This window comes from Rhizobium hidalgonense (genome assembly GCF_002914525.1).
Lineage (GTDB): Bacteria > Pseudomonadota > Alphaproteobacteria > Rhizobiales > Rhizobiaceae > Rhizobium > Rhizobium hidalgonense.
In genome coordinates this window covers 1-55,846 of the sequence record NZ_LODW01000061.1, presented here as the reverse complement: position 1 = coordinate 55,846, position 55,846 = coordinate 1, and the positions used below count along the sequence as shown (strand labels likewise).

Sequence of the window (55,846 nt, the reverse complement as noted above, 5' to 3'; positions counted from 1 at the left end):
TCTGAACTTTCTCGAGACGAAGAGCGCCACGATTTTTCAGGTGTCACCATTTCAAATGCATTTCTCGATACGCTCGATCTCGCTGGGAAGACCGTCGATGGTCTGATCTTAGTCGACAGTTTTATACGCGCTCTAGACTTGGAAGATTCAAATCTGCGAAACTGTAAATTCGCCGAGTGCGATTTCGATCAGGTTTCCGGTGTGGCGTCCAAAGAAGCTATGCCACCGAGTTTCGAAAAGACTTGCGTCTTCGGCCGATTTCTCGATTTAGAAAATTCCGCAAGGATAAGTAAATTACCGCTGTCCGATCAGCATAAAACGCTGCTAGTGATAATACAGAAGCTTTTTTTTCAGCGAGGAAGAGGTCGAAAGGAAGACGCGCTTCTGCGCGGCTCTTCAGGTTTTTGGGATAAAGCTGCTGCTGATAAAATATTACAATACATGAAAAAGTACGGCATCGTTATCGAGGCTCCCGGACGTAACGGCATTCTGTATATCCCTCAACTCTCGCATCGTGGCAGGATGAAGCGCATCAAGGAAGGCATGAGCACAAGCCATGACGATTTGTGGGACTTAGTTTCGTAAGGCGAAAGTTCTGAATTTTGCCGCCGCCTCAGTTGTCCAGTTCGGGCTCCTTTGGCGACAGATTTAGCGGCGAATGCCTTGGCAATCGGACTGGAGAGGCTCGCGCGCCGAAATCCTCCGACATACTCTTCAATTTTCAGTTTACGGCGTAACCGCATGCCAACCTTTAAGAATGATTAAACGGGGCAGCCCGCTGCCCCTTTGATCGCGTTTCTAGAGAGTAGGATGGAACTTTGTGTTCGAAACATTAGTGTGGCTGACAATCAAGCGTTATGCGGGTGCCTTTGGCTGCTGCTACACCTTTATCCTGGAGAGGCACTCCACACGAAAATATAACCTCGAGGTTGCGTGCAGATCCGGCGTCGGAACCAAGTGAGCAAAGGCTATCCTCAACGAGAAAACTGCACTTCGCCAAGCCATTGCAGATTGAGATATCGGGGGTACACGTGTGCCCCTGACCGTCACCATATGCCGTCGTGAGTACCTCGATTAAATACGGTTCGCATCGGGCCGGCATTACTCCGCCAACCAATACGACCCAAAGCAAAAGAAGCCTGCTCCACATCTGAACCTCCTCGACCCTGTCGCCGGAGCAAAGCCCTCAAACATTTGGTGGCAACGGAATTAGGAATTCAGCTCTCCCAAGAGCATCCATTTAAACCCCCTGCCAGAAGGAACTGCGGTGAGCTCCGAGGTTGCCTTCATCTCCACGGAAGTCACAGATCCTTCAAACGAAGGACAGGAAGTCGAGACAACCGAGATCGTGTCGCCAACCTTAACTTTCGCAGCATCTTGATTGTCTTCTTTGAAAGCAACTGTGAAATTGTTTTCACCTCGCTTTACTATACAATCGGCCGAGAGTTTATACGATACTTGAGTGGCCGGAGGATTCGGCTTGTAGGTGGGTACGGGAACTTCTTCCTTCTGATCCCCGGAGATGATCGAAATCACTAATCCCCCAGTTACCGGATCGGACGTGGCAACAGCAATGACCGCCCCTACCTTAGCGGCAGTGCGGATATTTTGCTTATCAGCCTCAGAAAGAAGCTGATACCCCGGCACACGCCCCAAGTTGTCGTCAAGCACTTCATCTACGCTCTTCGTGCGCGTTTCGCCCTTTGAATTGATACACTGGTTAACCGCGCACACCTCTCCGTTGTCGAGGTCTACTGCACCGCCTGTTGCTCCCTTGACAATATCGCCAATGAAGCCACCGGCGTGAACAGGGGAGGAAATGGCCAGTATTCCGGCCAAAGCAATCATAAAGTGTGGCTTTCTCATGGCTCACCTCCTTGCCGGTCGAGCAATTGGCAATGGCACTGTCAAATCGTCAGTCATGCAATACCCCTCGGAGTTCACGCATTCGTCGGCCCTCGCGCTGACCAGCTTTCTGAAATCATTTAGTGCCGCCAGTTCGGCGTTCAGTTCGAACAAGTCGGATGGTTGACCAAAAAATTGGTTTGGATGATCAAGGATGTATCGTGCGTCCGCGGATTGATCCCGAGCTTTTGCCGAGAGGGAGCCGAGCAGATTGATTTTCGCGGCGCGCTCGGTGAATGTCGCCATCGGAAGCATCGGGTCGTCGACAACTCCGATGTAATTGATAACGGCGATCTGAACTGGGGCAGGCGCGTCTTTGACAGACACCGGCAAATTGGCAGCGTTGCTGGCGATATCATCGGCTGTGATAGGAACGGGGCCCTCGCCCCCTCGGCGAAAACTCCAAATCCGCACCTCGTTCGTTTCAGATACCTTTTTCACTGCACTGGAAAAAGACGCCGCGCCAGAGAAAATAGAATAGGAGCCGCCCATTGATGCCGCAACTTGCTCTGACTCTTTTTGGGAGGAGGTCGTGATCTGGATCACAGCCTTGAAATCGCCCCCGACCGGCATCTCCGAAATGTATCCGTCGCCACAAATAGCCCGAAAGCGGCGATACGCATTGGGATTGCCCGAAAAGAGGAGTTTCTTGTAGCGTTCCTGGAGATCCTGAACCTGAACACTCTTTCCTTTACGCCTAACGGAAGCTTCGACCACGTAATTTAGGGTGTAGCTGCTCAACGATACTGAGGAGGAATAAGATGCTGACGCATTAGCGCTTCCGACCCCAAATTTGATCGACGCGGACGCCGAGATTCCGAGGACTTTATCCAGCTGTTGGGAGTTTTCGATTCTGTAGGATCGAAAATTCACACCGACTGGGCCAAACTCGACATGGTCCTCGATAGCGCCAACTACTACACATTGCCCTCTCGGTGAGGCAGTTAGAACATCAAATCCCCTACCGAGGTCGTATCCCGTGGTATCTTGCAAGTCATAGATTTGAAAGATGTCGTCTTGCCCGGAGGCTTCTGCGCCCCAAAATATGCCTATGGATAAACATAACACTGCAGCGGATTTTTGGATCATCTTCCCCACTCCTCAATTGGAATCGAACTAATGCCACAGCAACTTTTAGGGGTGCTATATTGCTTAAAACTGTCACTCAGCCCATTCTAGGTAGTGCAATCATGCAGCGCGCTGGAACGGGTAGAGCAACAAGCGTATATGAGCCGCCCGAGCCGCGGTCGTGAGCGGAGGCTGCGACGGCGGGTGGAATGGGACCGAGACAAGACAGCCGCTTCTTTGAACGGCATTAGGGGTTTGGAATATCGCGACGATTGCCATCGCACGGCTTGACCGGTGAGGTCCGGGTTGTGCACCACAACGTTGGGGAGGTTCAGGTATTCCTGGACGCGTTGGCGTATGATCTTGAGCACTCGTGTCATGTGCGATCAAGCTCCACATTAGGTATCTGTCAGGCGGTGTTCTGGTAGTCTTGATAGCGCGCGGAAGGAACTGGCTCCAACTAAGCGCTCGAACTCCTCTCGTACTCAATCGCTGAGCGAGGATTCAACTGCACATCCTTGGTTAAACGCTGCGCATGCGGCCACCTCGATGGCGATCGGCGCGCTACCAAGTATCTTCAGGCGAGATACGCGTTTCATTAAATATTCCCCTCGGAAGATAATTATAAACTGTGAAGATCGATAGCATATATACAATTAAAATACCCGCAAGAGTAGAAGCGGCAATTTCAGTACTCAATTGGTATTAATGCTTGGACTTTTGTATGCGGGTCGGAAGTAATAAATAGCTGCATTAGCAGTGAATGAGGCCGATTCATGATGGGGCGAATGCCGTCCTCAGTCGACAAAGGCCGAAGGATTAGGGCTGATTGAAGCATGCTTTGAATCTGGATATCGGGCCGGCGGCGCCTGCGAGGCTGACGGCCACGCGTTCACCCTTTGCGCCGGTGATGGCTAGCTCCTTGCCTTGCACTGTTTGCTCCAGCAATTCCATCGTTAGCTGACCGAACTAATGCCAGCTGAAATAATCGCTTTGGCTTCCATCGGGTGTGGAACTCCCGATCGGAAGCAGGTTGAAGCTAGTCAGCGCCTGATGACTGACCGGAAGAGTTGGCAGTCGAGGAAGCTCCTCCGAACGGCGAGGTGGTTGGCCTAGGTCTCCCGAGTTGTCGATGTTCGATCCCATCAGGGCCGCCGATCAAACCAGAATAATGTATTCTACCAGAGATTTCGACCGTGCGGACGTTATGTAAAGTACGAGATTGACGGCGGCGGCGACACGATGGACTGACAGGTAGTATTAGGACGTGCAGAGTGGGGATGACTTTGAGAAATTTCTTATCGTTATGCGCGGGCGTCGGGTTTCTCGCATCAGGAGCGGTTGCACAGGATGCGACGCCGGGGTCGTTCGAGGAGTTCATGAATGACGTTGCAAGCACCAACCCTTACGCCCACGCGATTTTCACAGATCACATAGATGAAGCGAAGGAAATTAACGCGAAGCTTCAGGCAGGAGACGAGGAGGCCGCTCTGAAAGCCGCGTACGACATGATACAAAAATACGGCCACGCCGCATTCTCGGGTGCGAGCGACGCTTTTGCAATTGAGGTTTTCAAGAAGGCAGGCGATGTCATTGATGCTCTGGGCGATCACTATCCGCGTGGTTGCATGGAGTTTGTTCGAAATGACATTTCTTCCGAAGCGCTGTCTATTGCCAGCGTGAATGAGGCCTATCGGAGGTATCAGGAGGCTCAGCGTCTCGCATATGAGGATGGAAAGCTCCACAAGCCAATTCCGAGGATGGAGATCGAAGATATGTATCAGATCGTTACCGAGGATCTGGGAGAAAGCAGCGCCGAGCGGCGTATGTTACTGAATCCCGGGAACACTCCCGCCATCGCACTATGCGCAATCATCAGAAAGAACTTCAACATATCAGCAGTGCGGGAGCCATTGCGTGGGTCATATGCGAGGGCCAACTTAACCTCCAAAAAGAAATAGGCGCCGTTATCGAAGCTACGGGTTATGTCGATGGTTTTCAGTTAGGCTGGGCTGGCGATGACGCCGCGGGAGAGTCTGCCTTTGGTTTGTCGAGACAGGCCTTGAAATTGGACACCGCTCTAATAGCCCCTGCGAGACCGACAACGACGCGCTCGCCTGTCATCCCCGTGATAGCCAGTTCGTTGCCATCGGAAATTTGCTCCAGCAAGTCCACCGGCAACTGGTCGAACTCGTGCCAGCCGAAATAGTCACTCTGACCTCCGTCGGACACATACGCTGGCTTGTCATCTACATGCCACGTCGCTCTGGTTTCGCCCTGAAAGACACCTTCGACATACCCAACGATATGTTCACCGGGAGAGGCCATGAAGCCAACTTTGATATTGCCGTTCTCGGTCTCGACGAAGCACGTCGCTCCCCAGTCTTCGTCCTGGGCAGCAAAACGCCATGTGCCGGACGGAGCGGCCGGTTCTGCTTGATCGGCCGGCAGGCTGTTGACGATCGGTGGGCGTGAGGAAGCGTTGGTGTCAAGCGGCGCTTGGGGCTTTAATGGCGATGTGCTGCTCATTGGCGCGCTGCCACCTTGCGCCGGCTCCGCTGCCATCTGGCTCAGATCGGAAAGGCACTGCTGGTACGCGTTGAAGGATATATTTTGCTCGAACCTTTCGAATGAGGCCGGATTCCATGCCGGTTCGTTGCCGTCAACAAACGCAAACGATAAGGCTGAACTGTACTTCGTTCGAACGAACACGCCGTTGATCAAGGCGTTACCCATTTCTGTCAACCAGTTGGGATCATAATCGGCGACAAGCGTAGCCATCGTGTCAACGCTTTCAACCGTGAACGTCATGGGCGGGCCTTCGATGATCTGGCCGGCACTGGTGAATTTGAAGAGGGTTCCCACCTTAACCTTGGCTGTGGCGCCGACCGGCAGCTGCCATCCCAGCTTACGAAGCTTGATTATCGTTCGATAAGTGCCCGCTTCTTTTGCCGGGGAAAACTGAATCGCGACGGATCGCGGTTCAAATGATGTAGTCTTCACTTCGCAGTAGGTATGACCACCGGACGTGCTGTCCGCGGCCCCTTGCACCATCTGAATCGTCCACGAGGCGCCTTGATAATAGGTTCTCTCTTCGCAGAAGGCCGGCCCGCTGATGAAGCACGCGCCCATCGTGAGCCAGGTCGTCAATCGGTTTCCTTTGTGCATGATCATGCAGCCTGCCCTTTCCTGCCAGACCGCCACGTGAAAAATGACATCACTGCCAGCACCAAGGCGATAAAGCCCCAGATAGAAATGTCGCTGAAGCTGCCGGATGTCGAGGCGATGAACGCGAAGGCGGCGGCCAGCGCGAACATGATTGCGCCAACCAGCGGCAGGGCAAACGAGAACGCCCCTGCGATGAAGAACAGCAAGCCTACTAACATCCCGATTGCCCCGGCTCCTCCGGTCGCCTTGTCCTGAAGTAAGCCGCTGCCGGCCGTGACCGCGCATGACTGCATCAGCACAAGCAGGCCCAAGAAGATTCCAATAATTCCGACTGCTATTTTCATTCTGTGTCCCCAGCGGCGCAAACCTCGCGCCGAAATTGAAATATGTTGGATATATCCGATGGATTACGAGCCTTCAAGGTGGTCGCCATGCGGCCATGGATACTCGCGATCGCCTTGCATGGAATCTTCGGAAAGTGCGTGCCGATAAGAAGGTGACGCAGGAGAACCTTGCCGTAGATGCTGGTGTCGATCGCACGACCATCAGCGGCATCGAGCGCGGCGATTTCAACGCGTCGATCGATCTCCTTGACCGGATAGCGGCTGCACTTGCGGTCGATATCGCTGAGCTTTTCGTGATGCCGGCCGCAGGTGAAGCGCCGCCGAGTTCGTTGCCCGCTGGACGCAAGCCGGGGCGGTGATGCCGGGTTTGAGTTGATCTCAAGCATCAGTATTCGTCCGCACGCATGATCGTCAGCACGCGGCGGGTGACGTGCGGATTCGCCGGGTCGGGTGATCCCATGTCATAGACTTGGTCGAAGTAGTCGATCTTCCAGAAGTAACTGACGCCATCCAGCTCGATGGCGCCGAAATCGTGCTCGTTGTGGGGATCGTTGCCTGCATCAAATGCGGTGAAGCCCACGACAGCCCGCAGCAGGGCCAAGCGCTGATCGTGAGGCAGAGCGCAAACGGCCGGGGTGATGAAAGCCCTGCCGACCGTCGGATTGCGCCTGACGGTGTCATTGAGGGCGCGGATGGTGGCCGTCCTTTCGACGGCCGCCTGTTGATCAGGAGATGAAGTCACAGCGAGGCTCCGCATCGGCCGACCTCACAGTTTCATCGACGGATGCAGCAGGGCCACGTCTTCAAGCCGGCGGTTGAACGGCGGCAGGTCGAGGTAGTGCCGCCACTGCAGCCGCAGAACATTGTCCGGTTTCAGTTCGACGACGGTCGCTTCAAACCAGCCTTCGAGCGGATCCTCGGTCGCGAGCACCAAGCTGCCGACGACGATCTTGCCCCAATCATCCGGTACATTGCTCGGTGCCGCGGAATGTCCCTGTTGCGAAACATCAGCAGGGGCAGCTCGCACTTCTTCCGCCTTGGCTCGATCGGCCTCGGGCAGGTGAGCGGCAATTTGCTTATAGAGGTCCTGCTTCACAAAGGGCACGAAGGCCTTCCCGCTGTCGAACAGCTTTCCCTTTGGCAGTTTCGGTAACAGCGAGCGCACCGCGTCGTTATCAGCAGGAAGAGCAAGCATGCCCATCAGGCTTGCTGCACGGGATGCGGGTTGGGCATCGGTCGCCGGGAAGAATGAGGCGTGGGCTTTGCCGTTGTCGTCACGGCCAAGAATGATGATTGGGTGTGGCAGGCTGATGCCGTTGGCGGCTGTGGCAGTGGCGGTCATTTGTATCTCCGAAATGAAGAGGGGCCGAAGCCCCTCGTTAGCTCGCCGAGCAAATCGACGCTCAATAGGTATATCAGAAGTTGCTCGAATTCGCAACTCCTGGTGGTAATATGCGACTGCCACCTCCTTGCGCTCCCGGCGGGAACGCTGTTTTGCTCGACGCTGCAGGTGGAGTCCTAAAAGGCAGAAGAGCGCCCGCTGGGGCGCTCGTCCGGTAACGCTAGTTGATCGACAGGCTAGCTATTTCTTCGGGGGTGCTAGCAAAGCGAGCTTATGGCTGTTTCAATTTACTGGATCCAGGATCACGAAAAAGCCTCGTCGGGGCAGGGATTTCAAGTACTTTGAACACGTAAAAAACGTCGGTTTTGTTTTTGTCATTGACGTGCCGCAATGCCAGTTTTGTCTGCAGGCTCTTGCCAGCTCGAAGCACGCCTTCCTTCTTGAGTTGTTTCAGCGCAGCCGCCGACATCTTCATGTTTGAGATCGCGGCGTTTGGTACTGCCAAGCGCAAGGACTTATCTTTCCCGAGATAGAAAATTCCGGCAACCTTCCTGAAATTTAAGTCGGATATCTGGGGCTTAGCGCCCTCTCGAGCGTCAACAAACCATTTAGATGTATCGTTCATATAGGCAATGATACGTGGATCGCCTGCGACACCGGAGTTAGCGGCACCGTACTCAGCCCACGCTTGCTTGATGCTGCGTTTAACCTTGCCCCAGTGCTTCTTCCTTAGCGTGCCAGTGTTAAAGGCGACAACCGAAGCAGCGTAGGCGAGCGCAAACGGCTGGACTCTCCGGTGTGAGACCTCATCCTCTAAGTTGATGCCCTGCAGAAATTTGGCAATCGACTTCTCGATGGTCCGAATGAGAGAGCCACTGTCTTGCTGTGCGCAAGTTAGGACGTTCAAAATGAACTTTCGGGCCAGAAGACCGTAATTCTCCTTTGTCGTCGCAAAGAGCTTATGCATCGCATCACGAACGGACGAATAGCCGGCCGGCGGGCCGTGAAAGAAGCTAGCCTCTTTGTTTGCAAGCTGAAACGAGATTAGACGAACCTCCAGCGCTCGCCGCACTTCCTCGGTTGTTGTTACTGACAGTATCGACCTCATCGGTTGATTGGAGTTTGACAACATTGTGACCGAATGGCCCTCGATAGCATCGCCGGGTCGAGCTCTCCCTTGGCCCGATGACAGTCGATGGACGGCGTTCAAGATTTTGTCAGCCCGCGATTTTTCGTTCGCATGGGCGAGTGTGGCTTCATCAAGAATAAGCAGATGATCATTGAAGGCGACGAAGAGGTCCTCAATCGCTTGATCGGACATGTTCCAGCTCCGCGCATAGCCTTCTGGAGAGTGGCCTTCGCCCCAAACAGTCCCTGCAAGGGTGCAGGTTAGTGCGGATTTGAAGGTGCTCGTGTCTCCGACAAGCTCAAGCACCATATTCTCTGCTTTGTACCGCGTAGCAGACACAAAGGGCTTCAAAACCTGTATAAGGGCGTAGAAGAACAGAGTGACTGGCACGGGCTGCTCGCGAATGACTTTTGCAATCCCCTCTTCGTAGTTTGATAGCTCGCCACTACTCCGGAACCGGCCCCGATCTTCGACCAATGAAATGACACGAAGCTCGGGATCTGGCGAAATTACAGTCCCGTCGCCGTAGACGAAGTACCGGGGGATGTCGGTTTTTTCGAAGCCGACACGTGTTGCCACAATGGTCTTCACGTCGTGTTCAGCCGACTCGATTCGCTGGCTGATCTCATTTTTAATCGCCGGTGAAACGGCTAAGATGCCGATACGACGGAGGGCGCCCATGATCTGCAGACGATTTTCAACAACCATCTTGCTTGAAATGACCACTGCTCGGCCCAGAGCTTCGAAGCGGTGGTAGACGTCTCCATCGTCGCCAGTGAGAATTGAAACGTTCAGGTCTGAGACAGCCGGCAATTTTGTCTGACCCGCATCACTCACTCCGGCAATTGCCGACGGCGCTGGGGATTTGCCGGGCCGATGAGGACCGGTGTTGGGCCCGACTCTCTCGATCCATTTCGCAGAATTTGGGTTTAGCCCCAACTTTCCTACACTGCCAGTGTTGGCAGCTGGATGAGTAGGTGCAGTTGGCGACCCTTTGCCGCTGACACCCTTCTTTCCGGCATCTTTATGGGTCGTAGAACGTTCTGCAGGGGATTTCGTGGGCTTCTTCATTGCATATCTCCGATGATGGTTGCCATTTCGGCGTGAACAAAGCGCGATGTGATAGGCTCGGCGAAGCCGCCGAACTGGATCGCTTGCGTAATGGGCATGGTAGTCATGCAGCGAAGCCATTCGGCGAACTGCGCCGCGGGCATCCGATTGGAAGTTCGGTTGGGCCGACCGTTTGAGCCCAAATATTGGACCCGATCCTGGGCCTTCATTTTCGTAAGATAACCAAGCAAATTTCCAAGCTCGGACTTTGGTGCTGGCAAAATCTTGAGCGGCTTATCTCGCCCCCGCATGGAAATGGGCAGCCGAACATGGAATGCGTGCTTCAGAGCTTCTTGAGCAACGCCGCCGATCAGTAGATGCACATGGGGTTCGAAGGCGTAGTTGCCTGTCAGACTTCTGTCGCCGGAGAGTTCATATGCCGCGACAAAGATGGGCTTCTCGCCTTGATCGCGAAGCCTTTGAACTGAGGAGCGTACCTTTCGACGAGGACGGTCAAAGCATTTCCGCGTAGCTAAGGATGAAGGAATTCGCCAACGCTTGTCCGCCAATATCACATGAAAGAATTGGGTGTCGCAGCGCTGGAGGAGCGGAAGTACCACGAATGCCATGAAGAGCTGAAGTCGAGCCCATTCGTAACGGCACGCCGCCGTACGGCGAGACCAACTAAGGCTCGGTAATGTGTGGTGGAACGCCGCTTTGCAGTCGGGCAGGAGAGTTATACGACGGGTTTGCTCCCGTCGTATGCGATTTGCGTCGAAATCTGACTTAGGCAGACGGTTGCGAACTGTCTGCGCTAGACGACGACGATTTTTGATGGCCCACCATCGGATAGTCAGTTGCTGCTTTAGAGCAGTCATTACGATCTCCATAGGATACCCTTGGTCGCGGGTCCGCAATCGGAGGCTGAAGGCTCTCCGGCGGTGTCAGCGGCAAAGGGTCGATTTTGAGGTTGTTGGGGAGGTGGTACGGGCGCCACAGTATCGCTGTGGACTAAACCTGCACCTTTAGTGTGCAGAGGCTAGGTATTACCCTGCTCGATCTTTTGCAGAAGCAATTGGATATCCTCGGCCCGCCATACGGTTACCCTTGCCGATATTTTACGGGGCTTAGGAAACTTCCCAGTTTTGACGCCTGCCCAGAACCCAGACTTACTGATCGGCAGCGGTCCGTCGGGTCCAAGGATTTGTTTCAGGCGTACGAAGCCGTCCGTGGGAAACGCACTCTTGCTGTCTTCATGCGCCGTACGCCGTACAACTTCCTTCAGTTCCTGTGTCATCAAGATCTCCGTGGTTTGTGTTGGACACAGATAGAAGATGATGGATACGGAGCCTGTTTAATAGCATCCGCATGTTTATGAATAAGGTAATAGTATTTGCATAAGCGATATAATTAAATATCAGATGGTTAAGCGGAATTAGCTCGGAATTTTTTCCGAAACTGTGCGTTCAGGATTTTATCCTCTTCCACTGTTAAACGCGGTGCAGCAAATCGTCGAGGCTCCACGTTGGCCAACAACTTCGATGTGATGTTTTGAAGGTCGGGCGGATCCATCTTGGCGAAAACGTGATCGCTGACGTACCGCGCTCGGCCGAGCCACTCGTCAAGGTACTCGACATGCGAAGAATAGTGGTATTCGCCTTGTAACATGACCTCCAGGAGGGGCTTCCTTCTCACCTTAATTGTAGAAGCGGAGTAAATGAGAGCCAGCGACGGCTTGGTTTGACTCCACCGTCGATGGAGCAGGGAGCGAGACACATAATCGGCGCCGTAGGCTTCTGCCCCTCTCGCACTCTTAAGCTCGTTGAAAATTGTGACCGCCCGATTTAGGCTCGGAGCGAAGTCATACTCAGGATCCCTGAAGCGATCGGCGCCATGATGGAGGTAGGCTAGAGCCCGATTAGTCGTTTTGATCGTTTTGGAATACGGCTCGAACAGGTCTGCCATGATGTCTAGGCTGGCAATCCTAGAGAAGGCTTCATAACCACCGAGCTGATCGTAAATCTCTGTCAGAAACTCGATGCCAGTTAACACGTATCGCGCAACGATGTCTCGCGCCACAGTGATAGGCTGATCGACGAGACCTACAGATCGCTCGGCGTCATCCATGTGCTGTAAGACCGCTTGCGTCATGAGAACCACACGCATTTCCCTGTCCTTGGGAAAAAGGGCCCAGCCAACTAATCCAGATGAAAGCACTGCCTTGAGGCCCGGATACGCGGGTTCGCTACTGGATATAATGGCTATGGCTTCGCGAGCATGAAATGTCTTCCCCAGAGTCAGCTCCCTGAAAGTCCTGTCACCGGGCATTCTTCGTGGAGGTTGTCGGCGGGCTAGCAGTGCCTCGACTGCCTTGACTGCCTCGTTTAGTTCCTCGGACTCAAAGATATCTGATAGATCGGCCATTCTTAACGTTTTCCGGTGCTTCTCAAATTGATCACCTGACGATAAGCTGCGAATGTCCGATTTTCGATGGTGCAGAAGGCTGTTCCTGAATAAAATTCGTCTTCCCCACCCGGCTGATCAAATTATCGGGGAAATGCGGTAGAAGATACGGTATCGCTACCGTGAATTTTTAAAAACATATGTAAATACAATGTCTTAATTTGCCATTTTGGTTCCCTTCACCCGCTCCAGCTGTCTCACTCACTTGCAGACTGAGATCTCATTCCGCTTCGGTGGAGTTCGCAATGCGCTTGACCGCATCGCGAGCGGTTTCGAGCACGCGCTCCGCCATGCCTTGGTCGGTCATGATGCGGGAGATGGTCACGGCGCCCACCATCAGCGACAGGATGAGCATGGCTTTGTCATCGGGTTTCGAGCCGTCCGGCGCAGGGATCAATTCGTCGAGAATCTGAAGATGAGCTTCGATGCCATTCTGGAATGGAGCGCGGACCTCTTCGCTCAGGCGCGCCGCGTCGGACCCGAGCGCTGCCAAAGGGCAACCATCGCCCTTCTCCTCCCGGTGCCCGGGCGAGAGATAGAGGTCGACAACCGCTTCTAGCGGATCGGGCCTTCCGGCGGCAACCCTTGACCATCTGCGGAGCGCACTCTCCATCGCTCGCCCGGATGCAAGCGCCACAAGATCATCCTTCGATTCGAACTGCTTGTAGAACCCGCCTTGGGTGAGGCCGGCGCCTTTCATCAAATCCTTCAGGCCTATGCCGTCGAAGCCATGCTCGCGGAAGAGCCGGCTTGCGACATCGATCACCGTTTCACGATTGGCCTCGGCCTGAGCGCGACTGACTCTCATATCGATCTCCAATTAGATTTCATTTGACATCTATACCAGAAATAGAGTTAGATCGCAATCTAAATTAATCGCTGCGCCGGTCAAGAAGGCTTAACTGACATGAACCGCAAAATCCTCCTCGCCTCGTTCGGCCTGCTGGCAGCTGCCGGCGCCACGGCATACTTCTTTGTCGGGGTGTCCTCGGAAAGAAGCGCGCAAGCCGCCGATCCCCGCACCGCACCGCCATTCGTCAAACTGGTTGAAGCAACGACGCCGGAGACAGCCGAGCGCAGCTTCACCGGCACCATCGCGGCGCGGGTGCAGAGCAATCTTGGTTTTCGGGTGCCTGGCAAGATCGTCCAGCGTTATGTGGATGTCGGCGTGCAGGTCAAGGCCGGCCAGCCGCTGATGCGCATCGACGAGACCGATCTTAGTCTCGCCTTGACGGCGAAACGAAACGCGGTCGCTGCAGCTGAGGCTGTGCTAACCCAGGCGCAAGCAGATGAAAGACGCTATGCCGCTTTGGTGAAAAACGGATTGGCCGCGACGCCGCAGCGCTACGAGCAGGCAAAGGCAGCGCTCGACACCGCCACCGCGCAGCTTGCCGCGGCGCAAGCAGACGCCAAGGTCGCGGAAAACGAGGCCGCCTATTCCGTCCTCGTTGCCGACACCGATGGAACGGTTGTCGAAACGCTGGGCGAGCCGGGACAGGTCGTGACGGCGGGACAAACCGTGGTCCGGCTCGCACAGGCCGGCCCGCGTGAAGCGCTGGTCTGGATGCCGGAGTTCCTCAGGCCTGAGATCGGCGAGATCGCCGATGCCAGCATCTACGGCAACGAAAGCCGGCAGGACAAGGCGCGGCTTCGCCAGATCTCCGACGCCGCCGATCCCCAAACCCGCACCTACGAGGCGCGCTGGGTTCTGGATGGCGCCGCAGCGTCGGCCCCGCTGGGGGCGACGGTGACGATCAGGATCGCCAACAGCAGCGGCCAATCGCATGCGGCGGTGCCTGTCGGCGCCGTTTTGGATGATGGCAGCCGAACCGGCGTCTGGGTCTTCGATCAGAAATCTTCGACCGTCCACTTCCGGCAGGTGAAAATAGAGCAGCTGGGTGAGGAGGTCGCGGTGGTTTCCAGCGTCAATGCAGGCGAGCCGGTCGTCGCTCTCGGCGCCCATCTGCTACAGGACGGCGCCAGCGTGCGCACCACGGTGGAACAGGCAGAGGCGGCAAACTGATGAACTTCAATCTATCCGCGCTCGCCGTTCGCGAGCGGGCCGTCACCCTGTTCTTCATCGTTCTGCTGGCCGCCGCCGGCGCCTATGCCTTCGTCAAGCTCGGGCGCGCCGAGGACCCCTCCTTCACCATCAAGACTCTGACCGTGACATCGGTGTGGCCGGGCGCGACAGCGCGCGAAATGCAGGATCTGGTCGCCGAGCCGCTCGAGAAGCGCCTCCAGGAACTCACCTGGTACGATCGTGTCGAGACGACAACGCGGCCAGGCTACGCCTTTTTGACCGTCACCTTGAAGGACAGCACGCCGGCCACGGCCGTCGAGGAGGAATTCTATCAGGCCCGGAAGAAGCTTGGAGACGAGGCCCGCAACCTGCCAAGGGGCGTGCTCGGTCCCTTTGTCAACGACGAGTATTCCGATGTCAGCTTCGGTCTTTATGCCCTCAAGGCCAAGGGCATGCCGATGCGCGAGCTTGTGCGTCAGGCCGAGGTGATCCGCCAGGATCTTCTGCATGTGCCGGGTGTCAAGAAGATCAACATCCTCGGAGAGCGGCCCGAACAGATCTTTGTCGAGTTCTCCTATGCCAAGCTGGCCACGCTCGACATTTCTGCACAGGACGTCGCGGCCGCCTTGCAGCGGCAAAACACCGTGACGCCGGCCGGATCGATCGATACGCGCGGGCCCCAGGTCTACATTCGCTTCGATGGCGCCTATGACAGCCTCCAGGCAATCGCCGATACGCCAATCGTCGCCGCCGGGCGCACCTTGAAGCTCTCGGATTTTGCCGAAGTGCGGCGCGGTTATCAAGATCCGGCCACCTACCTCATTCGCCACGACGGCGAACCCGCCATTATGCTTGCGGCTGTGATGCAACAGGGCTGGAACGGTCTGGACCTCGGCAAGGCGCTGGAAGAAAGATCCGCCGCCATCGCAAAGACCCTGCCGCTCGGCATGACGCTCGAAAAGGTCAGCGACCAGGCGGTCAACATCGACGAAGCCGTCGGCGAGTTCATGCTGAAATTTGCCATGGCGCTCGGCGTCGTGTTGTTCGTCAGTCTGATTGCGCTCGGCTGGCGTGTCGGCATCGTCGTGGCTCTGGCCGTTCCGCTGACCCTTGCCGTCGTCTTCCTCATCATGCTTGAGACCGGCCGGTTCTTCGATCGCATCACCCTTGGTGCGTTGATCCTGGCGCTCGGCCTCCTGGTCGACGACGCCATCATCGCCATCGAGGTGATGGTGGTGAAGATGGAAGAGGGGATGGATCGCATCAAGGCGGCCGCCTATGCCTGGAGCCATACTGCGGCCCCGATGCTGTCGGGCACGCTGGTGACGATCATCGGGCTGATGCCGGTCGGCTTTGCCCGGTCGACCGCCGGCGAATATGCCGGCAACATCTTCTGGGTCGTCGGCTTTGCCCTGATTGTCTCCTGGATTGTCGCGGTGACCTTCACGCCGTATCTCGGCGTCAAGATGCTGCCGGCGATAAAGCCGGTCGAGGGTGGCCATCACGCCATCTACAACACCCCGAATTACCGGCGCCTGCGGCGGCTGATCGAGTTCACCGTGCGCCACAAGTTCGTCACCTGTGCGGTGGTCGCCATCGCCATGGGGGCCTCCGTCGTTGGAATGGGATCGGTGAAAAAGCAGTTCTTCCCGACCTCGGACCGTCCCGAAGTCCTCGTCGAAGTCCGCATGCCCGAAGGCACCAGCATCGAGACGACGACGGCCACGGTTGAAAAGCTCGAAGGCTGGCTGCAGAAGCAGCCGGAGGCAAAGACCGTCACCAGCTATGTCGGCCAGGGCGCTCCCCGCTTCTTCTTTGCCATGGCGCCGGAATTGCCGGACCCGTCTTTCGCCAAGATCGTCGTGCTGACCCCTGACGCCCACACACGCGAGGTACTGAAGCTTCGGCTGCGCGCGGCCATTTCGGATGGGCTCGCCCCTGAAGCCTATGTCCGCGTCACGCAGCTGGTCTTCGGTCCTTACACGCCGTTTCCGGTCGAGTTCCGGATCAGCGGGCCGGATGCGCAGCAACTGTACCAGATTTCCGACAAGGCCCTCGAGATCATGAAGAGCGTGCCGGACGTGCGCCAGGCAAACCGCGATTGGGGCAATCGCACGCCGGTGCTGCGCTTCGTTCCCGACCAGGATCGGCTGAACCTGATCGGCCTGTCGCCGGCCGAGGCGGCCCAGCAGCTGCAATTGCTGCTGAGCGGAGTTCCGATCACCGAGGTTCGCGAGAATATCCGCAACGTGCCTGTTGTTGCCCGCAGCGCCGGCGGCAACCGGCTCGATCCGTCCAGATTGGCCGACTTCTCGCTGATGAGCCGGGATGGGCGACAGGTTCCGCTCGATCAGATCGGCCACTCGGAAATCCAGTTTGAAGAACCGATTCTGAAACGCCGCGACCGTACGCCTGTTATTACGATCCGGTCCGATATCAACGAAGCGACACAGCCGCCGGAGGTCTCAGAGCAGGTCATGAAGGCGCTTCAGCCGCTGATTGCCTCGCTTCCTGTCGGATATCGGATCGAGATGGGCGGCAACATCGAGGAATCAACCAAGGCCAACGATGCCCTGGTGAAAATCTTCCCGATGATGATTGCTGCCATGTTGATCGTTATCGTGCTGCAGGTCCGCAGCCTGGCGACGATGACCATGGTCATGCTGACGGGGCCGCTCGGTCTTGCCGGAGCGGTTCCAGTCCTGCTGCTCTTCGACAAGCCCTTCGGCTTCAATGCCATTCTCGGATTGATCGGGCTGGCGGGCATCCTGATGCGCAACACCCTGATCCTGACCGAACAGATCAAGGACAATAAGGCAGCCGGTCTCGACGATTATCACGCCGTCATCGAGGCGACGGTGCAGCGGACACGACCGGTCATTCTGACCGCCCTTGCCGCCGTGCTTGCCTTCATTCCTCTGACGCACTCGGTGTTCTGGGGGTCGATGGCCTACACGCTGATCGGCGGAACGGCGGTCGGCACGATGATGATCCTGCTCTTCCTTCCCGCTCTCTACGCCATCTGGTTCCGCATCAAGCCGACGAAAAACGAGAGCCATGAAAATACACCGAAGGCGGTGGAGTTACCGAAGGAGGTGGAGTTACCGACGGCGATGGCTGCCGAGTGAATTCTCCGGAGGCGGCGATGACTTTTGCGGATCCGATAGCAACTGACCTTGAGCAGTCGCGCACGCGGATACTCGAGGTGGCGGAAAGGCATTTTCGGCGGATCGGCTATCATAAGACGTCGGTCGCCGACATCGCCGCCGAACTCGGCATGAGCCGCGCCAATATCTATCGCTTTTTTCCCTCAAGGACGGCGATCAACAGTTCCGTCTGCGGACTGGTGGTCAAAGAGGTTGCTGAAATTGTTCTGGCGATCGCGCAAACGGATGCGCCGGCGAGCAAAAAGCTGGCCGATCTTTTGACCGCCATCCACCGGCAGAGCACGAGAAGGTTGGTCGAGGACAGACCGATGCACCAGCTGCTCGTCGCCGCCATGGATGGAAGTTGGGCAACGATCAACGCCCATAATGAGGACATCCTGGCAATCCTCAAAGCGCTGGTCCGCGAGGGGCTGCGGACAGGCGAGTTCAAAGTCCAAGACGCCGACGAAGCCGCGCGCGGGATCATCACCGCCTTCCTGCCGTTCTTCCATCCGGTTCTGGTTGAGCAGCGCGTTCAGGAGGGGGAGGCCATCGCGGCCTGCGTCCACGCCCAGATCCGCTTCATCATGACAGCGCTCGGCACATCAGACCGCGCCCTGCCCGAAGGTATAAGCGCATAATCTAGCGCTGCCGACCTTGTTCTCTCGGACAAAGCCATTATCTAGTGCACTAGATAAATGCACACTAGATGAAGCCATGTCGAACAACGAAATCGCATCCCGCCGCGCGGTGGGCACCCAACTTTCGTTTGCGCTCTATGGCGCGGCCAACCGGATGGCGCGCCTTCACAAGCCATTTTTGCAGCCGCTCGGTCTGACATTCCCGCAATACCTGGTGATGCTTGAACTTTACGGCGGTACGCCCCGCGCCGTTGGAGAGTTGGGTTTAAAGCTCGACATGGACACCGGCACGATCACGCCGCTGCTGAAGCGCTTGGAATCGGCCGGCATGGTGACCCGGACGCGCGATCGTACCGACGAGCGGCGGGTGCTCATCCATCTTACCGAAGCCGGTGAATCCCTGCGTGAGGCGCTTTGGGCCGTCACCGACAAGATCAAAACCGCCTGTCAGCTCACCGACGAGGGGCTGGCCGATCTGCGCGACACGCTGCACGCATTCGCTCGCCCCGCCGGCGATTGAGGCGGGCTTACTTCCACATCAGAGAGAGGTCATCCCATGAAGATCGGAATCATCGGCGCCGGAAATATCGGCGCGACGCTGGCGAGAAAACTTGCCGCCGGCGGCCATGAGGTCAAGCTTGCCAATTCGACGGGGCCGGACACCATCCGCGATCTTGCCGGCGATATCGGAGCGGCCGCCGTTTCGAAGGAAGAAGCCGTCCAGGGCGTCGAAGTGGTCGTTCTGTCGATCCCGTTCGCAAACTATCGCGATCTCGCTGGGCTCTTCAAGGACGTGCCTGAAGAGGTCGTGGTGATCGATACCTCAAACTATTATCCGTTTCGCGACGGTGTGATCGCCGAGGTCGATGGCGGCATGCCCGAAAGCGTTTGGGTGAGCCGGCAAATCGGCCGACCCGTCGTCAAGGCGTGGAATGCCGTGCTGGCGGCGACGCTGGCGGAGAAGGGGCGGCCTGACGGCACGGATGGACGCATTGCCATCCCGGTTGCAGGCGACGATCCTAAAGCAAAAGCGGTCGCTATAGAGCTGGTTGAGGCCACCGGTTTCGATGCGGTAGATGCGGGAGGGCTGGCGGCGTCCTGGCGTCAGCAGCCCGGCACCCCGGCCTATTGCACCGAGCTTGCAGCAGATGAGCTGGAAGAAGCGCTGCAATCGGGAGATCGATCCCGCGCAGCCGATAATCGCGACGCGCTGATCAAGGAATTCTTCGCGGCAGGCACGAGCCTGACCCACGACGAAATGGTCGCTCGAAACCGAGCGGGGACTGCCGCTCCGAAATCCTGAACTCGTTGAGGCTCAAGCCGCTCCCGGCCGACACTCCCCCGGCACGTTTGGAGGCGCGATTACCGAAAAAATCGGCGTAAAGCAAAAAGTGCTTGATTTTATATTTCGATTGACATCTAAAGCAAGAATAGATGTCGATCGAAATCTTACGCGCTTGGATACCAGGTTCTGAGACACTGTCCTTTGCCGACAGGGTGAAAAATCTGACCATTCTATTGAAGCACGTAGTCAACCACTCGCGCCCAGCCAGGAGCCTCCATGTCTCAAAATAAAGTCGTCGTCATTACCGGAGCATCCTCCGGAATAGGCGAAGCGTCGGCCCGCCTTCTTGCACAAAACGGCTTCCAAGTCTTTGGCGGCGTGCGTAACCCGCAGCGTGTCAATGCCATTCCCGGCGTGCGCTATGGGACTGCCGACGTGACCGATGACGCCTCGGTCTCCGATTTTGTTCAATGGGTTTTGTCCGAGGCAGGCAGGATCGACGTCCTGATCAACAATGCCGGCGTTTCGCTAGTCGGCCCGGTCGAGAACACGTCGCCTGCCGAAGCTCAGGCGGTCTTCGACACCAATGTTTTCGGCCCTCTGCGCATGATCCGCGCTGCCTTGCCCTCCATGCGCGCCGCTCGCAGCGGTCTGATCATCAATATCAGCTCGGTCCTCGGCTTCCTGCCGGCGCCGTTCATGGGAATATATGCCAGCAGCAAGCATGCACTCGAAGGACTGTCGGAGTCGCTGGACCATGAGATTCGTGAGTTCAACGTGCGCGTCGTACTGGTTCAGCCGACCTTCACCAACACCAAGCTCGATGTGAACGCGGCACAAACCGAGGCGCCCCTGGGCACTTACGCAACACAGGCCGATGCGACCATCAAGGCGGTACAGGCCCAGATCAAAACCGCGCCGTCGCCGCTGGCTGTCGCGGAGAAAATCCTGGCGGCAATCAACGGTCCATATAAAATGCGTCAACCGGCCGGTGGCCAGGCGACGCTGCTCAGCCGGCTGCGCCGGTTTATGCCGGCAAACGCGGTCGACAGCAGTCTGAGAAAGACATTCGGTTTCGGAAAACGGAACGCATCCTGAGCTTTGCGTAAACTCACAGACGTCGTCGGTCTCAACAATCGTCTCTGCGGATCTCGCTGTCGCCTCCTGCGGCACGCCGCACGATCATTGTGCCCGACGACGTCCTCCAACTTTTGTCGCGGAGCCTAATCCCCGAAAAACCGGATCGGCTTATATTGCCGATGCGCGATGATCAGGCTCCGATCCGGCTGGATGATGTAGGTTTCCTCCACCTGCCGGCCATACTGGTCGATGAAATCATGCGGAAAGGCGGAGCCGGCGGGCGACTTGGTGAGCTTTGTCCGCGGCTGGCCGCTATAGGTAATGCTGCCTGGGATCGGCTCAAGGCCAGGGCCGGAATAGGTAACGGTGTTGCACCCGGCAAGAATGAGGGTGCCGATAAGGCCGATGACTGCAGGTTTCATATCAATCCCCATCTGACGCGCCGAATGATGCGATCTTACTCTCGATCGGATCATGCTCACCAGATGAAACGGCATATCCGCCTTCAATCCTTCGGGAAGCGCCACTGGGAATGCCGTGATCAGCGCGGGCTATTCCATTGCCGAAACCGCTGCCTTCTGCTAGATCGGCAGTGTCGAAAAAGGCAGGATCGGTTGAGGTAAGCCCGGTCCCTTCCGCTGGAGCGTCGTGAGCGCTCTTACGAAGCTCTGCTCCGTGCCCTGGCACGAGAACCCGCGACGTGATCCGCATCAAGATGCGGGATCCCGGCGGCTTGCGGAGACGGCAAAAGGCAGTCCCGGGATTTTTTCGAACGGAGACTGACATGCGCCTGAACCATCTCGATTTTCATGTACCCGATATTGCTGCAACAGCGGATTTCTTCACTCGCCATTTCGGCCTGACGCTGAAGGATATGCGCGGCCAGAACGGCCTGGCGATCCTGAGCGATGATGCCGGCCTCGAAATCGTCCTCAGCCACGCGATTGCCAAGTTCGGCACTGCCGATCAGGTCGAACTGCAGCGTCAGACCTATCATATCGGCTTTATCCTGCCCGAGAGGGAGGATGTCGATCGGGTTTATGCCGGGCTTGCCGCTGCCGGCGCGGCGCTCTCCGGCCCGCCGGCCGCCATGCGCGGCGGCTGGTTGTTTTATTGCACGGCGCCCGGGAACATCCTCGTCGAGATCGGCTGGCGGACGGGTTAGGTCCCCAAATAGAAAGGGCGGCCCCTGGGCCGCCCTTGCCAATACCTGTCTTGACGGCTCAGAACTCCGTCCAGTCGCCATCCTGGCTTTTTGGCGCGCTGCTGCCGGCGCCGAAGGCGTTGGCGAGTGTTTGGCCGAGTGCGCGGGCCGGCGAGGCGGTCGGGCGGGCAGCCCCCTCCTTGGCGACGCGGATCGCGGCGGCCTTGGCGACCGGGCGCGCGGCGGCACGTGGCGCTGCGGCCGGCGGCCGGGCCGGGGCGAGCGGCGCGGCGGCGGCGAAGCCGCCGGTGCCCGTCAGCCGGAACTGGCCGAGCAGGTTGTTCAGGGCTGCCGCTTCCGTGGCGAGGCTGTGGCTGGCGGCGGTCGACTGCTCGACCATTGCCGCGTTCTGCTGCGTGCCCTGATCCATGGTGTTGACGGCGGTGTTGATCTCCTGCAGCCCGATCGACTGCTCGCGCGAGGCTTCGGCGATGGCGTGGACGTGCTGGTTGATTTCCTGCACCTCCTGGACGATCGAATCGAGCGCCTTGCCGGTCTCGCCGACCAGCGAGACGCCGGTCCGCACATGCGTGCCGGAATTGGTGATCAGATCCTTGATTTCCTTTGCCGCCTTGGCGGAACGCTGGGCAAGCTCGCGCACTTCCTGGGCGACGACGGCAAAGCCCTTGCCGGCTTCCCCGGCACGGGCCGCTTCGACGCCGGCATTCAGCGCCAGAAGGTTGGTCTGGAATGCGATGTCGTCGATGACGCCGATGATGTTGGAAATTTCGCCCGAGGACTTTTCGATCTGCTGCATGGCGGAGACGGCCTTGCGGACGATCTCGCCCGATTTCTCGGCGCCGAGGCGGGTGCGGGCGACGAGCTGGCTCGCCTCCTCGGCGCGCTTGGCGGCGTCGCGCACCGTCGTGGTGATTTCTTCGAGTGCGGCAGCCGTCTCTTCGACGGAGGCCGATTGCTGTTCGGTCCGCTGGGAAAGCTCGTCTGCGGACGAACGGATCTCGTTGGCGCCGGCACCGATTGCCCGGGCGTTGGCGCCGACCGTATGCAGGGTTTCGTTGAGCTTCTCGACCGAGTTGTTGAAATCCTTACGCAGGGCATCGAGATGGGCGACAAAAGGCTGGTCGATATGCGAGGCGAGATCGCCGGCGGCAAGGCGGCGCAGGCCGTCGCCCAGCGCCTGAACTGCGCCTTCGAGTTCGGATGCGTCGCGGGCCCTTTGCGCCTCGCGTTCGCGACGCTCACCGTCGTTGACATCGCGGTCGGCTTCGGCGCGTGCCTCGATCCGCGCACGCTCGATCGCATTGTCTCGGAAGATCGAAACGGCCTTTGCCATCTGGCCGACTTCGTCGCCGCGGTCGAGCCCGCTGACATCGCTCTCGGTATCGCCTTCGGCAAGCCGCGTCATGCGCAGGTTGAGCCTCGCCATCGGGCCGGCAATGCCCATCTGCGCCACGAGCACGCTGAAACCGACGGCGAGCAGAACGGCGATGCCGATCAGCACGAGACAGGAGACGATCCGGCCGTTGACCGAAGCAGACAGCGCGTCGCCGCCGTCGTTGAGCATCGCCATCATCGCATCGTTGTTGGCAATCATCTTCGGTGTCAGCGCATCGAGCTTGGCATTAATCAAGGCAACACTCGAAAGCGCGCCGGCGCTGTCGTTGGCCTTGCTCTGTTCGATGATCTTGTTCGCCAGCGCTTCGATCTCATCGATGCCGGCCTGGATTTCGTCGATCGCGGCCTTGCGGCTCGGCACCAGCGCCAGCGCCTGCTTCATCCGGTCGCGGGCCTGCGGCAGCTTGCTCGGGATGGCGAGCGTCGTTTGGAATGCCGGCGTATCGGCCTTCATTTCGGCCAGCAGGGTGACCTGCAGCACCGAGGCCACCACCGATGCGCTGGCGCGCGCGCTCAGCATCGAAGCCTGCGCTTCATGATCGATGAAGGCGCTGTAGGCGGCGTCGGCCCGGCGGAACTCGGAGATGACATAGACCAGCCCGGCCATGGTGATCAGACCTAGCAGCGCCACGACCGATATGATTTTCGTGCGGATTTTCAGATGTTTCAACATGGAAATGTCACCCGGTTCTGTGAAATCAATTGTTGCAAACAAGCGCTGCGTCGTGTCGCAGCTCAGCGAATATGGGGGAGTGACGCATGCATCATGCAATCGGCCGGCGGTGTCCGTGTCGTCGTCACAAATAGAGGCGATATTCTTTAATTCCGCGCTAACGGCGGGGCGCAGATACACCCATAATTTTGGGGAGGCAGGAGGTTCAAGAGGGCCTATCGTGAGATCCCCGCAGGGGCCTCGAAGGACGGAGCGGGCATTCCGGCGTCGGATGGATGAGAGCGCGTTGCGGATCCACGCGGTTACAAGGGCGCTGAGTTCGCAATCGCTCCCCGCCTCCCAAGCATATTCCCCGCCGGGCATGACTCTGTTACATCTCGCCGAGACGGCAACCCGAGACCGGATCACGATGATTGAATCCAAGCTGGCACCCCCGACTCTCAGGGCTCTTCTCGCATTTGGGCTGTTTCTGACAGCGCTGTTTTCCGCTTTTGCCGCATCTGCCCAGCAGGCAGCACCCTCGCTGCCGCTGCTTTTCGATGCCCGTGAACGTCTGGCGAGACCCGATCTCTCCTCGCTGGTTCGCCTGCGCTTCCTGACTTCGGTCGATTTCCCGCCGTTCAATTTCACCGATCAGAACGGCAAGCTTTCCGGTTTCAACGTCGATCTCGCCCGCGAAATCTGCAGCGAGCTGGAAATTTCCGACAAGTGCCAGATCCAGGCGATGCCCTTCGCCGATTTGAAGGATGCGCTCGCCGCCTCGCAGGGTGATGCCGTTATCGCCGGTCTTGCCGTGACGCCGGAGCTGCGCCGGTTATTCGTCTTCTCCCGGCCGTATCTGATGCTGCCCGCCCGCTTCGTGCGCAATCTCACTGTTTCGCTCGACGGCAAAACGGCGGCCGCCCTTTCCGGGCACCCGGTCGGCGTCGTCAAAGGCACGGTGCACGAGGCGATGCTGGCCGCCTTCTTCCCGGCGATCAAGGCCCAGGCCTTCGACACCAAGGATGCCCTGCTGGCGGCGCTCAAGGAGCGCAAGGTCGATGCCGCCTTTGCCGATGCGCTGCAGCTTTCCTTCTGGGTATCGTCGCCGGCGTCAGTCAAATGCTGCGCGCTGTTCGACGGCCCCTATCTCTCCGAGCAATTCCTCGGTGAGGGCATGACAATCATGCTGCGGCAAAAGGACAGCGTGCTGACGGCGGCCATCGACCACGCGCTCGCTACCCTGTCGCGCAACGGCCGTCTCCAGGAAATCTATCTGCGTTATTTTCCCTACGGGCTTTATTGACATGCATGTCGCCCAAAACTGTGTAGCGGTTTTGGGATAACGACATGGATAAAATAAAGAGTTTCAGGCTTATCCCTTGCGGAAGCGGGCAATGGCGCTGCGCTCGATCGCCGCGCAGGTGAGCTTGTCGAGACCGAGCCGATCGCGCAGCAGGCTGAGCAGCCTGAGTTCCTCGGCTTTGACCGAGAGATCGGCGGATGCGACTTCGACAGCCAGCGCATAGGCAGTGTCGTAGAGTTTGGCCGGCAGGGTGTCGCGCACCGTTTCGAGAACGACGTCGAGGCCTTCCGGGCCGGCCAGCAGCGAGGCGCAGTCGCGCGCCACCGAAATCAGTTTGTCGTCGTCGAAATCCCGGAAAACAGGCAGGAAGCCGATCAGTTGTCCGATCCTTTCCATCTCCCGGTCGTTCATCGTGCTGTCAACGGCGGAGGCCATCACCATCACGTAGATCAGCGCATCATGGGCGGAAAGCGGCTTGTTCATCTCTGTTTCCTTTTCGATCAGCCCAGAGTGGGAATTGGCAGCCGGCATTACAAGGGATCAGCTCCCTGTCAAGGCCGCCGGTTATCTCCGGCGCGGATCGTCGCCGTAAAGGCCTTTTCCGGCCTGCCTGGCTTTTTCGGCGGCCCACGCTAACGGCGAGCCCACCGCTGCCTCAGCCCAGCCGTTTTCGACAAGCCATGCGCCGAGATCCTGTGCGCCGAGCCGGCAGGTGGTCGTCACTGTTTCCTGCCATTCGGCCGTCTCAAGATCGCAGCTAACGCTGCGGTTGCGCAACAGCTGGCGCAACGCCGTCTTCGCCAGCATGCCGCAGGGCCATTGCCGGCCCGTCGCCCCGCATATCTTGTCGGCTGGCGTCGGCACGATGCCGGCAAGCTGAAGCCTGCGCTCGCCAAAGGAGAGAAGACCGGCATTTTCGACCGCCGGCCGCGCCAGCTCCATCGGCTTTTTCGCGGGTGGACTTGCCGTCTGCCCGACTGCCGTCTCGGCCCGCGGCTCGCCATCGGCGGGTTTGGGCGCCGTACCGTCGGCAGGCCCCGCGGAGGGTGGCGCCTGCGGTTGCGCCGCCGGTTCCGCCGAGCCGGCGATGATTTCGGCTTGTTCGTCCGATATCGCAGCCGGTTCGCTGGCCTTAGGCGCAGCATCCGCTGCCGCGGTCGCCGTCTCCTCCGCCGATACCGTCTCCTCGCCGGCCGCCCCGCCCCGCAGCCTTGTTTCGCCCGCCATCAGCAGGCCGGCCACCACCGCCATCCCTATGAGACCTGTGAAGACGGCGGCAGGGCGCATGGAATATCTTCCTATTGGCTGGCCCAGATGATGCGGGCGATCCAATCGACATCGGAAAGCTCGAGCGTGCGGTTTGGATGGTCGGGATTGAGCGACATTAGCTCGATCGAGCGCGGGCTTTGGCGCAGCAGCACCTTGGCCATCACCTCGCCCTCGTTTGTGCGCACGACGACGCGGTCGTTGCGGCGCACCTGCGCGCCGGGCTCGACGATCAGCACGTCGCCGTCGCGGTAGAGCGGCATCATGCTCTCGCCCTGCACCTCGAGTGCATAGACGCCTGACGTCTGCGCCGGGGCCGCCGGAAATTCCACTACATCCCAGCCTTGGCCGGCCGGAAAGCCGCCATCGTCGAAGAAGCCGCCGGCACCGGCCTGGGCGAAGCCGAGCAGCGGAATCGAACTGCCCTGCGGCGGAAAGGCGCCGTCAGGCTGTGCGGCCAGTGGCTTGGAAAAACCGGCATCCGGCTGCAGGAAGGCAAGAAACTGCTCCACGCTCGCCCCGGTCGCGTCGAGCACCTTGGCGATCGATTCCGTCGACGGCCAGCGCAGTCGCCCGTCGGCGGATAGCCGTTTCGATTTGTTGAAGGAGGTGGGATCGAGCCCGGCGCGCCGCGCAAGACCGGAGGGCGTCAGCGCATGCCGCTCGGCAAGCCTGTCGATCGCTCCCCAGATCTGGTCGTGTGACAGCATAGGCGCCCGATTCCGTGCGCGGCTCATCCGCGCGTCAGCCGGGCGGAATATTAACCGACCATGTCGCCTGAGTAAAGCTGAAGGAGGAATAAAATCCTGTTATCGCAAGCCTTTCAGGCGACCATCGCCATATTGATCTTGCCAAGCTGGATGACCGCCTGCGTCCGGCTGTCGACATCGAGTTTCAGCAGGATCGCCGAGACATGCGCCTTGATCGTCGCCTCGGAGACGCCGAGTTCATAGGCGATCTGCTTGTTCAGCAGCCCCTCGCCGAGCATGGTCAGCACCCGGCTCTGCTGCGGCGTCAGCGTATGCAGGCGGTGGATCAGGTCGGCGACATCGGGATCCTGCTCCTGGCCGTCGCGGTAGTTTTCCGGCGTGGCGATATCGCCGGCCAGCACCGTCTGGATGCCGCGGCGAATGTCGTCGATGCCGGCGGATTTGGAAATGAAGCCGGAGGCGCCGAGTTCCAACGCCCGGCGGATCGTCGTCGCGTCGTCGGTTGCCGAAACGATGATGATCGGCAGGCTGACGAATTCGGAGCGTAGCGCCATCAGGCCGGAAAAGCCGCTGACGCCGGGCATGGCGAGGTCGAGCAGCATCAGGTCGGCATCCGCATGGGCGCCTGCCGCCCGGCGCGCAGCGGCGAAATCGCCGGCCTCGACGATTGCCTGCCGGCCGTCCATGCCGATGACGGCCTGGCGCAGCGCATCCCTGAACAGCGGATGATCGTCCGCAATGATGATGGTCTGTTCCTGCATCGAAAACTCCCTCCCAAGAGCCCGATCGTGCGCGCATGCACCGCCGTCCCCTCGGCGTTCTCACGCATGTCTGCTGAAATGACTATATCAGATCAGGTTTTCTGCGGAAGGGGATTGGCGTTTTCCTCGGCCTGGAACTCCTTCACCATCCCCATGAAACTCTTCATCATCTTCTCCATGATGCTGATCGAGCGGTCGATTTCGGCATCGCTCGGCAATGCGCGCTGTACGAGCCCGCCCTGTTCCAGCTTCGTCACGCGCTGCGAAAGCCGGTCGAGTTCGTCCTCATAGGCCGCCCGCTCGTCGGCCGCCATCCGGCAGACGAGGGCGCCGTCCTTGTCCTGGCAGATCGACATCGCGCCGGTCTGCCGGTCGAGCCGGACGAAATGGTCGCCGCTCTTTTCCAGCTGGAACCGGCTCGCATCGGCCTCGGCGGCTGCGGCGCCAAGCGGCAGAAGAAGAACGCCCAGTGTCAGAACCAAAATCTTCATCGTCTCATCCTCCGGAATTTGTTTCCGCCGATCCCGTTTTTATCTGCCGGGGCGTGGACATCGCCGCCTCTTTCCGGCAAAGCCCTCGTGACCCGAGGACCAGCAATCGCGAGCCCATGATGAGCGTGACACCGACCCTTTACAAGATCGTGACGGAAACGCTCTGGCAGCAAGCCAGACAAAGCGGTGTTTTTCATGGCGCCGGCATCGATCTCAACGACGGCTTCATCCATTTCTCGACGGCAGACCAGGTGAAGCAGACCGCCGGCTTGCATTTTGCCGGCCAGTCCGGCCTGCTGCTGATTGCCGTTGACGGCAGCGGGTTCGGTGACAAGCTGGTGTTCGAGCCCTCGCGCGGCGGCGATCTGTTCCCGCATCTCTATGCCGACTTGCCGCTGGCCGCGGTGCTCTGGGAGGCGCCGCTGCCGCTCGACCAGGCCGGCGCTCATATCGTTCCGGAGCTGCAGCCATGATCGATTCTTTCAAGCGTATCGCCCGCAAGGGTCTCTTCCTGTTCGATCCGGAAACGGCGCACGGCATGTCGATCGCCGCGCTGAAATCCGGCCTCGTGCCCGCCTGCCAGATCACCCCGGATCCGCGCCTGCGCCAGACCGTCGCCGGCCTTACCTTCGAAAATCCGCTCGGCATGGCGGCCGGCTATGACAAGAACGCCGAGGTGCCCGAAGCCCTGCTGAAGCTCGGTTTCGGCTTTACCGAGATCGGCACGGTGACGCCGAAGCCGCAAGCCGGCAATCCGCGCCCGCGCATCTTCCGCCTGGTCGAGGATGAAGCCGTCATCAATCGCCTCGGCTTCAACAATGAAGGCCATGACGCCGCTTATGTCAGACTTGCCGCGCTGACCGGCGGTGGCATGATCGGCGTCAATATCGGCGCCAACAAGGACAGCGAGGATCGCATCGCCGACTATGTCGCCGGCATCCGCCGCTTCTATTCCGTCGCGCGCTATTTCACCGCCAATATCTCCTCGCCGAACACGCCAGGCCTGCGCGACCTGCAGGCGCGCGAAAGCCTTGCGGCGCTGCTGTCGGCTGTGCTTGCCGCGCGCGACGAGATGGCGGCGACATCCGGCCGCAGGATCCCGGTCTTCCTGAAGATCGCCCCTGACCTGACCGAGGAAGGCATGGACGATATCGCCGCCGAGGCGCTCTCGCATGCGCTGGACGGTCTGATCGTCTCCAACACGACGCTGTCGCGCGACGGGCTGAAGGATCAGCGCCAGGCGAAGGAGGCGGGCGGCCTTTCCGGCGTACCGCTGTTCGAAAAGTCGACGGCGGTGCTTGCCCGGATGCGCAAGCGCGTCGGTCCCGATCTGCCGATCATCGGCGTCGGCGGCGTCTCCTCGGCCGAAACCGCGCTGGAAAAGATCAGGGCGGGCGCCGATCTCGTCCAGCTCTATTCCTGCATGGTCTATGAAGGCCCTGGCCTGCCCGGTGATATCGTCCGCGGTCTCTCCAAGCTCATGGACCGCGAAAAGGTGAGTTCGATCCGCGAGCTCCGCGATAACAGGCTCGACTACTGGGCCGCGCGAAAAGTCTGATCGGCCCGCGGCTTGACCAGCATCGCCAGGAAGATGCCGCGGAACAGCAGGAAGGCGTTCATCGCGAGCCACAGGCCGTGATTGCCGAAGAGCGGCACGAAGACGGCAAGCATCAAGAGATATCCGGCAAAGGATATCAGCATCCGGTTGCGCATGTCGGCCGACCATGTCGCGCCGATGAAGACCCCGTCCATCAGGAAGGCAAGCGCCCCCGTCAGTCCGGTGATGGCAGCCCAGGGCAGATAGGTTTCGGCCGCCTGCCGCACCTCGGGCGAGGTCGTCAGCACCGAGATCAGCCAGGGGCCGGCAAGAAAGAAGAAGGCGGAAGCGACTGCGGCCAGTCCAAAGGACCAGAGGGTCACCAGCTTCAGCCCGCGGTCGAAGGCCGGCCGGTAACGCGCGCCGATCGCCCGGCCGGTAATCTGCTCGGCGGCATTGGCAAGTCCGTCGAGATAGTAGCCTGACAGCAGGAAGAAATTCATCAGCACGGCATTGGCGGCCAGCATCACCGCGCCGAAGCCGGTGCCGATCCGCGTCATGATGGTGAAGGCGCCGATCAGCACGAAGGTGCGGATCAGGATGTCGCGGTTAAGCGCGAAAAGCTCTGCCATCCGATGCCGGGAAAAGACCTCGGCCGATGCCGGCCGCTCGGCTTTGTGAAAGCCTGTGAGTATGATGATAAGTCCGGCGATCGCCCCGATCGCTTCACCGGCCATGGTTGCCCAGGCGACCCCGGCCACGCCCCAGCCGAGCGACAGGCCGAGATAGATGGAAAGCAGGATGTTGACGCCGTTGATCAGTGCCTGCAGCAGCAATCCGACCTTGCCCTGGCCGCGCCCGAGCACGAAACCGAGGATCGCGTAATTCGCCAACGCCGCAGGTGCCGCCAGCATGCGGATCGCGAAATAGGTGCCGGTCGCCTCGGCGATCGCCCCTTCCGCGCCCATCAGCTTCAATCCTGCCGTCATCAACAGCGGCGAAAGAAGGAGCAGCGCCAGCCCGCAGCCGAGCGCCGAAATCAAAGCCCGCCAGAAAACGGCCTGTTGCTCGTGCTGGTCCCGCCGGCCATAGGCCTGCGCCGTTAGTCCTGTCGTCGAGGCGCGCAGGAAGTTGAAACTGCCGAGGATGAGATCGAAGAGCATGGCGCCGATCGCCAGCCCCGCCAGCGCTTCCGCATCGCCCATCCGGCCGACGACGGCGGTGCTCGTCAGCCCGAGCAGCGGCGTCGTCATGAAGCCGAGCGTCATCGGAATGGCGATCGACAGCACCAGCCGATGCGTCACGTCGAAAGCGAGCGTGTTGGAATTGCTACGCGTATCCATCGGGGCCCCGTCGCTACAGCGCCACGCGTCTTTCGGACACAGGGAGGACGCTGTCACACTTCATGCAGCGGGCCGAATCGCCTCAGCTGGAGAGCACCATGGCCCAATAGGGCAGGTTCCTGGAAGATGTATTATGGGCGACGGCGACGCCGAGACCGTCATAGCGCCCGAGCATGTTTTCCAGATGATGCGGCGAGTTGATCCAAGCCGTCACCACGGCATCGACGCTCTGCTGGCCGGACGCGATATTCTCAGCCGCCGGCAGTTGCACGCCGCTTGCCTTGACGCGGGCGCCGAAACTGTCGGTCATGCCGATCAGATGCGCCATCTTGCCGACGCTCGCCATGCGTTTGGCCTGGAAGAGGGCGGCCGTCTGCGCTGCCGGATCGAGGCGAAGCGGCGGCAGGCCGTTCTTCGCCCTCAGCTGGTTGACGAGCGGCAGCACGCTCGCGGTCTCGTCCTCGCCGTTCGAAGGCGTGCCGGCGATCCGCGGCGTGGTCGTGCAGCCGGCAATGCCGGCGGCGAGCGCAAGTCCGGAAAGACGCAGCAGGCCGCGTCGGGAAAGATCGATGGAGGTCATGTTACCGGCGATAGCTGAAAAGACGAAGGATGACGAAGAGCGGGATGACGATCGTGGCGCCGAGCAGGAGATAGTCGCCGACGCGCCCAAGTGCCGAGAAGCCTCGGTACCAGATTTCCAGGACGAAATCGCGGAAACCATAGATGATGTTCCATGGCGTCAGACCGAACACGGTCATGACGAAACCGACGATCAGCGACACCACGATAAGTTTTATCAAAGTGCGGCCGATTGAATCGCCGAGGAACCTGTTCGCCTGATCGGACATACGCCATCTCCTGTTTGCCCCTGGAATAAGGTTGCGGCGTGCCGCTCGCAAGCCCTTTCCGGAATTGGCGGCTTCGCCTGTGAAATAGGACTTGAGTTTTTTTGTGGCCGCCGCCAAATGCGCCCAAAAGAACGGGTGCATGATGCAATCTCACCAGCTTTCCTCAGGCGATGTCATCGCCGACCGCCGCGCAGATTATGCCAGGATGCTTGAAGAAGGCGGCGAGCCGGAGGCCGCGGCCGAGCTGATGGAGCAGGCGCTGGAGCTGGTGCCCACCTGGGCGGCCGGCTGGTATCGCCTCGCCACCTATCTGGAGAAAGCGGGCAGGGGGGAAGGCGCGATCGAGGCCTATCGCCGGACGCTTGCCCTCGATCCCGATGACATTTTCGGCGCCGCCCTGAAGCTCGCCCTGCTCGGCGATGCAGCGACGCCCGACCGGCCGCCGAGCCGCTATGTCGAGCGCCTGTTCGACGATTACGCCGACCGTTTCGAAACGTCGCTCGTCGAAAAACTCGACTACAGCGTGCCGCAGAAGCTCGCCTCCCTTGTCGCCTCCACCAGCCGGCATTACGCATGCGCCGTCGATCTCGGTTGCGGCACCGGCCTGCTTGGCCCCGAAATCCGCGCTTGCGCCGACCGTCTCGAAGGCTTCGACCTCTCGCAGAACATGCTGGCCAAGGCGGCCGAGAAGCAGGTCTACGATCACCTCGCCCAGGCCGATCTCTCGCTCGCACCCGATCTTTCCGGCCTGTTTGCCGCTGCCGCGCGCCATCGCGCCGATCTGGTGACGGCAGCCGACGTGTTGATGTATCTCGGCAATCTCGAAAGCGTCTTTGCGATCATCGAAGAACTGGCCGCGTCGGGCGCCGATATCGCCTTTTCCGTCGAGGATGCGGGCGACAGCGGGGGCTTCCATCTCGCGCCGTCACTGCGTTATGCCCATTCGGAAGCCTATGTCAGACTGCTGCTTGCCCGTCACGGCCTCGAAATCCTCGAGATCGTCAAAACGGTCATTCGCAAAGATGGCGGCAAACCGGTCGCGGGCATTCTGTTCCTTACGTGCAAGCCGACATGAGCGAACATTTCTTGCGATTTTATAATAGGTCAGCATCGCTTACCTATTGCGCTTGATCGAAGCCAAAAAAGCCTGATATTGCAGCGGTATCGGCAGAAGGCGCAGCGAAAAACGGCGGGCGCTTCGGCTCACTCACATTGGAAATCTTTCGCGTCCGGCTCTTCCTCCGGCGTTCCCGAACTCGTCTGCGATTGGAGACCGGCAACATGACACAGCGCATCCATGCCCTTGGCGTCTGGAATACCAGCGCGACCCGTCACACCCCGATTGAAGATGTGCAGGGTATATTCTCCGGCAGCCTGGTTGCCGCGCTCGGCCTCTATGTGCTCGCCAGTGCCGGCCTTCTCACCGGCAGCACCGCCGGTGTGGCTTTCCTCCTGCATTACGCCTTCGGCGTCAATTTCGGCCTCGCCTTCTTCCTGCTCAACCTGCCGTTCTTCTATCTCTCGTGGAAGCGCCTCGGCATGGCCTTCACGATCAAGACCTTCATCGCCATCGGTCTGACCTCGGTGCTATCAGATGTGCAGTCGCGGTTCTTTTCGATTTCGAGCATCCATCCAGCCTGGGCCGCGCTTCTCGGCGGCCTGTTGCTCGGTTTCGGCCTGCTGGCGCTCTATCGCCACCGCGCCAGCCTCGGCGGCGTCGGCATTCTCGGCATTTACCTGCAGGAGCGTTTCGGCATCCGCGCCGGTCTCGTCCAGCTCGTCATCGACATGTGCGTGCTCGCCGCCGCCTTCTTCGTCACCACCCCGCCGGTCGTCTTCTATTCCGTCCTCGGCGCCGTCGTCCTCAACCTCTTCGTCGCCATCAACCACCGCGCCGATCGTTATATCGCGCTGTGACATTGCAAATCGGTAACCCATTCTAAACAGATCGTAACTTGCCTCTGATCGACCCTGGCGCGACACTCCCCTCGCGCCGGATTTGATGAGGTGAACTATGTCAGATTTGGAAAAGCTTGTGAGACGCCGCATGCAGGAAGAATACGCCAGGGGCGCTTCCGCAGAGGAAATTGCGAAGGTCGTCCGCGACATATTCAACGGCACCGACCTCTCTGAGGGCCTTGATGCCGTTGCCGTCCGCACAGCGGATCGTAGGTGACGCAATATTCAACCGACCCGAATGTTTCGGGTCGGTCGCCGGGATGAAATCCCAGTCACCAGATACCGATCAGGCTGCCTTCGTGACCTGGTCGATCGGATGCTGCGAGCGGAAGCCGACGGCAAGGCGGTTCCAGATATTGATCGCGCCGATCGCCACGGTGATCTCAGTCATCTCTTTCTCGGAGAAATGCGCCTTCAGCGCCTCGTAGTCGCCGTCCGGCGCGCCCGTCTTGGCGATATTGGTCACGGCGTCGACCCAGCCGAGCAAGGCGCGTTCGCGGGCGTCATAGACCGGCGATTCCCGCCAGACGCACATCAGGTTGATCCATTGTTCACTGAGCCCATCATGGCGGGCTTCCTTCACATGCATGTCGACGCAATAGGCGCAGCCGTTGATCTGCGAGGCGCGCAGCTTGATCAGGTGGATGAAGCGGCGTTCCAGTCCGGAAGACTGGACATATTGTTCGAGCGCAGCGACTGCCTTGTAGGCATCGGGAGCGGCTTTGGCGAAATTGAAACGCGGTTGCATGGTGATTCTCCTTGTTGGGGCTCAGCGAGCCGTCTTGCGTTCATGAATTTCGAGGAAGGCGCAGCCTCGGGCTGCGATCGATCCGTCGTCGAGGGCATTCAGTTCGATGCCGATATCGGCGATGCTGGTCTTGGCGAGTTCGGCCCGGTAGACCCTTTCGGCCCGAAGCATCGCCGCGCTGATGTTGCAGGGCTTGGCGAAGAAGCTGTCGGAGACCGGGTTCGGTCCGCGCTGGCGGATTTCGGCGCAGCGAAAGGCCGGTGTCGCTCCCTCGACCGCAAGCAGGATGTCGAGCAGCGAAATCTCCGCCGGCGCCTTCGCCAGGCGATAGCCGCCCTTCGGCCCCGGCACGGTATCGAGGATGCCGGCGCCCGACAGCGCCTGCAGATGTTTTAAGAGATAGCTCGTCGACACACCGTGGAATTCCGCCAGGGCCGCCGCCGAAAGAACGCCGCCTGCGGAAAGGCCGGACAGCATGGCGACGCTGTGAATGGCCTGCTCGACACCATCGCTCATCTTCATGCCGACATCTCCTTCATTCGTGGATAAAAAATATCCACGATTAGTGCGGTTGTCAAGAGGCACCCTTGCTGCTTGCCTTTATCCCTGCGGGGGATAGAAGACGGAAAAAGCCGACAGGGGAACATTCATGGCATCCAACGCCTTCGCAGGCCTTCTGAATTCCAGCGCCGACCGCCATTCGCTGTTCGACGACGCCCAAGGCATCGTCGCCGGCAGCATGCTCGCCGTGCTCGGCGTCTCGCTTCTGTCAGGCGCGGGACTGCTTGCCGGGGGCACGGCCGGTCTTGCCTTCCTCGCCCATTATGCGACGGGCTTCAGCTTCGGCCTCTGTTTCTTTGCCGTGAACCTGCCCTTTTATTATCTCGCCTTTCGCCGATTGGGGCCGGCCTTCACCATCAAGACGTTCGCCGCCATCGCGCTGACCTCGATCCTGTCCGAATTCGTGCCGGGCTTTATCGGTATCACGCATGTCAATCCTATCGCCGGGGCGCTGTTCGGCGGCCTCGTCATCGGCGCCGGCATGCTGGCTCTGTTCCGCCATCGCGCCAGTCTCGGCGGCATCGGCATCCTCGCCCTCTATATCCAGGACCGTCTCGGCTGGCGCGCCGGCCTCGTTCAGCTCGGCTTCGACCTTGTCATCCTGGCGCTCTCCTTCTTCGTCGCCAGCCCCTTCATCATCGCCTGCTCCGTGCTCGGCGCGGTCGTGCTCAACCTCGCGATTGCCATCAATCACCGCAAGGACCGCTATATCGCCGTGTGAGGCGATGGCTGCTCTTCTTTTTCCCCAGGCTTTCACTACCTTCAGGATGTGGACCAGATCGATTCCGAAGCCCGCGCCCTGCTGCCTGCCGCCTTTACCCGCTGGTTTGCGGAGAAGGGCTGGCGTCCGCGCGCCCATCAGCTGGAGCTGCTTGCCCGCGCCGAAGCCGGCGAAAGCACGCTGCTGATTGCGCCGACCGGCGCCGGCAAGACGCTCGCCGGTTTCCTGCCGTCGCTCACCGATCTCACCCGCCGCGGCAAGATCCCGCCCGGCTCCGCCTTCACCGGCATTCATACGCTCTATGTCTCGCCGCTGAAGGCGCTGGCGATCGATATCGAGCGCAACCTGATGAAACCGGTCGAGGAGATGGGCCTGCCGGTCACGATAGAAAACCGCACCGGCGATACGCCGAACGCCAAGCGCCAGCGCCAAAAACTCAATCCGCCGGATATTCTGCTGACGACGCCCGAACAGGTCGCCCTGCTGCTGGCCAACCGCGAGGCCGAACGCTTCTTCAAGGATCTGAAATATGTCGTGCTCGACGAGTTGCATTCGCTCGTCACCTCCAAGCGCGGACATATGCTGTCGCTGGGCCTTGCCCGCCTGCGCCGCCTTGCCCCCAACCTTAAGACCATCGGCCTGTCGGCGACCGTCGCCGAGCCGATGGATCTGCAGAAATGGCTGGTTGCCCAACAGGGCGGCGAGGGGCAGGAGGGCAGCCAATATCATGCCGGCCTCGTCGTCGTCGAAGGCGGCGCCAAGCCCGATATTTCGATCCTGTCGACCGAAGAGCGCATCCCCTGGGCAGGCCATGCCGCGCGATACGCCATTCCCGATATCTACAAGCAACTGCTCGAACACAAGACGACGCTGCTCTTCGTCAATACCCGCAGCCAGGCCGAGATGTTGTTCCAGGAACTCTGGACGATCAATGACGACAATCTGCCGATCGCCCTCCACCACGGTTCGCTCGATGTCGCCCAGCGCCGCAAGGTCGAGGCGGCGATGGCCGAAAACCGGCTGCGCGCCGTCGTCGCCACCTCCACCCTCGATCTCGGCATCGACTGGGGCGATGTCGATCTCGTCATCCATGTCGGCGCGCCGAAGGGCGCCTCGCGCCTGGCCCAGCGCATCGGCCGCGCCAACCACCGCATGGAAGAGCCCTCGAAGGCGATCCTTGTGCCCGCCAACCGGTTCGAGGTGATGGAGTGCCAGGCCGCCCTCGACGCCAATTATATCGGCGCCCAGGACACCCCGGCGGTCGGCCGCGGCGCGCTCGACGTGCTCGCCCAGCACGTGCTCGGCATGGCCTGCGCCGAACCTTTCGACATGCTGGAGCTCTACGATGAAATCATCAGCGCCTCGCCCTATGCCGATCTCAGCTGGGAGACCTTCGAGCGCATCGTCGATTTCGTCGCGACCGGCGGTTATGCGCTCCGGACCTATGAGCGTTACGCCCGCATCCGCAAGACCAAGGAGGGCCGCTGGCGCGTCTCCAATCCGGCCGTCGCCCAGCAATACCGCCTCAATCTCGGCACCATCGTCGAAAGCCCGATGCTGAACATCCGCATGGTCAAGCGCGGCGAGGGCGGCAGGATCGGCCGCGGCGGCGCCACGCTGGGCAAGGTCGAGGAATATTTCCTCGAACAACTGTCGCCGGGCGATACCTTCGTCTTCTCCGGCAAGGTGCTGCGCTTCGAGGGCATCCGCGAAAATGAATGCCTGGCCTCGCAGGCCTTTTCGCTCGATCCGAAGATCCCCTCCTATAATGGCGGCAAGTTTCCGCTGTCGACCTATCTCGCCGAGCAGGTGCGGGCAATGATCGCCGATCCCGACCGCTGGCGCCATTTGCCGGACCAGGTCCGCGACTGGCTGTCGTTGCAGCAGGACAAGTCGATGCTGCCGAAGCGCGACGAGCTGCTGATCGAAACCTTCCCGCGCGGCAGCCGCGGCTATATGGTCGCCTATCCCTTCGAAGGCCGTCTCGCCCACCAGACGCTCGGCATGCTGCTCACCCGCCGGCTGGAGCGGGCCGGCGCCAAGCCGCTCGGCTTCGTCGCCACCGATTACTCGCTGGCTGTCTGGGGCCTGGAGGATATGGGGCTGCTGATCGGCAATGGCCGTCTCAGCCTCGCCGACCTCTTCGATGCCGACATGCTTGGCGACGATCTCGAAGCCTGGCTCGACGAATCCTTCCTGCTGAAGCGCACCTTCCGCAATTGCGCCGTGATTGCAGGCTTGATCGAGCGCCGCCATCCAGGCAAGGAAAAGAGCGGCCGCCAGATCACCGTCTCCGCCGATCTGATCTATGACGTGCTGCGCAGCCACGAGCCCGATCACATCCTGCTGCAGGCGACGCGGCAGGATGCGGCAACCGGACTTTTGGATATAAGGCGTCTTGGCGATATGCTGATGCGAATCAGGGGTCACATCACCCATCGCCCGCTCGACCATATTTCCCCGCTCGCCGTGCCGGTGATGCTGGAAATTGGACGCGAGGCGGTGCCGGGCGAGGCTCATGATGCGCTGCTCGCCGAAGCGGCCGACGATCTGATCGCCGAGGCGCTGGCCTGAAACTTGTTTGGGAATAACGACTGTGATGAACCGCCTGGCGCTGGCGCGCGACATTTCCGGACTGGCCGCAATACCGGGCATCGAGACATCGGTGAGCGATATTGCCGCCGTCTGCGATCCGCTCGGCGCCCTCTATCTGCCGGATGCCGGCCTGCTCGTCGTCTCCGACCTGCATCTGGAAAAGGGTGCCGCCTTCGCCCGCCGCGGCATGATGCTGCCGCCCTATGACACGCTGGCGACGCTCACCGTGCTGGCTGCGGTCATCTCGCGTTACGACCCAAAGCTCGTCGTCTCACTTGGCGACAATTTTCACGATCGCATCGGCTCGAAGCATATGCCGGAGAATTTTCGGGCGCTGATCGTGGCGATGGCGCGCGGCCGCGAATGGATCTGGATCAACGGCAATCATGATCCCGATGGCATCGTCGATCTGCCCGGCGCTTGCGCCGACGAGATGCATTATGCCGGCCTGACCTTCCGCCACGAGCCCAAAAACGGCTTGCAGAGTGGCGAAATCGCCGGCCACCTGCACCCCTCGGCGACTGTCCGCCGCCGCGAAAAATCCGTCCGCCGCCCGTGTTTTGCCACCGACGGCGCCCGCCTGCTGATGCCCGCCTTCGGCGTCATGAGCGGCGGCCTCGATCTCGGTCATCAGGCGATGAAGGGCCTGTTCGACAAAGCTTCGCTGGTGGCGCATCTCTTGGGGCGGGATCGGATCTATTCAGTCCGGTATGGGAACTTGCGGGGTTAGCGTTCGTCCTCGATGGGGGGTGCCATGTGTTACCCCCTCTGCCCTGCCGGGCATCTCCCCCACAGGTGGGGAGATAGGCAAGAGGTTGGACCGTCACTCGCTCTTTACCGTCTCGAAAGCAATAGGGCGGCAGTTGTTTGGGGAAGCCCTTGCGTCTAGCCAATCTCCACCCTTGTGGGGGAGATGCCCGGCAGGGCAGAGGGGGTGCGACCGCACACCCTTGAACTCAATTACACCCCTGCAACTGCTGCTGATACGTCCCGGCCATCCGCGCGAACTTCTGCGCCGTCTGCTGCAATTGCCCGTTCGAGCGCCAGTCGCCGCGTTTGTATCCGGTTGGGCCGGAATAATAAGCGAGATAGAGATTATAGGCATCGTTCAGCGGAATGCCGGTCTCGGCGCTGTTTTGGGCGTGATACCAGCCGATGAAATCGATCGCGTCGGCGAAGTTCGCCCGCCGCGCCGTCCAGTTTCCGGTCTGCGACTGATAGTGATCCCACGTCCCGTCCAGCGCCTGCGAATAGCCGTAGGCGGTCGAAGGCCGGGTCCAGGGAATGAAGCCAAACAGCTTGGTGCGTGGCGGCCGCGCATAGGGCTGGAAGCCGGATTCGGTATACATCGTCGCCATCAGGATCGGCACCGGTACGCCGTATTTCTTCTCGGTCCGCTCGGCCGCACTCTGCCAGCTGGAGAAAAGCCCGTCGCGCTCGTCGAAGACGGCGCAAATGTTCCGCGTCTGCTTCGGCGCCGTCGCGCAGCCGGCAAGCAGCGCGAGACCCACGGCGGTCAGAACGATACGAGTACGCATGACAAAACCTCTCGTTTCCGAGAGATTACTAACTCGTAAATGTTAAGGACCGGTTTTTAGTCGAATACGAAGTTGCCCATGGCGGGTCGCATTCAAGCGCGCCGCGCATTTCGGACGACAACCTGCTTTAGATGCTTGCCTGTGCTGGCCAGGGATGGATGCCGTGGCTTAGCCACGCGATGCTATCGCGCCAGAAACCCTCGGCATGGCGTGCGTGGAAGAGGCCGAAATGGCCGATTGCCTTAAATCCGAGATCGGCGGGCTGCAGCAGCACTTGGCTGATCTTGGCATTGCGGTAATAGGCAAGCGTGCGGCGGATTGCCGGCATGGTGCCAAGTTCGTCGTCGGACATAGCAACGGCAAGGACGGGCGCGGTCACGGCGGCGAAACGCGCTAGCACCTCGTCGCGCTCGGCCGCCGGGTGGCTCATCTCCATGCGCGCCCGACGAAAGCTCCATTCATGGGCGACGCCGGCCGGCAGATCTTCGAGCCAGCCAAGCCGTTTGCCAGGAAAGTAGCCGAATAGCGCCGTCAGCACCGGCATGACGACGTGCCATTTCATCAAGAGCCGCATCCGGTGCTCCGGCGCATAATCGCGCCAATAGGCATATTGGGCCCCCATCGTCAGCATGCGGTCGATGCGGCCGGCATGTTTCGACAAGCCCGGGAGAAAACCGCCGATGCTGTGGCCGACGACGTAAATCGGCTGATCCGACCGTCCGTCCATGAAGCACAGCGCCGCGTCGAAATCTTTTTCGCCCCATTCCCGCCAGCGATAGCCGCAGCCCTTGAGCTGCGCCGGCCGTGAACGCCCGATGCCGCGGTAATCATAGGTCAGGACGTCGAAACCGTGAGCGGCAAGGAAGCGGGCGTAATAGTGATAATAACGCGCAAGCACGCCGGTCGCGGGATTGATGATGACGCTGGCGGAAGCTTTTGCCGCGCTCGAGCCCCAGATATGCCCGCCGAGCACGACGCCGTCAGTGCAGCGGATCTCGACCGGCGCGCCTTCGCTCGGACGGCTATTTCGCTCTTCCGCAAGCGGCAGGTCCATACCCTCTGCCATGCACCGCCTCCCTTGGTCGCGGGCTATGATAGAGGCGGGATTTCGGGAGGAAAAGCCGGATGCGGCCAACAGAAGCGGCCGCCGCAATCATCACATAGTCTAACGTACTATGCCTTGGCCGGTTCATAGCGCAGGATCACCGCGCCGCTTGCCGTCGTCGCGGTGTCGATGAGCTTCAGCGGCACCTGATCCTGTGCAGGCTTGAAAAGCGGGTTGCCGCCGCCGAGGATGACGGGCACGACGCAGATCCTGATTTCATCGACAAGGCCGGCTTTCAGCAGGCTGTCGGCAAGCGCCGCGCTGCCGAAGAGGAAAATCGTCTTGCCGTCCTCCTGCTTCAGCCGCGTCAATTCCGGGACCGGATCGCTGACGACACGGGCATTGTTCCAGCCGGGCTCAGTCATCGTTCTGGACACGGCGATCTTGGCGATGCCGTTCATATAGGCCTTGATTGTGTCTTCGCTCTCGGCGGTCGGCCAATAGGCAGCCATGCCCTCATAGGTCTTGCGGCCGAAGACCAGCAGGTCGCCTTCCTCGCCGAACTGCTCGGCATAACGCTGCAGCTCCGGTCCCCAGGCGAGATTGTGGAAATCGATGTCCCACGGCTTCGTGCCTTCGAAATAACCGTCGAGGGTCATCAGGTCCCAGACGATAAGCTTTCTCATTTCCATCCTCCTTCAGTTCATCTTCGACCGGTTGCGTTCCGCAACTGGTTGAAAGCTAGATTAACCGATATCAAAATGCAAGCGGTTTTTCCGAGGCAGAACGAGTGGAGGCGGCATCTCCGGAGAGAGCGCATCACACTTTTTTGCAATTGCTCTGGAAATTGCTCGAGTGCGGCGCCTTGAGGCAGCTCAATCCTTGCGGAAGATCAGGCTGGCGCCCCAGCCGGTGATGACGGCGAGAGCCACGGATGCAAAGCCGTAGAGGATCGGCTGGCCATGCGCCGCATCGGTGATCGTCTGCTCGATGCCGGTTTTGATGACGCGCAGCGGCAGCGATTCCTGGGTCACCAGATTGCCGCTCTTGAAGAGATAGGCGCGCACGGTGTGGACGCCGTTCGGAATGTTGGCCGGCAGGCGCAGGCTCGCCTTGAAAAGGTTGGAGGAAACGAAGCGCACGCCGCTCGGGTTGCGGTCGTAGAAGCCGCCGCCCTGCTGCAGCCGCCGGAAGGCATCGCGGAATTCGCCGAGATTGCTGCCATCGCCGACGAAGCCGACCGGCGTCAACGGAATGTGGTCGATGCCGATCCCCTGATCGGTCAGTTCGAGCGGCGTCGTCAGGTCGTCGATCATCCGCGAACTCGACATCGAATAGGAGTGCGGCACGGATTCGAAGGTCATCGAGCGGGTATTCACCCAGATGCCGAAGACGCGCTCCTTCTTGCGCACCGTCGCATCCTGGCGCGGCCCCTCCAGCACCACCACCACGTCATATTGGCCGATGGCGAGCAGCAGCTGGTCGGTATTCGACAGCGCCCCGAAGATCGTCAGATCGGCGCCGTGGAAATCTGAAGTGATGGCGATTTCGCTCGTCGACGTGCCGATTTCCAAGCCTTCGCGCACCGCCTCGGTCGACTGCCCCGGCAGCCATTGCGCTCCGGCCACCGCCGGCAGCAGGCAAAGGAATGCGATGACGGCGGCAAGCAGGCGCATCAATTGCCGGCTCCTATCACCACCGAATAGACGTCGGCCGGCGTTACCACCAGCGCGATCGCCAGACGCAGGCCGACGGCGAGCACCAGCAGGCCGAGCAGGGCGCGCAGCTGCTCGCCGCGCAGCTTCTGGCCGACGCGCACGCCGTATTGCGCGCCGATGACGCCCGCCACCATCAGGATGAAGGCGAGCACGATATCGACCGAAAAGTTCGTCGCTGCCTGCACGATCGTCGTATAGGCGGTGACGAAGATGATCTGGAACAGCGACGTGCCGACGACGACATTGGTCGGGATGCGCAACAGGTAGATCATCGCCGGCACCATGATGAAGCCGCCGCCGACACCCATGATCGAGGTCAGGATGCCGATCGCAAAGCCGAGCGCGACGATCGGAATGACGCTGAGAAAGATCTTTGATTTCTTGAACCGCACCTTCAGCGGCAGCCTGTGCACCCAGTGCTGGTGGCCGGGTTTGCGTGGCGCCGGCGGCTCGTTGCGCGCCGCCCGCCGCATGGCATTGATGCTCTCGAGCAGCATCAGCCCGCCGACGGTGCCGAGGAAAATGACATACATCAGCGAGATGATCAGATCGAGCTGGCCGATGGCGCGCAGCAGCGAGAAGATCCAGATGCCGACCGTCGCACCCGTGAGGCCGCCGATCAACAGCACCGTGCCGAGTTTGACATCGAGCGTGCCGCGCCGGAAATGGGTGATCGCGCCGGAGATCGACGACGCCACGACCTGGTTGGCGCCGGTCGCGACCGCAACGACCGGGGGAATATTGTAGAAAATCAACAGCGGCGTGATCAGAAAGCCGCCACCGACGCCGAACATTCCAGACAGGAATCCGACGGCCGCCCCCATGCCGAGAATGATGAAAATGTTCACCGACAATTCTGCGATTGGCAGATAGATTGTCACAACCGACCCCGAATGATGACCGCGCCTGGCGGGCGGTTTCCGTCACGTCCCCGTTCGAATGCGCACCATACTGTGAAATCGTTGCCAGAGGCTTTCGATCGGCCCCGATTGGCGATGGAGATCGATGGCAGGAGATTCGGCGATGCGCGGATCGATCTCTCCCGCATAATCCGGCTTTTTTCAGGTTTTGTGACGAGCGGTGGAAAAATTGCGGAAAGCCTTGTGGCAGAACGCCGCAAGGCTGGCGATAGCTGCCCCTCACCCTAACCCTCTTCCCGGAAAAACGCGGCGAGGGGACGTGCCAAAGCAACGTCGAGATGGAGGAAGCCGGTGCGGCATATCCCCATCGCCCCGCAAGCGGGGTCCGACGGACGGGTCGAGACACGTGGCTCGACCCCGGTCGGTGCCGGCAGGCGGATGAGGGGTTGACCTCGCCGCTCGCCCGCGTCGAAACAACCCGTCTCAGATCGCCTTGCTGCCCGGCTTGTTGCGTTCGAGCAGCGCCTTCACCGTCGCGTCGGTCACCTTGCCATCCGGCTCCTGGCCGATCGACTTCTGGAAGCTCTTGATCGCGGTCACGGTCTTTGCGCCCATTTCGCCATCCGGTGTTCCAGCGTCGAAGCCGTTATTGTTGAGGATCGCCTGGATGTTGCGGATCGCCTTTTTCATGTCGACGCTTGCCGTCTTCAGGCCCGTTCCCGCCCATTCGTCGGGAATGTCGATGGCATTGGTGCGGTGGTCGAGCGGCTCCGGCTTCCAGAGATCGGCCTTGGCGCGGGCGCGTTCGAGCTGATCGGGCTTCATGGCATTGGCCACTTCGTCGCGCTTCTGCGCCGCATCCTTGTCGCCGGCCTTGGCGGCGATCGCAAACCATTTGTAGGATTCTTCGAGATCCGCCGGAACGCCGTTGCCCCGGGCGCAGAGGATCGCCAGGTTGAACTGGCTGTCGGTAATGCCGAGGTTGGCGGCTTTGGTGAACCACGAGGCCGCCGTCGCATAATCCTGCTGGCCGAGCGCGCCGGAGGCGTAGAGTACGGCGAGATTGTGCATGGCGCTGGCATTGCCCTGGTTTGCCGCCTGTTCGTAGAAGCCCTTGGCCTTGGCGATGTCGCGTTCGACGCCGTTGCCCTTCTCGTACATGCTGCCGAGCCGGTACTCTGCCGGCGCAAAACCCTTGTCGGCCGAAAGCTGGTACCAGCTCGCCGCCTGCTTCTGATCGACGGTGATGCCGTTGCGGCCGTCGGAAAAGCGCGCGCCGATCTCGAACAGCGCCAGCGCATCGCCACCCTGCGCCGCATCGGCGAGTGATTTCGGCTGGATGGTGTCGGGAATGGTAATAGTGGCCTGCGGCGCGCTTGCCGCCGGCGTATTCGCAACGAAGCCCGATGTCTCCGGCACCGCACCCGATGGGGCGGCGGGGGCAAGCGTCGCAGCCCCTTCGCCGTCGAGCGGTGTCGCGTCGGTCAGATGATCGCCCGCAACCGGCGGGATTGCTTCGGCCGGTATCTGCTCGCCGGCGGGTGGCGTTGCCTCTGCTGTGGCGGCGGCGGTTTCTGCCGCATTGCTGTCCGGCTGGGCAGGCGTCCCTTCAGGCAAGGCCGGCGACGGGTTTTCCGCTGCGCCGGTCAGCGCCGAGACCTCGGCCGGAGGCTGCGGCGCGCGTTCGCCGCTCGTCAGCGTCCGAGCGAGCGGAAAGGCCATGATGGCGAGCAGCACGGCGCCGACCGCCAGCAGGATCGGCCGCCGGTAGCGCGAAAAGGCGCTGGTCTTGCCTGTCTTATCCGTCTTGTCGGAAGTCTTGCCGGCCTTGTCGGCACCCTTCTTCTCGGCCTTGACGGCCGCCGGCTTCGGATTGGCGTCCACTTCCATCGCGGCCGCCTGCGCGGCGCGGCGGGCAGCGGCGATGTAATCGGCGCGGTCGGTCTCAGCGGCAGGTTTGCCGCGGGCAGCACTCTGGCTGGCGCGGACACGCTCAAGGATCTTCTTGACGTCAGGCGTGCCCGAGCCCGGCTCAAGCAGCTCGTTTGCCGCATCCGTCGGCACCACGTCGGTTGGATCGATCGACGGCGCGGGGTCGATCATCGGGCGTTCGGTTGCGCGGGCTTCGGCTTTCTTGCCGGGCAGCAGCCGCTTGCCGAGACTGGCGAGCAGGCTGACCTTTGCCGGCGCCGCTGTCGCAGCCTCCGGCGTCCTGGTCGCAGCCTCGATGGCGATCGCGCTGGTTCCGCTCATGGCGGTGGCTTGTGCCGGAGCGGTAGGTTCGGCCGCGACCTCTGCGGCGTGGATGACAGCAGAGGCCTTCTGCGCCGGGGCGGCGGGCGGCGCCTTGTTCATCTCGGCCTCGGCCACCATTAAGGCGTAGGGATCGATATCGAAATCGACGTCGGCCACCGGCATCTGCGCGACAACTGGCCGTCCGCGCTCTTCCATGCCGTCGAGGCGGTCGGCGATATGCACCAGCGTCTCGTGCAGCGCCTTGAAGGTTTTATGCGTACGCTCCTCGCTGTCGCGGCTGATATCCTCGAGGTGGCGCAGATCCTCGGCCAGCGCCGTCAGTGCCGACATGTCGGCAGCGGGCACGCCACCCTGCGGGCCGCCATGGCGCGAATAGGCCTCGACGACGGCTTCCGCTGCCTGGCGTGCCGCCTCGATGATATATTCGTCGCTGGTTGCCATATAGTCTTCGATCGCGCCCATGCGCCGGTCGAGATCGGCGGGCATCACAGCGCTTTCACGCGGCGCGCTCATCAGGGCCGAAAGATTGGCGATCTGGTCTTCGAGGTTCTTCAGCGCGCGCGGATCGGTCGGCGCTGCCGCCGTGCTCTCTTCCAGCCGGGCGGCGATGTCGCTCAGCCGTCCTTCGAGACGCTGGAAGGCGCTGTCGTCGACTGCGGCAGCCGGCGCCGGCGGCTGATAGGCCATTTCGTCGATGCGCCGGGCGAGATAGTCGAGCCGCTGCGCCAGCACGTCGTTGACCGCGCCGTTCTCAAGCGCGTCGATCTTGCGGGAAATGTCGGAAAGCGGTCCGGTTAGGTCGGGTTGCGCCGTCTTGTGCGTGTGCTCCAGCAGATAGGACAGATGTTCCAGCCGCTCGTCGAGCCGCGACGTCGCTTCCGCCTTGGTCAGTTCCTCGACGCGGGATGTCAGCGCCTCCAGCCGCATCGCCAGCTCATCGGCCGGGTTTACGCGGTTGGCCGCATCATGGCTCATCAGGTCGATCTGATCGGCAAGCGCTGCAAGCCGGCCTTCCAGCCGCTGCATCAGCGCCGGATCGTTGGTGGCGGCCGCGCGCCCGCTGGCGGCGATCGCTCGGCTGATCTCGTCGAGCCGCGTGTCCATGGCGGCGAACTGTTCGGACATGACTCGGTCGTGCGGCTGGATCATATTGCCGAACTGCTCCATCGCCGTGGCGATGGCAATGAGCTTGTCCTCCAGCGCCCGGACCGCCGGGCTTTCGCCCATGCCGCCGATATGGCGCTTGATGTCGTCGAGCCGGTAGGCGAGCGACACCAGTTCTTCCTGCAGCCCCTCGGTATCGAGTGCGGCAAGCCGGTTCTCGAAGCCGTCCCAGCGGTTTTCCATGTGGCGCAGCGAATCCTCGCGCGCCAGCCCGTCCATCAGCGAGCGCAGCTCCTCGAAATCCTCGCGCAGGCCGGCAGCCTCCGGGCCGGCCGAGCGGCCGGTGAGCTGAGCAATGCTCTGGGCAAGGCGGCCCATATCGGCGCGCATGTCGTCGGCGAAACCGCCGTCGCCGGCATTGATCTTGATCTCGCGAAGTTCGCTCCGCAGCGCGTTCATCTCGCGGGTGACGCCCTCGGAAATGTCGCGCTTCAGGTCCTGGCGCAGGTTGACGAGCGCCTGGGCGATCTCCGTCATCGTATCGTCGCCGGCGCGGAAGGCGGGTGCTGCCTGCGGTGCGGGGCGCGGTACTGGTTCGCGCAATTGCGGGGCCGGCTCGCGTGTGAAGGGCCGCTCACGGCCGGCTTCAAGGGCGCGCTGGCGCTGGCGGATTTCGGCGAGTGGATCCGGCCGCTGCTCGAGCGGCGGCCTCGCGGGGCGCGGGGCGTTGGAGCCCGCATTGGGATCGCGCTCGGGCGTTGCCGTGCGCGGTCGCGGTTCGCGCCCGCTGCCCATCAGCCCCTCGATGCGTGCCTCCAGCCCTTCGATCGTGCGGTTCAGCGCATCGAGCGAGGTCCTGTCGGACTGTCGGGAAGGATTTGATCGCGATCCGTTCATCTTCTTGCTCGCTTCGACTGCTCGACCTCTCGTCAGAGCTCGATCCTTGGCTTATCCCTCTGCGGCCGCGGCAGTGCCGCACACCGGAGCGCACCCTTCATGAGAAGATAGTCAATTAGACTTTCCTCAAGCTGAACGATGTAGCGGCATCCCCAGGAAACGCGAGACTGACAAAAGGAATGCGGATTGCTACTGCTCAATCCGCACCTTTCACGAAACGTGGTAAACAAGCCGTTAATCTCGATGAGAATTTTTTAACGTTTGTGTTTGAAAGGCCAATTTTAACGGCAATTGCCGTTGAATTCGTCACATCGGGCGATCGCCTGGCTCAGGCCGGCCGGGGATATTGCAGCTCGATCTTCACGCCTTCGGGGCCGTAAACGAAGACTTGGCCGAGATCTGTGTCGGGAATATCGAAATATTCGTAGCGGTAGCCGGTCGCCTTGATGCGCTCCAGCGCCGGACCGAATTCGTAAAGGCTGAAGGCGACATGGTTGAAGATCCCCGGCGGAAAATCACTGCTGCGCGATTTCAGGCTGAGATGGATCACTGGCAGTCCGTCGAGATAGAGCCAGTGGCCGGGCGAGGCGAAGGGTGGGCGATAGCCTTCTTTGACGCCGAGCAAGGTTTCCAGGAAGCCGATCATGACAGGTGCATCACGGGTTTCGATCGTAACGTGGTCCAGGCGCGGCATCGGTGTCCTCCCAGCCAGCATTGAAGATGCGAAGCCTATCCTGTTCGCATCGGGCGCGAAAGTTGTTTGACTTCAGGCGTTAACCTCCGGCCGGAATTTCAGTGCGGCTCTCCCGCATCGATCGAATAGGCGCTGATGCGCGAGAGGTGGATGAAGGACAGGCCGGTCTCGTCCGCCCAGTCGTTGAAGGCCTTTTGGATCAGTGGCTGGTCCTTTTTCGCCGTGCCGGAGTCAGACAGCGGCACGCCGGCCGATCTGAGGCAGGCGAGCACATCCATCGTGGCAACGAAGCTGTCGCGGCCGATGCCGCGCAGGAAGTATTGCCCGGTCATGCCGCCGAGTCGGTTGCCGCGTTTGCTCAACAGCTCAAGAAGGCCGATCTGGTCTTCCCGCGGCCAGTCGGCGAAAAAGGCGCCGGCGCTGCCGTGTTCTCTCGACAACTCCCGGATGAAGGCGGCATTGGCGCGAACCGACATGATCTTCGCGCCGTTGCGGATGATCCGTTCGTCCGAGGTCAACTCATGCCAATAGTCGTCGGGTGCAATATTCAGCATTGAAGGATCGAAACCGGAAAACGCCGCTTCGAAGCCCGGCCACTTCGCATCGATCACCTTCTGGACGAAGCCGCTATAGAAGATGCGCCGGGTCATATCGGCGAGGATGCGGTCGTCGGGCGTGGCGCGCAGCCGGTCGTGATCCGGTCGGTGTTTCTCCAGCATTGCCTGAAGTGCGGCTGCTCCGCCTTTCCGCTGCTCCGCCCGCTGCCTTATCGCCTCGAAACTGATCATCCTGAAGTATTCCCGATCTGCGGTTTTAAAAGCCTTCCCGCTTATACGCCGTTCGACGATGGACAAGGAAGGGGAGATGACGTTTCGTCAGCCTTCAGCAGTTGCAGACTCGCGCTCGCAAATTTTTTCGCGAAAGATGGCACAGGTGCAGATTTTGACGTTTACGCAAACGTCAATATTTTGTAAGACAGTGCCCAAGGCCGGCGCGACCCGGCAATCGAATGGGAGGAATTTGAGAGATGCCAGTCTACAAGGCCCCGGTGAACGATACGCTCTTCGTCCTGAACGACGTGCTGGGCCTCGAACGCTATAACAATCTTCCCGGTTTTGCCGACGCGACGCCCGATATGATCGAAGCGATTCTCGGCGAGGCGGCCAAGGTGGCCGAGGAAGTTCTCTTCCCTGTAAATTATTCCGGCGATCAGCAAGGCTGCACGCGCCATGACGATGCCAGCGTCTCGACGCCGACGGGCTTCAAGGAGTCTTATAAGGCCTATCGCGAAGGCGGCTGGATCGGCCTTGCGGTGCCGGAGGAATTCGGCGGCCAGGGGCTTCCCTATACGCTGCATGCCGCCGTCGGCGAATATACCTCGGCCGCCAACATGTCGCTGATGATGTATCCCGGCCTGACGCAGGGCGCGATCGCCGCGATCCTCGTCCACGGCACGCAGGAGCAGAAAGATACCTACCTGCCGAAGATGGTGGGCGGCTCCTGGTCCGGCACCATGAACCTGACCGAGCCGCATTGCGGCACCGATCTCGGAATGCTGCGCACCAAGGCGGTGCCGCAAGCCGACGGCAGCTACAAGATATCCGGCCAGAAGATCTTCATCTCCGCCGGCGAACATGACCTGGCCGACAATATCGTCCACCTGGTGCTTGCCCGCATCGAGGGCGCGCCGGAGGGCACCAAGGGCATCTCACTGTTCATCGTGCCGAAATTCCTGGTCGGCAAGGACGGCGCCCTCGGCGACCGCAATGCGGTCTCCTGCGGCGCGATCGAACACAAGATGGGCATCCACGGCAACGCTACCTGCGTCATGAATTACGACGAGGCGACGGGTTTCCTGATCGGCGCTGAAAACCGCGGCCTCGCCGCCATGTTCGTGATGATGAACGAGGCCCGCCTGATGGTCGGCCTGCAGGGCATCGCCATTTCTGAGATCGCCTATCAGAACGCCGCCGCCTACGCCCGCGACCGCATCCAGGGCCGCTCGCTGTCCGGCGTCAAGGCGCCGGATAAAAAGGCCGATCCGATCATCGTCCATCCCGATATCCGCCGCACGCTGATGACCATCCGCGCCTTCAACGAGGCCGGCCGCGCCTTCCTGCTCTGGACCGCGCTGAAATCCGATATCGCCCACCGCGCCACCGATGAGACGGAGCGCCAGACGGCCGACGACATTCTCGGTCTCGTCACCCCCATCCTCAAGGGCGTGATGACCGACCGGGGCTTCGACCATGCTGTCATGGCCCAGCAGGTCTTCGGCGGCCATGGCTATATCGAAGAGCACGGCATGAGCCAGTATGTGCGCGATGCCCGCATCGCCATGATCTATGAAGGCGCCAACGGCATTCAGGCGCTCGATCTCGTCGGCCGCAAGCTCGCCTTGAACGGCGGCCGCGCCGCCATGGCCCTCTTCAAGGAGATCGGCGATTTCTGCGAGGAGAACCGCAGCGACGAAAAGCTCGCCTTCTATACCAAGCATCTGAAGAAGGGCTTGAACGACGTCCAGGCCGCGACCATGTGGTTCATGCAGAACGCCATGGCCAAGCCCGACAATGCCGGCGCCGGCTCGACCGATTACATGCACCTCTTCGGCCTCGTTGTGCTCGGCTATATGTGGGCGAAGATGGCCAAAGCCGCCGAGGATGGGCTGGCAACGAGCGGTGGAGACCGCGAGGATTACCTGAAGAACAAGCTGATCACGGCGAAATTCTTCATGGAGCGCATCATGCCGGAAACAGCGCTGCGCAAGGCCCGCATCGAGGCCGGCGCCGACACCATGATGGAACTGGCCGCCGAAGCGTTCTGAGCCACTTCTCCCTCCCCCTTGTGGGGAGGGCTGGGGAGGGGTCTTTTCTCCTCCTTCCAAGATTCGAGGCAAGAGAGATTGCCGCAGGGAGATGAGGAAATGACCGAGGTTTTCATTTACGATCACGTCCGCACGCCGCGTGGCCGCGGCAAGAAGGACGGCGCCCTGCATGAGGTGCCCTCCGTGCGCCTCGCGGCCAAGACGCTGGAGGCGATCCGCGACCGCAACGGGCTCGACACCAACACCGTCGACGACATCATCATGGGCTGCGTCGATCCGGTCATGGATGCCGGCGCCGTGATTCCCAAGGCAGCCGCCTTCGAAGCCGGCTACTCCACCAGGGCGCCCGGCATGCAGATCTCCCGCTTCTGCGCCTCGGGCCTCGACGCCGTCAATTTCGGCGCCGGCAAGATCGCCCAGGGGGCCGACGACATCGTCATCGCGGGCGGGGTGGAAAGCATGTCCCGCGTCGGCTTGGGCATGTCGGGCGGCGCCTGGTTCATGGACCCTTCGGTAAATTTCCCGGCCTATTTCATGCCGCAGGGCGTCTCGGCCGATCTCATCGCCACCAAATACGGCTTCAGCCGGACCGATGTCGACGCCTACGCCGTCGAGAGCCAGAAGCGCGCCGCCCATGCCTGGGAACAGGGCTGGTTCGACAAGTCGGTCGTCCCGGTCAAGGACCAGAATGGCCTGACGATCCTGGCAACCGACGAGCACATGCGCCCCGGCACCGACATGCAGGCGCTCGCCTCGCTCAATCCGTCCTTCCAGATGCCCGGCGAGATGGGCGGCTTCGAGGCCGTCGGCATCCAGGCCCATCCGGAGATCGAGCGCATCAACTATGTCCACCATGCCGGCAACTCCTCCGGCATCGTCGACGGCGCCGGCGCCGTCCTGCTCGGCTCCAAGGCCGGCGGTGAAAGCATGGGGCTCAAGCCGCGCGCCCGCATCAAGGCTTTCGCCAATATCGGCTCCGATCCAGCCCTGATGCTGACCGGGCCGGTCGACGTCACCGAGAAGCTGTTGAAACGGACCGGCATGAGCCTTACGGACATCGACCTCTTCGAACTGAACGAGGCCTTCGCTGCCGTGGTGCTGCGTTACATGCAAGCCTTCGACATCGACCACGACAGGATCAACGTCAATGGCGGCGCCATCGCCATGGGTCATCCGCTCGGCGCCACCGGCGCGATGATCCTCGGCACCGTGCTCGACGAACTCGAACGCCGCGACCTCAACACCGCGCTGGTGACGCTCTGCATCGGTGCCGGCATGGGCACGGCAACGGTTATCGAAAGGGTCTGACGATGGGTTTCAACACCGGCACGATCGAAACCGAATACACCGAGGTTACCGAGCATTGGTCACCCCGCGTCATCGCCGATCTCAACGGCCAGAGCGTCAAACTCGCCAAGGTCCAGGGGCAGCTCACCTGGCATTCCCACCGTGACGAGGATGAACTCTTTCTCATCTGGAAGGGCGCGCTTACCATCGAATATCGCGACCGTCCCCATGTGCACCTGAAGGCCGGCGATTTTCATGTCGTGCCTAGGGGTGTCGAGCACAATCCGGTGGCTGAGGAAGAGTGCTGGATCGTGCTTTTCGAGCCGTCGCAAACCAAGCACACTGGCGATGTCGTCACCGGAAAGACAAAGACCGTGGACGCGCAGCGCAGCCATTTGCCGGCCTGATCGGGAGGAATCCAATGACCTACACCAATTTCACGCTCGAAACCGACGCCGACGGCATCGCTCTCGTCACCTGGGACATGCCCGGCAAGTCGATGAATGTGTTCACCGCGGAGGTGATGGCCGAACTCGACGCTATTATCGACGCCACGACCGCTGACGCCGCCGTCAAGGGTGTCGTCATCACCTCGGGCAAATCCTCCTTCTCCGGCGGCGCCGATCTGTCGATGATCAAGTCGATGTTCAGCTCCTACCACGAGGAGAAGGCAAAGAGCCCGGAAAAGGCGGTGCAGACCCTCTTCGGTCTGGTCGGCCGCATGTCCGGCCTGTTCCGCAAGCTTGAAACCTCGGGCAAGCCCTGGGTGTCGGCGATCAACGGCACCTGCATGGGCGGCGCCTTTGAGCTGTCGCTCGCCTGCCACGGCCGGGTCGCCTCCAATGCCAAGAGCGTCAAGATCGCGCTGCCCGAGGTCAAGGTCGGCATCTTCCCCGGCGCCGGCGGCACCCAGCGTGTGCCGCGGCTGGCGAATGCCCAGGACGCGCTGCAGATGATGACGACGGGCCAGTCGCTGACCGGTTCCCGCGCCAAGGCGATGAACCTCGTGCATCAGGTGGTCGAGCCGGATCAACTCATCCCCGCTGCCAAGCAGATGATCAAGGACGGCCTGAAGCCGATCGCTCCGTGGGACGAGAAGGGTTTTAAGGCGCCGGGCGGCGGCATCTGGACGCCGGCCTCCGCACAGCTCTGGCCGGCGGCGCCGGCGATCTTGCGCCGGGAAACATCGGGCAATTATCCGGCAGCGCTCGCCATCCTGAAATGCGTCTATGAAGGCCTGCAGGTGCCGTTCGACACCGGCCTGAAGATCGAGCAGCGTTACTTCACCGAGGTGCTGCAGAGTCGCGAAGCCTTCTCGATGATCCGCTCGCTGTTCATCTCCATGCAGGAACTCGGCAAGGGCGCCCGCCGCCCGGCCGGTCAGCCGAAGACCGAACTGAAACATGTCGGCGTCGTCGGCGCCGGCTTCATGGGCGCCTCGATCGCCTATGTCACCGCCGCCGCCGGCCTTCCCGTGACGCTGATCGACCGCGACATGGAGGCTGCTGCCAAGGGCAAGGCCGTTTGCGAAGGCCTGGTCAAGGATTCCATCGGTAAGGGACGGTTTACGCAGGACGAGGCGGCAGCACTGCTCTCCCGCATCACGCCCTCGGCGGACTATGCCGCCCTTGCCAATGCCGATCTCGTCATCGAAGCGGTGTTCGAGGATCGCGAGGTGAAGAGATCGGTCATCGAGGCTGTTGAAGCCGTGCTGCCGGAAGGCGCGATCTTCGCCTCCAATACCTCGACCCTGCCGATCACGGGACTGGCGAAAAATTCCAAGCGCCCGGCCGATTTCATCGGCATCCACTTCTTCTCGCCTGTCGAAAAGATGATGCTGACCGAAGTCATCCTCGGCGCGGAGACCGGCGATCGGGCGCTTGCCGTCGCTCTCGATTATGTCGCGGCGATCAAGAAGACACCGATCGTCGTCAACGACACCCGCGGCTTCTTCGTCAATCGCTGCGTGCTGCGTTACATGTCGGAAAGCTACGACATGCTGATCGAGGGCGTGCCGCCGGCGATGATCGAGAATGCCGCCAAAATGGCCGGCATGCCAGTTGGGCCTTTGGCGCTGAACGACGAGGTCGCCATCGACCTGTCGCTGAAAATCCTCAAGGCGACGGTCGCCGACCTCGGTGACAAAGCCATCGACCCCAGGCATATGGAGCTGATCGCCCGCATGGTGGAAAAGGAGGGCCGTTTCGGCCGCAAGAATTCCAAGGGTTTTTACGACTATCCGCCGAAGCCGGCGAAGAAGTCTCTCTGGCCCGATCTCAAGAGCCTCTACCCGCAGAAGAAGGCGGATGAGGTCGACGTCAACGTCCTCAAACAACGATTCCTCGTTACCATCGCGCTCGAAGCCGCCCGCACCGTCGAGGAAGGCATCGTCACCGATCCGCGCGAAGCCGATGTCGGCTCAATCCTCGGCTTCGGTTTCGCGCCCTATACCGGCGGCGCCCTGAGCTATATCGACGGGATGGGCGTAAAGGCTTTCGTGGAGTTGGCTGAAAAGTTAGCAAGAACTTACGGAAGGCACTTCGAACCGACACCGTTGCTGAAGGATATGGCCGCTAGGGGCGAGACGTTTTATGGGCGGTTCGATCCCTATGCGAAGGTCGGGCAGGCGGCTTAGCCGTTTTCGCGGTCTTGGTTTAACGGGACCATCTTTGCCGCCGCCGTGCCGTGGGCACCCCCCTCTGCCCTGCCGGGCATCTCCCCCACAGGTGGGGAGATCGGCTGGAAGCACCGGCTTCCCCAAATAACTACCGTCTGGCGATCCGCACAGCGATAGAGGGGGACCGAGCGTTGACCTCTTGCCGATCTCCCTCCTTGTGGAGGAGATGCCCGGTAGGGCAGAGCGACTGTCTTGGAAGTCAAGCGTTTTGCCATGCTTTCTGGTCCCGGATGATTGCGTTGAG

53 protein-coding genes (1 of these 53 cut by a window edge) are annotated in these 55,846 nt (G+C 60.7%); 22 read left to right on the top strand and 31 right to left on the bottom strand.

Going from position 1 to position 55,846, the window contains the following annotated elements; genetic code table 11:
- On the top strand, positions 1-585 hold the end of the coding sequence (locus ATY29_RS19985) for an NACHT domain-containing protein (protein WP_097537115.1). It extends 1,608 nt beyond the left edge of the window; the window shows 585 of its 2,193 coding nt (coding positions 1,609-2,193); its start codon lies off the left edge, out of view; it ends in the stop codon at positions 583-585.
- 624 nt (positions 586-1,209) lie between these two features.
- Here the strand turns inward: ATY29_RS19985 and ATY29_RS19980 are convergent.
- Positions 1,210-1,866 carry a hypothetical protein gene (locus ATY29_RS19980; RefSeq protein WP_097537114.1) on the bottom strand — a complete coding sequence of 219 codons (657 nt, stop codon included), beginning with the start codon at positions 1,864-1,866 and terminating at the stop codon, positions 1,210-1,212.
- Positions 1,867-1,869: 3 nt separating this feature from the next.
- A complete protein-coding gene (locus tag ATY29_RS19975) occupies positions 1,870-2,994 on the bottom strand; it encodes a hypothetical protein (RefSeq protein ID WP_097537113.1) in 1,125 nt (374 codons plus the stop codon).
- Between the two features lie 1,259 nt (positions 2,995-4,253).
- On the opposite strand from ATY29_RS19975, the gene ATY29_RS19970 reads away from it, so the two are divergent.
- The gene (locus ATY29_RS19970; RefSeq protein WP_097537112.1) at positions 4,254-4,934 is read left to right on the top strand and encodes a hypothetical protein; all 681 of its coding nucleotides are present in this window, start codon (positions 4,254-4,256) and stop codon (positions 4,932-4,934) included.
- 37 nt (positions 4,935-4,971) lie between these two features.
- Here ATY29_RS19970 and ATY29_RS19965 read toward each other — a convergent pair whose 3' ends face one another.
- Complete coding sequence (locus ATY29_RS19965; protein ID WP_097537111.1) at positions 4,972-6,147, bottom strand: hypothetical protein; 1,176 nt, start codon at positions 6,145-6,147, stop codon at positions 4,972-4,974.
- A complete protein-coding gene (locus ATY29_RS19960; protein ID WP_097537110.1) occupies positions 6,144-6,485 on the bottom strand; it encodes a hypothetical protein in 342 nt (113 codons plus the stop codon). The genes ATY29_RS19965 and ATY29_RS19960 overlap by 4 nt, the downstream gene beginning before the upstream one ends.
- A 95-nt stretch (positions 6,486-6,580) precedes the next feature.
- Here ATY29_RS19960 and relB point away from each other — a divergent pair, with 95 nt between their 5' ends.
- A complete protein-coding gene (gene relB, locus ATY29_RS19955; RefSeq protein ID WP_097537109.1) occupies positions 6,581-6,844 on the top strand; it encodes a type II toxin-antitoxin system RelB family anti-toxin in 264 nt (87 codons plus the stop codon).
- A 26-nt stretch (positions 6,845-6,870) separates the two neighbouring features.
- Here relB and ATY29_RS19950 read toward each other — a convergent pair whose 3' ends face one another.
- The 7 genes from ATY29_RS19950 to ATY29_RS19925 all read right to left on the bottom strand — a co-directional run bounded on the left by ATY29_RS19950 (position 6,871) and on the right by ATY29_RS19925 (position 13,277).
- Complete coding sequence (locus ATY29_RS19950; RefSeq protein WP_097537108.1) at positions 6,871-7,242, bottom strand: DUF3768 domain-containing protein; 372 nt, start codon at positions 7,240-7,242, stop codon at positions 6,871-6,873.
- Between the two features lie 9 nt (positions 7,243-7,251).
- Positions 7,252-7,827, bottom strand: a complete 576-nt coding sequence (locus ATY29_RS19945) for a hypothetical protein (protein ID WP_097537107.1) — start codon at positions 7,825-7,827, stop codon at positions 7,252-7,254.
- A 271-nt stretch (positions 7,828-8,098) separates the two neighbouring features.
- The gene (locus tag ATY29_RS19940; protein ID WP_165779440.1) at positions 8,099-10,027 is read right to left on the bottom strand and encodes a DUF927 domain-containing protein; all 1,929 of its coding nucleotides are present in this window, start codon (positions 10,025-10,027) and stop codon (positions 8,099-8,101) included.
- A complete protein-coding gene (locus ATY29_RS36940; RefSeq protein ID WP_165779439.1) occupies positions 10,024-10,884 on the bottom strand; it encodes a hypothetical protein in 861 nt (286 codons plus the stop codon). The genes ATY29_RS19940 and ATY29_RS36940 overlap by 4 nt, the downstream gene beginning before the upstream one ends.
- Before the next feature lie 161 nt (positions 10,885-11,045).
- A complete protein-coding gene (locus ATY29_RS19935) occupies positions 11,046-11,303 on the bottom strand; it encodes a helix-turn-helix transcriptional regulator (protein ID WP_097537105.1) in 258 nt (85 codons plus the stop codon).
- A 128-nt stretch (positions 11,304-11,431) separates the two neighbouring features.
- Positions 11,432-12,430: a hypothetical protein gene (locus ATY29_RS19930; RefSeq protein WP_097537104.1), complete on the bottom strand. Its 999-nt coding sequence runs from the start codon at positions 12,428-12,430 to the stop codon at positions 11,432-11,434.
- Between the two features lie 259 nt (positions 12,431-12,689).
- Complete coding sequence (locus tag ATY29_RS19925) at positions 12,690-13,277, bottom strand: TetR/AcrR family transcriptional regulator (protein ID WP_097537103.1); 588 nt, start codon at positions 13,275-13,277, stop codon at positions 12,690-12,692.
- Positions 13,278-13,376: 99 nt separating this feature from the next.
- Between ATY29_RS19925 and ATY29_RS19920 the strand changes: the two genes are divergently transcribed.
- From ATY29_RS19920 to ATY29_RS19895, 6 genes are all read left to right on the top strand, one after another.
- Complete coding sequence (locus ATY29_RS19920) at positions 13,377-14,492, top strand: efflux RND transporter periplasmic adaptor subunit (RefSeq protein ID WP_097537102.1); 1,116 nt, start codon at positions 13,377-13,379, stop codon at positions 14,490-14,492.
- Positions 14,492-17,620 (top strand): efflux RND transporter permease subunit, encoded by a 3,129-nt coding sequence (locus ATY29_RS19915; protein WP_097537101.1) that lies wholly within the window; start codon positions 14,492-14,494, stop codon positions 17,618-17,620. Before ATY29_RS19920 ends, ATY29_RS19915 begins: the two co-directional genes overlap by 1 nt.
- Before the next feature lie 17 nt (positions 17,621-17,637).
- On the top strand, positions 17,638-18,279 hold the full coding sequence (locus tag ATY29_RS19910; protein WP_097537100.1) for a TetR/AcrR family transcriptional regulator: 642 nt from the start codon (positions 17,638-17,640) through the stop codon (positions 18,277-18,279).
- A 76-nt stretch (positions 18,280-18,355) separates the two neighbouring features.
- A complete protein-coding gene (locus ATY29_RS19905) occupies positions 18,356-18,799 on the top strand; it encodes a MarR family winged helix-turn-helix transcriptional regulator (protein ID WP_025415275.1) in 444 nt (147 codons plus the stop codon).
- A gap of 36 nt (positions 18,800-18,835) precedes the next feature.
- Complete coding sequence (locus ATY29_RS19900) at positions 18,836-19,582, top strand: NADPH-dependent F420 reductase (protein ID WP_097537099.1); 747 nt, start codon at positions 18,836-18,838, stop codon at positions 19,580-19,582.
- A 258-nt stretch (positions 19,583-19,840) separates the two neighbouring features.
- Positions 19,841-20,662 carry an oxidoreductase gene (locus tag ATY29_RS19895; protein WP_097537098.1) on the top strand — a complete coding sequence of 274 codons (822 nt, stop codon included), beginning with the start codon at positions 19,841-19,843 and terminating at the stop codon, positions 20,660-20,662.
- 125 nt (positions 20,663-20,787) lie between these two features.
- On the opposite strand, the gene ATY29_RS19890 is transcribed toward ATY29_RS19895, so the two are convergent.
- Entirely contained in the window at positions 20,788-21,066 is a 279-nt protein-coding gene (locus ATY29_RS19890) for a hypothetical protein (RefSeq protein ID WP_097537130.1), read from the bottom strand.
- 362 nt (positions 21,067-21,428) lie between these two features.
- Between ATY29_RS19890 and ATY29_RS19880 the strand changes: the two genes are divergently transcribed.
- Positions 21,429-21,809 carry a VOC family protein gene (locus ATY29_RS19880; RefSeq protein WP_097537096.1) on the top strand — a complete coding sequence of 127 codons (381 nt, stop codon included), beginning with the start codon at positions 21,429-21,431 and terminating at the stop codon, positions 21,807-21,809.
- A 58-nt stretch (positions 21,810-21,867) separates the two neighbouring features.
- Here the strand turns inward: ATY29_RS19880 and ATY29_RS19875 are convergent, their stop codons facing one another.
- Positions 21,868-23,877, bottom strand: a complete 2,010-nt coding sequence (locus ATY29_RS19875; RefSeq protein WP_097537095.1) for a methyl-accepting chemotaxis protein — start codon at positions 23,875-23,877, stop codon at positions 21,868-21,870.
- A gap of 409 nt (positions 23,878-24,286) precedes the next feature.
- Here ATY29_RS19875 and ATY29_RS19870 point away from each other — a divergent pair, with 409 nt between their 5' ends.
- Positions 24,287-25,162, top strand: coding sequence for a transporter substrate-binding domain-containing protein (locus ATY29_RS19870; protein WP_003570544.1), 876 nt, complete (start codon positions 24,287-24,289; stop codon positions 25,160-25,162).
- Positions 25,163-25,231: 69 nt separating this feature from the next.
- Here ATY29_RS19870 and ATY29_RS19865 read toward each other — a convergent pair whose 3' ends face one another.
- The 5 genes from ATY29_RS19865 to ATY29_RS19845 form a co-directional block, all read right to left on the bottom strand.
- Positions 25,232-25,645 (bottom strand): tellurite resistance TerB family protein, encoded by a 414-nt coding sequence (locus ATY29_RS19865; RefSeq protein ID WP_003570543.1) that lies wholly within the window; start codon positions 25,643-25,645, stop codon positions 25,232-25,234.
- Between the two features lie 81 nt (positions 25,646-25,726).
- Positions 25,727-26,449 carry a thermonuclease family protein gene (locus ATY29_RS19860; RefSeq protein ID WP_097537094.1) on the bottom strand — a complete coding sequence of 241 codons (723 nt, stop codon included), beginning with the start codon at positions 26,447-26,449 and terminating at the stop codon, positions 25,727-25,729.
- Positions 26,450-26,460: 11 nt separating this feature from the next.
- On the bottom strand, positions 26,461-27,138 hold the full coding sequence (locus ATY29_RS19855; RefSeq protein WP_003570540.1) for a S24 family peptidase: 678 nt from the start codon (positions 27,136-27,138) through the stop codon (positions 26,461-26,463).
- 113 nt (positions 27,139-27,251) lie between these two features.
- Positions 27,252-27,899, bottom strand: a complete 648-nt coding sequence (locus ATY29_RS19850; protein ID WP_003570538.1) for a response regulator — start codon at positions 27,897-27,899, stop codon at positions 27,252-27,254.
- A gap of 92 nt (positions 27,900-27,991) precedes the next feature.
- Entirely contained in the window at positions 27,992-28,390 is a 399-nt protein-coding gene (locus ATY29_RS19845) for a hypothetical protein (RefSeq protein ID WP_003570536.1), read from the bottom strand.
- A gap of 119 nt (positions 28,391-28,509) precedes the next feature.
- Between ATY29_RS19845 and ATY29_RS19840 the strand changes: the two genes are divergently transcribed.
- Entirely contained in the window at positions 28,510-28,863 is a 354-nt protein-coding gene (locus tag ATY29_RS19840) for a DUF952 domain-containing protein (protein ID WP_097537129.1), read from the top strand.
- Positions 28,860-29,948, top strand: coding sequence for a quinone-dependent dihydroorotate dehydrogenase (locus tag ATY29_RS19835; protein ID WP_025415283.1), 1,089 nt, complete (start codon positions 28,860-28,862; stop codon positions 29,946-29,948). Before ATY29_RS19840 ends, ATY29_RS19835 begins: the two co-directional genes overlap by 4 nt.
- On the opposite strand, the gene ATY29_RS19830 is transcribed toward ATY29_RS19835, so the two are convergent.
- From ATY29_RS19830 to ATY29_RS19820, 3 genes are all read right to left on the bottom strand, one after another.
- The gene (locus ATY29_RS19830) at positions 29,924-31,270 is read right to left on the bottom strand and encodes an MATE family efflux transporter (RefSeq protein ID WP_025415284.1); all 1,347 of its coding nucleotides are present in this window, start codon (positions 31,268-31,270) and stop codon (positions 29,924-29,926) included. The two genes, ATY29_RS19835 and ATY29_RS19830, sit on opposite strands and share 25 nt — an antisense overlap.
- A gap of 82 nt (positions 31,271-31,352) precedes the next feature.
- Positions 31,353-31,850, bottom strand: a complete 498-nt coding sequence (locus ATY29_RS19825) for a CAP domain-containing protein (protein WP_097537093.1) — start codon at positions 31,848-31,850, stop codon at positions 31,353-31,355.
- Position 31,851: 1 nt separating this feature from the next.
- Positions 31,852-32,118, bottom strand: a complete 267-nt coding sequence (locus ATY29_RS19820) for a DUF6460 domain-containing protein (protein ID WP_003570529.1) — start codon at positions 32,116-32,118, stop codon at positions 31,852-31,854.
- A gap of 142 nt (positions 32,119-32,260) precedes the next feature.
- Between ATY29_RS19820 and ATY29_RS19815 the strand changes: the two genes are divergently transcribed.
- Complete coding sequence (locus tag ATY29_RS19815) at positions 32,261-33,193, top strand: class I SAM-dependent DNA methyltransferase (RefSeq protein WP_097537128.1); 933 nt, start codon at positions 32,261-32,263, stop codon at positions 33,191-33,193.
- 206 nt (positions 33,194-33,399) lie between these two features.
- Positions 33,400-34,035 carry a YitT family protein gene (locus ATY29_RS19810; protein WP_003570525.1) on the top strand — a complete coding sequence of 212 codons (636 nt, stop codon included), beginning with the start codon at positions 33,400-33,402 and terminating at the stop codon, positions 34,033-34,035.
- A 328-nt stretch (positions 34,036-34,363) separates the two neighbouring features.
- Here ATY29_RS19810 and ATY29_RS19805 read toward each other — a convergent pair whose 3' ends face one another.
- Both ATY29_RS19805 and ATY29_RS19800 read right to left on the bottom strand, forming a co-directional pair.
- Complete coding sequence (locus ATY29_RS19805; protein ID WP_003570522.1) at positions 34,364-34,825, bottom strand: carboxymuconolactone decarboxylase family protein; 462 nt, start codon at positions 34,823-34,825, stop codon at positions 34,364-34,366.
- 21 nt (positions 34,826-34,846) lie between these two features.
- Complete coding sequence (locus ATY29_RS19800; RefSeq protein ID WP_025415286.1) at positions 34,847-35,347, bottom strand: RrF2 family transcriptional regulator; 501 nt, start codon at positions 35,345-35,347, stop codon at positions 34,847-34,849.
- Between the two features lie 127 nt (positions 35,348-35,474).
- On the opposite strand from ATY29_RS19800, the gene ATY29_RS19795 reads away from it, so the two are divergent.
- Genes ATY29_RS19795 through pdeM form a run of 3 tightly spaced genes read left to right on the top strand, consistent with a single transcriptional unit; the run spans position 35,475 to position 39,432 of the window.
- The gene (locus tag ATY29_RS19795) at positions 35,475-36,107 is read left to right on the top strand and encodes a YitT family protein (protein WP_025415287.1); all 633 of its coding nucleotides are present in this window, start codon (positions 35,475-35,477) and stop codon (positions 36,105-36,107) included.
- Between the two features lie 48 nt (positions 36,108-36,155).
- Entirely contained in the window at positions 36,156-38,681 is a 2,526-nt protein-coding gene (locus tag ATY29_RS19790) for a ligase-associated DNA damage response DEXH box helicase (protein WP_097537092.1), read from the top strand.
- A gap of 25 nt (positions 38,682-38,706) precedes the next feature.
- The gene (gene pdeM / locus ATY29_RS19785; protein ID WP_097537091.1) at positions 38,707-39,432 is read left to right on the top strand and encodes a ligase-associated DNA damage response endonuclease PdeM; all 726 of its coding nucleotides are present in this window, start codon (positions 38,707-38,709) and stop codon (positions 39,430-39,432) included.
- A 226-nt stretch (positions 39,433-39,658) separates the two neighbouring features.
- On the opposite strand, the gene ATY29_RS19775 is transcribed toward pdeM, so the two are convergent.
- The 8 genes from ATY29_RS19775 to ATY29_RS19740 all read right to left on the bottom strand — a co-directional run bounded on the left by ATY29_RS19775 (position 39,659) and on the right by ATY29_RS19740 (position 49,602).
- Positions 39,659-40,240, bottom strand: a complete 582-nt coding sequence (locus ATY29_RS19775; protein WP_097537090.1) for a transglycosylase SLT domain-containing protein — start codon at positions 40,238-40,240, stop codon at positions 39,659-39,661.
- 127 nt (positions 40,241-40,367) lie between these two features.
- Complete coding sequence (locus ATY29_RS19770) at positions 40,368-41,306, bottom strand: alpha/beta hydrolase family protein (protein ID WP_097537089.1); 939 nt, start codon at positions 41,304-41,306, stop codon at positions 40,368-40,370.
- A 107-nt stretch (positions 41,307-41,413) separates the two neighbouring features.
- Complete coding sequence (locus tag ATY29_RS19765) at positions 41,414-41,971, bottom strand: dihydrofolate reductase family protein (protein ID WP_097537088.1); 558 nt, start codon at positions 41,969-41,971, stop codon at positions 41,414-41,416.
- Positions 41,972-42,160: 189 nt separating this feature from the next.
- Complete coding sequence (locus ATY29_RS19760; RefSeq protein ID WP_003570509.1) at positions 42,161-42,961, bottom strand: TIGR02186 family protein; 801 nt, start codon at positions 42,959-42,961, stop codon at positions 42,161-42,163.
- Positions 42,961-43,884 (bottom strand): sulfite exporter TauE/SafE family protein, encoded by a 924-nt coding sequence (locus tag ATY29_RS19755; protein ID WP_003570507.1) that lies wholly within the window; start codon positions 43,882-43,884, stop codon positions 42,961-42,963. Before ATY29_RS19755 ends, ATY29_RS19760 begins: the two co-directional genes overlap by 1 nt.
- A 462-nt stretch (positions 43,885-44,346) precedes the next feature.
- On the bottom strand, positions 44,347-48,120 hold the full coding sequence (locus ATY29_RS19750; protein ID WP_097537087.1) for a peptidoglycan-binding protein: 3,774 nt from the start codon (positions 48,118-48,120) through the stop codon (positions 44,347-44,349).
- A 328-nt stretch (positions 48,121-48,448) separates the two neighbouring features.
- Positions 48,449-48,814 carry a VOC family protein gene (locus tag ATY29_RS19745; RefSeq protein ID WP_003570505.1) on the bottom strand — a complete coding sequence of 122 codons (366 nt, stop codon included), beginning with the start codon at positions 48,812-48,814 and terminating at the stop codon, positions 48,449-48,451.
- Positions 48,815-48,912: 98 nt separating this feature from the next.
- Positions 48,913-49,602, bottom strand: coding sequence for a DNA-3-methyladenine glycosylase I (locus ATY29_RS19740; RefSeq protein WP_003570504.1), 690 nt, complete (start codon positions 49,600-49,602; stop codon positions 48,913-48,915).
- A 239-nt stretch (positions 49,603-49,841) separates the two neighbouring features.
- On the opposite strand from ATY29_RS19740, the gene ATY29_RS19730 reads away from it, so the two are divergent.
- From ATY29_RS19730 to ATY29_RS19715, 4 genes are all read left to right on the top strand, one after another.
- Positions 49,842-51,638 carry an acyl-CoA dehydrogenase C-terminal domain-containing protein gene (locus tag ATY29_RS19730; protein ID WP_003570502.1) on the top strand — a complete coding sequence of 599 codons (1,797 nt, stop codon included), beginning with the start codon at positions 49,842-49,844 and terminating at the stop codon, positions 51,636-51,638.
- Between the two features lie 99 nt (positions 51,639-51,737).
- Positions 51,738-52,946 (top strand): acetyl-CoA C-acetyltransferase, encoded by a 1,209-nt coding sequence (locus tag ATY29_RS19725; RefSeq protein ID WP_003570499.1) that lies wholly within the window; start codon positions 51,738-51,740, stop codon positions 52,944-52,946.
- A gap of 2 nt (positions 52,947-52,948) precedes the next feature.
- Positions 52,949-53,332, top strand: a complete 384-nt coding sequence (locus tag ATY29_RS19720) for a cupin domain-containing protein (RefSeq protein WP_025415292.1) — start codon at positions 52,949-52,951, stop codon at positions 53,330-53,332.
- 14 nt (positions 53,333-53,346) lie between these two features.
- Positions 53,347-55,560: a 3-hydroxyacyl-CoA dehydrogenase NAD-binding domain-containing protein gene (locus ATY29_RS19715; protein WP_003570496.1), complete on the top strand. Its 2,214-nt coding sequence runs from the start codon at positions 53,347-53,349 to the stop codon at positions 55,558-55,560.
- Positions 55,561-55,846: the final 286 nt, after the last annotated feature.

What these genes read in the sequence shown, in the direction of transcription:
- ATY29_RS19915 (WP_097537101.1), top strand. Translation starts at nt 14,492, where the DNA reads ATGAACTTCAATCTATCCGCGCTCGCCGTTCGCGAGCGGGCCGTCACC.
- ATY29_RS19930 (WP_097537104.1), bottom strand. Translation starts at nt 12,430, where the DNA reads ATGGCCGATCTATCAGATATCTTTGAGTCCGAGGAACTAAACGAGGCA.
- pdeM (WP_097537091.1), top strand. Translation starts at nt 38,707, where the DNA reads ATGAACCGCCTGGCGCTGGCGCGCGACATTTCCGGACTGGCCGCAATA.
- ATY29_RS19890 (WP_097537130.1), bottom strand. Translation starts at nt 21,066, where the DNA reads ATGAAACCTGCAGTCATCGGCCTTATCGGCACCCTCATTCTTGCCGGG.
- ATY29_RS19980 (WP_097537114.1), bottom strand. Translation starts at nt 1,866, where the DNA reads ATGAGAAAGCCACACTTTATGATTGCTTTGGCCGGAATACTGGCCATT.
- ATY29_RS19950 (WP_097537108.1), bottom strand. Translation starts at nt 7,242, where the DNA reads ATGCGGAGCCTCGCTGTGACTTCATCTCCTGATCAACAGGCGGCCGTC.
- ATY29_RS19765 (WP_097537088.1), bottom strand. Translation starts at nt 41,971, where the DNA reads ATGAGAAAGCTTATCGTCTGGGACCTGATGACCCTCGACGGTTATTTC.
- relB (WP_097537109.1), top strand. Translation starts at nt 6,581, where the DNA reads ATGGATACTCGCGATCGCCTTGCATGGAATCTTCGGAAAGTGCGTGCC.
- ATY29_RS19850 (WP_003570538.1), bottom strand. Translation starts at nt 27,899, where the DNA reads ATGCAGGAACAGACCATCATCATTGCGGACGATCATCCGCTGTTCAGG.
- ATY29_RS19855 (WP_003570540.1), bottom strand. Translation starts at nt 27,138, where the DNA reads ATGCTGTCACACGACCAGATCTGGGGAGCGATCGACAGGCTTGCCGAG.
- ATY29_RS19730 (WP_003570502.1), top strand. Translation starts at nt 49,842, where the DNA reads ATGCCAGTCTACAAGGCCCCGGTGAACGATACGCTCTTCGTCCTGAAC.
- ATY29_RS19900 (WP_097537099.1), top strand. Translation starts at nt 18,836, where the DNA reads ATGAAGATCGGAATCATCGGCGCCGGAAATATCGGCGCGACGCTGGCG.
- ATY29_RS19910 (WP_097537100.1), top strand. Translation starts at nt 17,638, where the DNA reads ATGACTTTTGCGGATCCGATAGCAACTGACCTTGAGCAGTCGCGCACG.
- ATY29_RS19825 (WP_097537093.1), bottom strand. Translation starts at nt 31,850, where the DNA reads ATGACCTCCATCGATCTTTCCCGACGCGGCCTGCTGCGTCTTTCCGGA.
- ATY29_RS19750 (WP_097537087.1), bottom strand. Translation starts at nt 48,120, where the DNA reads ATGAACGGATCGCGATCAAATCCTTCCCGACAGTCCGACAGGACCTCG.
- ATY29_RS19945 (WP_097537107.1), bottom strand. Translation starts at nt 7,827, where the DNA reads ATGACCGCCACTGCCACAGCCGCCAACGGCATCAGCCTGCCACACCCA.
- ATY29_RS19960 (WP_097537110.1), bottom strand. Translation starts at nt 6,485, where the DNA reads ATGAAAATAGCAGTCGGAATTATTGGAATCTTCTTGGGCCTGCTTGTG.
- ATY29_RS19965 (WP_097537111.1), bottom strand. Translation starts at nt 6,147, where the DNA reads ATGATCATGCACAAAGGAAACCGATTGACGACCTGGCTCACGATGGGC.
- ATY29_RS19805 (WP_003570522.1), bottom strand. Translation starts at nt 34,825, where the DNA reads ATGCAACCGCGTTTCAATTTCGCCAAAGCCGCTCCCGATGCCTACAAG.
- ATY29_RS19820 (WP_003570529.1), bottom strand. Translation starts at nt 32,118, where the DNA reads ATGTCCGATCAGGCGAACAGGTTCCTCGGCGATTCAATCGGCCGCACT.
- ATY29_RS19895 (WP_097537098.1), top strand. Translation starts at nt 19,841, where the DNA reads ATGTCTCAAAATAAAGTCGTCGTCATTACCGGAGCATCCTCCGGAATA.
- ATY29_RS19720 (WP_025415292.1), top strand. Translation starts at nt 52,949, where the DNA reads ATGGGTTTCAACACCGGCACGATCGAAACCGAATACACCGAGGTTACC.
- ATY29_RS19770 (WP_097537089.1), bottom strand. Translation starts at nt 41,306, where the DNA reads ATGGCAGAGGGTATGGACCTGCCGCTTGCGGAAGAGCGAAATAGCCGT.
- ATY29_RS19935 (WP_097537105.1), bottom strand. Translation starts at nt 11,303, where the DNA reads ATGACACAGGAACTGAAGGAAGTTGTACGGCGTACGGCGCATGAAGAC.
- ATY29_RS19920 (WP_097537102.1), top strand. Translation starts at nt 13,377, where the DNA reads ATGAACCGCAAAATCCTCCTCGCCTCGTTCGGCCTGCTGGCAGCTGCC.
- ATY29_RS19880 (WP_097537096.1), top strand. Translation starts at nt 21,429, where the DNA reads ATGCGCCTGAACCATCTCGATTTTCATGTACCCGATATTGCTGCAACA.
- ATY29_RS19835 (WP_025415283.1), top strand. Translation starts at nt 28,860, where the DNA reads ATGATCGATTCTTTCAAGCGTATCGCCCGCAAGGGTCTCTTCCTGTTC.
- ATY29_RS19865 (WP_003570543.1), bottom strand. Translation starts at nt 25,645, where the DNA reads ATGAACAAGCCGCTTTCCGCCCATGATGCGCTGATCTACGTGATGGTG.
- ATY29_RS19775 (WP_097537090.1), bottom strand. Translation starts at nt 40,240, where the DNA reads ATGCGTACTCGTATCGTTCTGACCGCCGTGGGTCTCGCGCTGCTTGCC.
- ATY29_RS19760 (WP_003570509.1), bottom strand. Translation starts at nt 42,961, where the DNA reads ATGCGCCTGCTTGCCGCCGTCATCGCATTCCTTTGCCTGCTGCCGGCG.
- ATY29_RS19875 (WP_097537095.1), bottom strand. Translation starts at nt 23,877, where the DNA reads ATGTTGAAACATCTGAAAATCCGCACGAAAATCATATCGGTCGTGGCG.
- ATY29_RS36940 (WP_165779439.1), bottom strand. Translation starts at nt 10,884, where the DNA reads ATGACTGCTCTAAAGCAGCAACTGACTATCCGATGGTGGGCCATCAAA.
- ATY29_RS19925 (WP_097537103.1), bottom strand. Translation starts at nt 13,277, where the DNA reads ATGAGAGTCAGTCGCGCTCAGGCCGAGGCCAATCGTGAAACGGTGATC.
- ATY29_RS19840 (WP_097537129.1), top strand. Translation starts at nt 28,510, where the DNA reads ATGAGCGTGACACCGACCCTTTACAAGATCGTGACGGAAACGCTCTGG.
- ATY29_RS19830 (WP_025415284.1), bottom strand. Translation starts at nt 31,270, where the DNA reads ATGGATACGCGTAGCAATTCCAACACGCTCGCTTTCGACGTGACGCAT.
- ATY29_RS19740 (WP_003570504.1), bottom strand. Translation starts at nt 49,602, where the DNA reads ATGATCAGTTTCGAGGCGATAAGGCAGCGGGCGGAGCAGCGGAAAGGC.
- ATY29_RS19715 (WP_003570496.1), top strand. Translation starts at nt 53,347, where the DNA reads ATGACCTACACCAATTTCACGCTCGAAACCGACGCCGACGGCATCGCT.
- ATY29_RS19905 (WP_025415275.1), top strand. Translation starts at nt 18,356, where the DNA reads ATGTCGAACAACGAAATCGCATCCCGCCGCGCGGTGGGCACCCAACTT.
- ATY29_RS19795 (WP_025415287.1), top strand. Translation starts at nt 35,475, where the DNA reads ATGGCATCCAACGCCTTCGCAGGCCTTCTGAATTCCAGCGCCGACCGC.
- ATY29_RS19940 (WP_165779440.1), bottom strand. Translation starts at nt 10,027, where the DNA reads ATGAAGAAGCCCACGAAATCCCCTGCAGAACGTTCTACGACCCATAAA.
- ATY29_RS19815 (WP_097537128.1), top strand. Translation starts at nt 32,261, where the DNA reads ATGCAATCTCACCAGCTTTCCTCAGGCGATGTCATCGCCGACCGCCGC.
- ATY29_RS19970 (WP_097537112.1), top strand. Translation starts at nt 4,254, where the DNA reads ATGACTTTGAGAAATTTCTTATCGTTATGCGCGGGCGTCGGGTTTCTC.
- ATY29_RS19845 (WP_003570536.1), bottom strand. Translation starts at nt 28,390, where the DNA reads ATGAAGATTTTGGTTCTGACACTGGGCGTTCTTCTTCTGCCGCTTGGC.
- ATY29_RS19800 (WP_025415286.1), bottom strand. Translation starts at nt 35,347, where the DNA reads ATGAAGATGAGCGATGGTGTCGAGCAGGCCATTCACAGCGTCGCCATG.
- ATY29_RS19975 (WP_097537113.1), bottom strand. Translation starts at nt 2,994, where the DNA reads ATGATCCAAAAATCCGCTGCAGTGTTATGTTTATCCATAGGCATATTT.
- ATY29_RS19725 (WP_003570499.1), top strand. Translation starts at nt 51,738, where the DNA reads ATGACCGAGGTTTTCATTTACGATCACGTCCGCACGCCGCGTGGCCGC.
- ATY29_RS19860 (WP_097537094.1), bottom strand. Translation starts at nt 26,449, where the DNA reads ATGCGCCCTGCCGCCGTCTTCACAGGTCTCATAGGGATGGCGGTGGTG.
- ATY29_RS19870 (WP_003570544.1), top strand. Translation starts at nt 24,287, where the DNA reads ATGATTGAATCCAAGCTGGCACCCCCGACTCTCAGGGCTCTTCTCGCA.
- ATY29_RS19745 (WP_003570505.1), bottom strand. Translation starts at nt 48,814, where the DNA reads ATGCCGCGCCTGGACCACGTTACGATCGAAACCCGTGATGCACCTGTC.
- ATY29_RS19810 (WP_003570525.1), top strand. Translation starts at nt 33,400, where the DNA reads ATGACACAGCGCATCCATGCCCTTGGCGTCTGGAATACCAGCGCGACC.